Source organism: Pantoea agglomerans NBRC 102470, assembly GCF_001598475.1.
In the GTDB taxonomy this organism is placed as follows: Bacteria; Pseudomonadota; Gammaproteobacteria; order Enterobacterales; family Enterobacteriaceae; genus Pantoea; species Pantoea agglomerans.
On record NZ_BCZA01000006.1, the window covers coordinates 57,672 to 113,721 of the forward strand.

At 53.9% G+C, this 56,050-nt stretch carries 54 protein-coding genes, 3 pseudogenes and 1 riboswitch (1 of these 58 running past the window's edge); of the genes and pseudogenes, 30 read left to right on the forward strand and 27 right to left on the reverse strand.

Features of this window, described 5'->3' with window-relative positions; all coding sequences use genetic code 11:
• The first annotated feature begins 133 nt into the window (after positions 1–133).
• From PAG01S_RS22740 to PAG01S_RS12825, 3 genes are read left to right on the forward strand one after another with little or no spacing between them, the layout of a single operon-like run.
• Positions 134–388 (forward strand): helix-turn-helix domain-containing protein, encoded by a 255-nt coding sequence (locus PAG01S_RS22740; RefSeq protein WP_354438813.1) that lies wholly within the window; start codon positions 134–136, stop codon positions 386–388.
• 34 nt (positions 389–422) lie between these two features.
• Positions 423–1,478 (forward strand): HNH endonuclease signature motif containing protein, encoded by a 1,056-nt coding sequence (locus tag PAG01S_RS12820; RefSeq protein ID WP_045140067.1) that lies wholly within the window; start codon positions 423–425, stop codon positions 1,476–1,478.
• A gap of 7 nt (positions 1,479–1,485) precedes the next feature.
• Entirely contained in the window at positions 1,486–1,992 is a 507-nt protein-coding gene (locus PAG01S_RS12825) for a YrhA family protein (protein WP_033768873.1), read from the forward strand.
• Between the two features lie 276 nt (positions 1,993–2,268).
• Here the strand turns inward: PAG01S_RS12825 and PAG01S_RS12830 are convergent, their stop codons facing one another.
• Positions 2,269–3,843: a methyl-accepting chemotaxis protein gene (locus PAG01S_RS12830; protein WP_033773466.1), complete on the reverse strand. Its 1,575-nt coding sequence runs from the start codon at positions 3,841–3,843 to the stop codon at positions 2,269–2,271.
• Positions 3,844–4,141: 298 nt separating this feature from the next.
• On the opposite strand from PAG01S_RS12830, the pseudogene PAG01S_RS21745 reads away from it, so the two are divergent.
• Positions 4,142–4,420 (forward strand): annotated as a pseudogene (locus PAG01S_RS21745) (GrpB family protein); the annotation flags it as partial.
• A 27-nt stretch (positions 4,421–4,447) separates the two neighbouring features.
• Here PAG01S_RS21745 and PAG01S_RS12835 read toward each other — a convergent pair.
• Positions 4,448–4,969, reverse strand: a complete 522-nt coding sequence (locus tag PAG01S_RS12835; RefSeq protein ID WP_033760635.1) for a GNAT family N-acetyltransferase — start codon at positions 4,967–4,969, stop codon at positions 4,448–4,450.
• A gap of 109 nt (positions 4,970–5,078) precedes the next feature.
• On the reverse strand, positions 5,079–5,753 hold the full coding sequence (locus PAG01S_RS12840) for an SOS response-associated peptidase family protein (RefSeq protein ID WP_062758917.1): 675 nt from the start codon (positions 5,751–5,753) through the stop codon (positions 5,079–5,081).
• 133 nt (positions 5,754–5,886) lie between these two features.
• Between PAG01S_RS12840 and PAG01S_RS22245 the strand changes: the two genes are divergently transcribed.
• Positions 5,887–6,321, forward strand: a complete 435-nt coding sequence (locus tag PAG01S_RS22245) for a hypothetical protein (protein WP_122459766.1) — start codon at positions 5,887–5,889, stop codon at positions 6,319–6,321.
• Positions 6,322–6,858: 537 nt separating this feature from the next.
• Here PAG01S_RS22245 and PAG01S_RS12850 read toward each other — a convergent pair.
• On the reverse strand, positions 6,859–7,275 hold the full coding sequence (locus PAG01S_RS12850) for a cell envelope integrity TolA C-terminal domain-containing protein (protein ID WP_140417617.1): 417 nt from the start codon (positions 7,273–7,275) through the stop codon (positions 6,859–6,861).
• A 337-nt stretch (positions 7,276–7,612) separates the two neighbouring features.
• On the opposite strand from PAG01S_RS12850, the gene PAG01S_RS12855 reads away from it, so the two are divergent.
• Positions 7,613–7,858 carry a ParD-like family protein gene (locus tag PAG01S_RS12855; protein ID WP_010247005.1) on the forward strand — a complete coding sequence of 82 codons (246 nt, stop codon included), beginning with the start codon at positions 7,613–7,615 and terminating at the stop codon, positions 7,856–7,858.
• Positions 7,855–8,640: a type I methionyl aminopeptidase gene (map, locus tag PAG01S_RS12860; RefSeq protein ID WP_010247003.1), complete on the forward strand. Its 786-nt coding sequence runs from the start codon at positions 7,855–7,857 to the stop codon at positions 8,638–8,640. The genes PAG01S_RS12855 and map overlap by 4 nt, the downstream gene beginning before the upstream one ends.
• A gap of 36 nt (positions 8,641–8,676) precedes the next feature.
• Here map and PAG01S_RS12865 read toward each other — a convergent pair whose 3' ends face one another.
• Positions 8,677–9,771 (reverse strand): sensor domain-containing diguanylate cyclase, encoded by a 1,095-nt coding sequence (locus tag PAG01S_RS12865; RefSeq protein WP_062758918.1) that lies wholly within the window; start codon positions 9,769–9,771, stop codon positions 8,677–8,679.
• Between the two features lie 202 nt (positions 9,772–9,973).
• On the reverse strand, positions 9,974–10,282 hold the full coding sequence (locus tag PAG01S_RS12870; protein ID WP_031591637.1) for a hypothetical protein: 309 nt from the start codon (positions 10,280–10,282) through the stop codon (positions 9,974–9,976).
• A 230-nt stretch (positions 10,283–10,512) separates the two neighbouring features.
• Between PAG01S_RS12870 and PAG01S_RS12875 the strand changes: the two genes are divergently transcribed.
• The 3 genes from PAG01S_RS12875 (at position 10,513) to PAG01S_RS12885 (ending at position 11,762) form a co-directional block, all read left to right on the forward strand.
• Positions 10,513–10,737 (forward strand): hypothetical protein, encoded by a 225-nt coding sequence (locus PAG01S_RS12875; protein WP_010670434.1) that lies wholly within the window; start codon positions 10,513–10,515, stop codon positions 10,735–10,737.
• A 2-nt stretch (positions 10,738–10,739) separates the two neighbouring features.
• Positions 10,740–10,982 (forward strand): hypothetical protein, encoded by a 243-nt coding sequence (locus PAG01S_RS12880; protein ID WP_039389782.1) that lies wholly within the window; start codon positions 10,740–10,742, stop codon positions 10,980–10,982.
• A gap of 93 nt (positions 10,983–11,075) precedes the next feature.
• Positions 11,076–11,762, forward strand: a complete 687-nt coding sequence (locus PAG01S_RS12885; protein ID WP_062758919.1) for a RipA family octameric membrane protein — start codon at positions 11,076–11,078, stop codon at positions 11,760–11,762.
• A 220-nt stretch (positions 11,763–11,982) separates the two neighbouring features.
• On the opposite strand, the gene PAG01S_RS12890 is transcribed toward PAG01S_RS12885, so the two are convergent.
• On the reverse strand, positions 11,983–13,032 hold the full coding sequence (locus tag PAG01S_RS12890; RefSeq protein WP_033787118.1) for an NAD(P)-dependent alcohol dehydrogenase: 1,050 nt from the start codon (positions 13,030–13,032) through the stop codon (positions 11,983–11,985).
• Between the two features lie 111 nt (positions 13,033–13,143).
• Here PAG01S_RS12890 and PAG01S_RS12895 point away from each other — a divergent pair, with 111 nt between their 5' ends.
• Positions 13,144–13,536 carry a winged helix-turn-helix transcriptional regulator gene (locus PAG01S_RS12895; RefSeq protein WP_062758921.1) on the forward strand — a complete coding sequence of 131 codons (393 nt, stop codon included), beginning with the start codon at positions 13,144–13,146 and terminating at the stop codon, positions 13,534–13,536.
• A 29-nt stretch (positions 13,537–13,565) separates the two neighbouring features.
• Here PAG01S_RS12895 and PAG01S_RS12900 read toward each other — a convergent pair whose 3' ends face one another.
• Positions 13,566–14,387 carry a Cof-type HAD-IIB family hydrolase gene (locus PAG01S_RS12900; RefSeq protein ID WP_139016403.1) on the reverse strand — a complete coding sequence of 274 codons (822 nt, stop codon included), beginning with the start codon at positions 14,385–14,387 and terminating at the stop codon, positions 13,566–13,568.
• A gap of 255 nt (positions 14,388–14,642) precedes the next feature.
• On the opposite strand from PAG01S_RS12900, the gene PAG01S_RS12905 reads away from it, so the two are divergent.
• Positions 14,643–15,905, forward strand: a complete 1,263-nt coding sequence (locus PAG01S_RS12905) for a DUF1479 domain-containing protein (protein ID WP_062758923.1) — start codon at positions 14,643–14,645, stop codon at positions 15,903–15,905.
• Between the two features lie 76 nt (positions 15,906–15,981).
• Positions 15,982–16,731 (forward strand): DeoR/GlpR family DNA-binding transcription regulator, encoded by a 750-nt coding sequence (locus PAG01S_RS12910; protein ID WP_062758925.1) that lies wholly within the window; start codon positions 15,982–15,984, stop codon positions 16,729–16,731.
• On the opposite strand, the gene PAG01S_RS12915 is transcribed toward PAG01S_RS12910, so the two are convergent.
• Positions 16,728–17,747, reverse strand: coding sequence for a LacI family DNA-binding transcriptional regulator (locus PAG01S_RS12915; protein WP_062758927.1), 1,020 nt, complete (start codon positions 17,745–17,747; stop codon positions 16,728–16,730). The two genes, PAG01S_RS12910 and PAG01S_RS12915, sit on opposite strands and share 4 nt — an antisense overlap.
• 256 nt (positions 17,748–18,003) lie before the next feature.
• On the opposite strand from PAG01S_RS12915, the gene ascF reads away from it, so the two are divergent.
• From ascF to PAG01S_RS12945, 6 genes are all read left to right on the forward strand, one after another.
• Entirely contained in the window at positions 18,004–19,470 is a 1,467-nt protein-coding gene (gene ascF, locus PAG01S_RS12920) for a PTS cellobiose/arbutin/salicin transporter subunit IIBC (protein WP_062758929.1), read from the forward strand.
• 36 nt (positions 19,471–19,506) lie between these two features.
• Positions 19,507–20,937, forward strand: a complete 1,431-nt coding sequence (locus PAG01S_RS12925) for a 6-phospho-beta-glucosidase (protein WP_062758931.1) — start codon at positions 19,507–19,509, stop codon at positions 20,935–20,937.
• A gap of 106 nt (positions 20,938–21,043) precedes the next feature.
• Positions 21,044–21,146, forward strand: a riboswitch (TPP riboswitch).
• A gap of 68 nt (positions 21,147–21,214) precedes the next feature.
• Positions 21,215–21,916 carry a TenA family protein gene (locus PAG01S_RS12930; protein ID WP_062758933.1) on the forward strand — a complete coding sequence of 234 codons (702 nt, stop codon included), beginning with the start codon at positions 21,215–21,217 and terminating at the stop codon, positions 21,914–21,916.
• On the forward strand, positions 21,913–22,653 hold the full coding sequence (locus PAG01S_RS12935) for an ABC transporter ATP-binding protein (RefSeq protein WP_033760655.1): 741 nt from the start codon (positions 21,913–21,915) through the stop codon (positions 22,651–22,653). The genes PAG01S_RS12930 and PAG01S_RS12935 overlap by 4 nt, the downstream gene beginning before the upstream one ends.
• Entirely contained in the window at positions 22,650–23,411 is a 762-nt protein-coding gene (locus tag PAG01S_RS12940) for an ABC transporter permease (protein WP_062758935.1), read from the forward strand. The genes PAG01S_RS12935 and PAG01S_RS12940 overlap by 4 nt, the downstream gene beginning before the upstream one ends.
• Before the next feature lie 23 nt (positions 23,412–23,434).
• Positions 23,435–24,370 carry an ABC transporter substrate-binding protein gene (locus PAG01S_RS12945; RefSeq protein ID WP_062758937.1) on the forward strand — a complete coding sequence of 312 codons (936 nt, stop codon included), beginning with the start codon at positions 23,435–23,437 and terminating at the stop codon, positions 24,368–24,370.
• 42 nt (positions 24,371–24,412) lie between these two features.
• Here PAG01S_RS12945 and PAG01S_RS12950 read toward each other — a convergent pair whose 3' ends face one another.
• The gene (locus PAG01S_RS12950; protein WP_033760659.1) at positions 24,413–26,179 is read right to left on the reverse strand and encodes a sensor domain-containing phosphodiesterase; all 1,767 of its coding nucleotides are present in this window, start codon (positions 26,177–26,179) and stop codon (positions 24,413–24,415) included.
• A 152-nt stretch (positions 26,180–26,331) separates the two neighbouring features.
• Positions 26,332–27,558, reverse strand: coding sequence for an FAD-dependent oxidoreductase (locus PAG01S_RS12955; protein ID WP_062758939.1), 1,227 nt, complete (start codon positions 27,556–27,558; stop codon positions 26,332–26,334).
• Positions 27,559–27,723: 165 nt separating this feature from the next.
• Between PAG01S_RS12955 and PAG01S_RS12960 the strand changes: the two genes are divergently transcribed.
• Positions 27,724–28,032, forward strand: coding sequence for a YicS family protein (locus tag PAG01S_RS12960; RefSeq protein ID WP_062758941.1), 309 nt, complete (start codon positions 27,724–27,726; stop codon positions 28,030–28,032).
• A gap of 154 nt (positions 28,033–28,186) precedes the next feature.
• Positions 28,187–29,524: a H(+)/Cl(-) exchange transporter ClcA gene (clcA, locus tag PAG01S_RS12965; protein WP_062759316.1), complete on the forward strand. Its 1,338-nt coding sequence runs from the start codon at positions 28,187–28,189 to the stop codon at positions 29,522–29,524.
• 9 nt (positions 29,525–29,533) lie between these two features.
• Here clcA and PAG01S_RS12970 read toward each other — a convergent pair.
• A pseudogene (locus PAG01S_RS12970) lies at positions 29,534–30,058 on the reverse strand (phenolic acid decarboxylase).
• A gap of 414 nt (positions 30,059–30,472) precedes the next feature.
• On the opposite strand from PAG01S_RS12970, the gene PAG01S_RS12975 reads away from it, so the two are divergent.
• Complete coding sequence (locus PAG01S_RS12975) at positions 30,473–30,970, forward strand: LysR substrate-binding domain-containing protein (protein ID WP_073970672.1); 498 nt, start codon at positions 30,473–30,475, stop codon at positions 30,968–30,970.
• A gap of 1,085 nt (positions 30,971–32,055) precedes the next feature.
• On the opposite strand, the gene PAG01S_RS12980 is transcribed toward PAG01S_RS12975, so the two are convergent.
• Positions 32,056–32,736, reverse strand: coding sequence for a type 1 glutamine amidotransferase domain-containing protein (locus PAG01S_RS12980; RefSeq protein ID WP_050679290.1), 681 nt, complete (start codon positions 32,734–32,736; stop codon positions 32,056–32,058).
• Between the two features lie 161 nt (positions 32,737–32,897).
• On the opposite strand from PAG01S_RS12980, the gene PAG01S_RS12985 reads away from it, so the two are divergent.
• Entirely contained in the window at positions 32,898–33,815 is a 918-nt protein-coding gene (locus PAG01S_RS12985) for a LysR family transcriptional regulator (protein ID WP_062758945.1), read from the forward strand.
• Between the two features lie 109 nt (positions 33,816–33,924).
• Positions 33,925–34,140: a YdgH/BhsA/McbA-like domain containing protein gene (locus tag PAG01S_RS12990; RefSeq protein WP_010246960.1), complete on the forward strand. Its 216-nt coding sequence runs from the start codon at positions 33,925–33,927 to the stop codon at positions 34,138–34,140.
• A gap of 63 nt (positions 34,141–34,203) precedes the next feature.
• Here the strand turns inward: PAG01S_RS12990 and PAG01S_RS12995 are convergent, their stop codons facing one another.
• The 4 genes from PAG01S_RS12995 to pdxR form a co-directional block, all read right to left on the reverse strand.
• Positions 34,204–35,406 (reverse strand): MFS transporter, encoded by a 1,203-nt coding sequence (locus tag PAG01S_RS12995; RefSeq protein WP_062758947.1) that lies wholly within the window; start codon positions 35,404–35,406, stop codon positions 34,204–34,206.
• 166 nt (positions 35,407–35,572) lie between these two features.
• A complete protein-coding gene (locus PAG01S_RS13000; protein ID WP_062758949.1) occupies positions 35,573–36,313 on the reverse strand; it encodes a nitroreductase family protein in 741 nt (246 codons plus the stop codon).
• A gap of 83 nt (positions 36,314–36,396) precedes the next feature.
• Positions 36,397–37,773 carry a glycoside hydrolase family 10-like protein gene (locus PAG01S_RS13005; RefSeq protein ID WP_170933463.1) on the reverse strand — a complete coding sequence of 459 codons (1,377 nt, stop codon included), beginning with the start codon at positions 37,771–37,773 and terminating at the stop codon, positions 36,397–36,399.
• A 97-nt stretch (positions 37,774–37,870) separates the two neighbouring features.
• Complete coding sequence (gene pdxR / locus PAG01S_RS13010; protein ID WP_174532009.1) at positions 37,871–39,361, reverse strand: MocR-like pyridoxine biosynthesis transcription factor PdxR; 1,491 nt, start codon at positions 39,359–39,361, stop codon at positions 37,871–37,873.
• 110 nt (positions 39,362–39,471) lie between these two features.
• On the opposite strand from pdxR, the gene gabT reads away from it, so the two are divergent.
• Complete coding sequence (gabT, locus tag PAG01S_RS13015; protein WP_062758952.1) at positions 39,472–40,758, forward strand: 4-aminobutyrate--2-oxoglutarate transaminase; 1,287 nt, start codon at positions 39,472–39,474, stop codon at positions 40,756–40,758.
• Positions 40,759–40,834: 76 nt separating this feature from the next.
• Complete coding sequence (gene gabP / locus PAG01S_RS13020) at positions 40,835–42,250, forward strand: GABA permease (RefSeq protein ID WP_062758954.1); 1,416 nt, start codon at positions 40,835–40,837, stop codon at positions 42,248–42,250.
• 318 nt (positions 42,251–42,568) lie between these two features.
• On the opposite strand, the gene PAG01S_RS13025 is transcribed toward gabP, so the two are convergent.
• The 3 genes from PAG01S_RS13025 to PAG01S_RS13035 form a co-directional block, all read right to left on the reverse strand.
• The gene (locus PAG01S_RS13025; protein WP_062758956.1) at positions 42,569–42,871 is read right to left on the reverse strand and encodes a YmdA family protein; all 303 of its coding nucleotides are present in this window, start codon (positions 42,869–42,871) and stop codon (positions 42,569–42,571) included.
• Between the two features lie 486 nt (positions 42,872–43,357).
• On the reverse strand, positions 43,358–43,777 hold the full coding sequence (locus PAG01S_RS13030) for a bleomycin resistance protein (protein ID WP_062758957.1): 420 nt from the start codon (positions 43,775–43,777) through the stop codon (positions 43,358–43,360).
• 38 nt (positions 43,778–43,815) lie between these two features.
• Entirely contained in the window at positions 43,816–44,697 is an 882-nt protein-coding gene (locus tag PAG01S_RS13035) for a LysR family transcriptional regulator (RefSeq protein WP_062758959.1), read from the reverse strand.
• Positions 44,698–44,843: 146 nt separating this feature from the next.
• On the opposite strand from PAG01S_RS13035, the gene PAG01S_RS13040 reads away from it, so the two are divergent.
• Positions 44,844–45,695: a Vmh family MBL fold metallo-hydrolase gene (locus tag PAG01S_RS13040; RefSeq protein WP_022624526.1), complete on the forward strand. Its 852-nt coding sequence runs from the start codon at positions 44,844–44,846 to the stop codon at positions 45,693–45,695.
• Positions 45,696–45,785: 90 nt separating this feature from the next.
• Here the strand turns inward: PAG01S_RS13040 and PAG01S_RS13045 are convergent, their stop codons facing one another.
• The 3 genes and pseudogenes from PAG01S_RS13045 to PAG01S_RS13050 form a co-directional block, all read right to left on the reverse strand.
• Positions 45,786–46,457, reverse strand: coding sequence for a hypothetical protein (locus tag PAG01S_RS13045; protein ID WP_022624527.1), 672 nt, complete (start codon positions 46,455–46,457; stop codon positions 45,786–45,788).
• A gap of 214 nt (positions 46,458–46,671) precedes the next feature.
• Positions 46,672–46,767, reverse strand: a pseudogene (locus PAG01S_RS22635) (helix-turn-helix domain-containing protein); the annotation flags it as partial.
• Positions 46,745–47,656, reverse strand: a complete 912-nt coding sequence (locus PAG01S_RS13050) for a LysR family transcriptional regulator (protein ID WP_062758961.1) — start codon at positions 47,654–47,656, stop codon at positions 46,745–46,747. The gene PAG01S_RS13050 and the pseudogene PAG01S_RS22635, both read right to left, overlap by 23 nt.
• Before the next feature lie 97 nt (positions 47,657–47,753).
• Here PAG01S_RS13050 and PAG01S_RS13055 point away from each other — a divergent pair, with 97 nt between their 5' ends.
• Entirely contained in the window at positions 47,754–48,812 is a 1,059-nt protein-coding gene (locus PAG01S_RS13055; protein WP_010670548.1) for an SDR family oxidoreductase, read from the forward strand.
• 58 nt (positions 48,813–48,870) lie between these two features.
• Here the strand turns inward: PAG01S_RS13055 and rluF are convergent, their stop codons facing one another.
• Together rluF and PAG01S_RS13065 are read right to left on the reverse strand one after the other, a co-directional pair.
• Entirely contained in the window at positions 48,871–49,749 is an 879-nt protein-coding gene (gene rluF, locus PAG01S_RS13060) for a 23S rRNA pseudouridine(2604) synthase RluF (protein WP_022624530.1), read from the reverse strand.
• A gap of 103 nt (positions 49,750–49,852) precedes the next feature.
• On the reverse strand, positions 49,853–50,323 hold the full coding sequence (locus tag PAG01S_RS13065; protein WP_010670550.1) for a GNAT family N-acetyltransferase: 471 nt from the start codon (positions 50,321–50,323) through the stop codon (positions 49,853–49,855).
• Between the two features lie 311 nt (positions 50,324–50,634).
• On the opposite strand from PAG01S_RS13065, the gene sfnG reads away from it, so the two are divergent.
• Positions 50,635–51,720, forward strand: coding sequence for a dimethylsulfone monooxygenase SfnG (sfnG, locus tag PAG01S_RS13070; RefSeq protein ID WP_062758963.1), 1,086 nt, complete (start codon positions 50,635–50,637; stop codon positions 51,718–51,720).
• A gap of 145 nt (positions 51,721–51,865) precedes the next feature.
• Here the strand turns inward: sfnG and PAG01S_RS13075 are convergent, their stop codons facing one another.
• Both PAG01S_RS13075 and PAG01S_RS13080 read right to left on the reverse strand, forming a co-directional pair.
• Complete coding sequence (locus PAG01S_RS13075) at positions 51,866–53,839, reverse strand: autotransporter outer membrane beta-barrel domain-containing protein (RefSeq protein ID WP_062758964.1); 1,974 nt, start codon at positions 53,837–53,839, stop codon at positions 51,866–51,868.
• Positions 53,840–54,043: 204 nt separating this feature from the next.
• Complete coding sequence (locus PAG01S_RS13080) at positions 54,044–54,934, reverse strand: MurR/RpiR family transcriptional regulator (protein ID WP_062758966.1); 891 nt, start codon at positions 54,932–54,934, stop codon at positions 54,044–54,046.
• 459 nt (positions 54,935–55,393) lie between these two features.
• Here PAG01S_RS13080 and PAG01S_RS13090 point away from each other — a divergent pair, with 459 nt between their 5' ends.
• Positions 55,394–56,050 carry the 5' end (the start) of a TonB-dependent siderophore receptor gene (locus PAG01S_RS13090; RefSeq protein ID WP_062758970.1) on the forward strand. Its footprint extends 1,464 nt past the window's final position, so only the first 657 of its 2,121 coding nucleotides appear in the window; its start codon is at positions 55,394–55,396; the stop codon falls past the right edge of the window.

Here is a 56,050-nt window from a genome sequence, read left to right on the forward strand (position 1 = left end):
GCAGGGATGGTTATCGTGAGACGGCTAACCGTTCTGGCGTGGGCCGCACGGCGGTTCGCCGCTGGGTTTCCGCACGGCAGCCGGCATTGACGGGCTGACATGGAAAACGGGTGACTACACTCCTGAGTTCCGGCTGAAGGTTGTCCGCGCCGTCATCAATGATAAACTCTCGCTTCGCGATGCCACCGCTCAGTTTAACCTTCCCAATGAGAGCACCGTTTACCAGTGGGTCAAACGCTTTCAGGCGTCCGGGGCCGGGGCGCTCTCCGGCCTGAAACGCGGAAGACCGAAAAAGCCGGCACCAGAATTTAGGTGCAGACTTCTGATCTACCACCAAAAAAGTATTCCGCTGCTCATTTTTTCCATTAACTACGCTAATTCTCTATAATTGGAGTGTCACCGATATAGCGTAAAGGGATATTATGCTACGTAACTGCCAGGCCAGAACTCTGGATGATATCTACCTCAACGATATTCCCCATATTGTTCCCCCCGATACCGCGTACAGCTATCTTTCAGATACGGCAAATCCCGGACGTATCATTCGTGAGTGGGATTTGCCTGATGGATACTCGCTGCTTGTAAGGCGCTATCTCAGCATGCATTTCCAGCAGCCACATATGGCCTACCGGGACGCGTTGTATGAGGTGAGAAGCGGAAATATCGTTATACTCCGGCGCGAAAGTGGCACAATTTACGGCAGTGTTGCTAACTCAGACGGCAGTCTTATCAGTACGCTGCCGCTTTTTCTGCGTTCTCGCCTTGAAGTTGTGATAAGACGACAGCTTGTCCGCCCCGTAGCCACCAGAGGTAATCCGGCTCAGCGCCCACAGACAGGTAATACTATCAACAGCAAAGCTGCGGGAAGGCTTCTGGCCGCTGGCGGGATTTATAATGGCAATCCGGAAGGATTCAGAAAGACCGCCGAACAGTTAGGCGGTGATGCGGTGAAGGGATACGACAGCGTTCTCAACGAAACCACTTCCGGGATGATGGTCGCAGCTGCTTCACTGCTGGTTGTCCGTAACCCAGTTGCTGCGGAAGAATTGACCAGCTATCTGGGAAAATACAAAAAGGCACACGTTCTCCTGGATGATGTCAACGTGTCTGAGTTGAACTATGTTCGCCGTGACCGCGCTGAATATGCCGCGCTACGTGGTGAGTTCAACAGTTCTGTTCGTCCCAACTTCCTCAAATCGATTTCCGGGCACCCTGATGCACTATCAACGTTTGATTCTAACAATCTTATACGCCTTGCCGATGGTAAAGTGCCGCCCGGTTGGCAGGTTCACCACAAGATCCCACTCGATGACAGTGGAACAAATGCTTTGAATAATCTGATACTGATCCAAAACTCGCCATATCACTCCGCGCTTTCAAAGACACAGGCGATAATCACTAAAGACCTCCCATACAACGCCAGCACTAACGTTTTATGGCCTTCGCCGAACGGCGTAATTTACCCTGTAGGGAAGTGAAAACGATATGAATAACACAATTCAGATAATGGGTATCTTCAAAAATTTGATGATTTCCGATAGTTACCCGATAGCCAGCCCAATAGCACCAGATGTTATTACGGACTTGAAGCGCAATCCTGCGCCAATGGAATGGGATGAAACTAAACGCGGTGTTTACTCGGATATTCAGAAACTAGTGATGAATCGCCAGGACTACGCCGATATGCTCGAAGTCATGGATGGTCTGGAATACAACGGACTCACCCTGTATAGCCTGACGCAGGCAGAGAATGGTGAGTTGGCATGGTCAAGTATCTATATCAGGAACATTGATACGCGCGATAATGACGTCTACGTTGATCCCAATCTGACAGACAAACTGCTGATTGGTGAAGATGGAATGTCCGTATTCGTGTACAGCTTCAAAGAGAAATGTTTTCAAATTCGTGACAAAGCATCAACTGATTACGTTATTGAAGAGTACGAAACCTTCAGCGACCTCTTATCGGCCCTTATCGACATAGTAAAATAAAGTTATCTCTGTCTTAGGGGCATTGACAATAGAAAACCCAAAGTTGATAGAACACAGAATTATAAAGTGCTGTTGAAGCCCCCCGACCAATCTATATCAAGTTGGTCGAGGGGATCCTCCGATGAAACAGTGTCCAACATTACGGGGACAGTTCACGATGGAGGGCTTGTACTAATCTGAGAGAAATCGCTCCCTGACATCCATTCCGGCAATATGAAACGGACAAATCAGCCGCGTTTCTCCCGCATCTTTCAACGTGAGCTGTAACCATAAAGCTTAAATGCGGAAGGCATTCACTGCTTCACGTAAAGCGTGTGCCTGGGCTGAAAGCGACTGTGATGCCGAAGAGGACTCCTCAACCAGCGCGGCGTTATTCTGCGTGACGCCATCCATCTCGTTCACTGCGATGCTGACCTGTGAAATGCCCTGCATCTGTTCAGCTGAGGCGAGTGAGATGTTATCCATCGCGACGGCGAGTTTTCCAACCATCGCATTGATATCAAGAATGCTCTTGCCGGTCCCGGTTGCCACGACAACACCACTTTCAACCTGTGCCACAGCCTCTTCTATCAGATGTTTAATATCTCTGGCTGCCGTTGCACTGCGTTGCGCCAGCGTCCTGACTTCACCCGCGACGACGGCGAAACCTCGACCCTGTTCGCCCGCTCGCGCTGCTTCGACTGCCGCGTTAAGCGCCAGAATGTTGGTCTGAAATGCAATTCCTTCGATAACGGATGTGATATCCCGGACTTTCACCGCGCTTTTTGAAATATCATTCATCGTCTCTGACATGCGCTGCATGTCGTGTTCACCCGAACGCGCCAGCGCAGCGGTTTCACGGGCTGAATCCGCAGTCTGCTGCGCGCCCGCTGCATTGCTTTTCACTGTAACCGTGAGCTGTTCAATACTGGCGGCGGTTTCCTGCAAAGCGGCGGCCTGCTGCTCTGTACGGGAAGAGAGTTCGGTATTGCCCTGAGAAATTTCATCAGCCGCCATGGCGACCGAAGCGGAAGAATCTTTAATCTGCGAGACCAGGTCACGCAGATTGCTCTGCATGCTATCCAGAGAAGCCATCATGCTGACGGTATCCCCCTGACGCAGGGTCACTTTTGTCGTCAGATCGCCCGCCGCAATCGCAGCGGCCAGGCCCTGCGCATGCGAAGGTTCGCCACCCAGCTGAGTCTTGATCCAGCGGGTAATCAGCCCACTCATCACAAATCCCATCACAACAAACAGGGTGGTCAGGCCTGCCAGCGTCATATAAACACCGGAGAGCGCCTGAGTCGACGTTTCCGCCGTTTTACTCGTTACCCGCGCCTGATAATCAACCATCCCATCTACCGCACTGCGGTAGTGCGAAAGCGCAGGGATCAGTTCACCACGGAGTTTTTCCGGGAACGGAGTGGCGTTCTGCATAAACAGGTTTTGCTCTGCCTGATGTAGCGGCCCCGCTGCCACTTCGATTTTATTTAATTGCGTGGAAGCCTCTTCTACTTCAGCAAGATTGATCCCCGGAATGCTTTTGGCACCGTTGATCAGTTCGCGAAAATGCGCGGTGGTATTATCACTGTTGGTCTGCAACGCAGAGAACTGGGTTTTTATAGTGGCCTCTGCCTGAGGCTGAGTGTCTGAAGCCACGGACAGTAAAAGGACAGTTTGCTGAGTTAAATTATCTTTTAGCGTCTGCAGGGCCTGGAGATCGCCCAGCCGCGCGCGCGTCAATTCCTGCTGATCGCTGGCCGTATTGAGTTTAAACCCGGCAAATCCTGTCACAAAAACGCCCGTTAAAATGACTGTGAGGAATGCTGCAGTGAGCATGACGCTTAATTTTATTTTTTTGTTCCGATACATAGGAGACCCCGATGTTTGAATTAATAGGTTATCACCGACGTTCCGCTTCTATGGCTCGCTGGTACTGGATCTGTTATCGGCAGCGGGGAAAGAAATTACAGTAATGAAAGGGGTAAGAAGCGATGATTCCTGGGCTGAGTAAAGGGTAAATCCCTGACGGATGCCATTAAGGCAGTGAGTGTTATTCTCGTAACTTGTCGCCTGAATGCGGATAAAACTATTCCAGCTTCGCTTGTGGCACCACGGATTTAACAGACTCTTCAGCGTCATTTGAGATGACTGACAATAGAAGTGTCCTCGTGGTGAGAACGGAATCTCAGGCCGCAGATATTTTATTAAGGGTGGGGAACGGCGTAGCCATCAGGTGCATGCGTTTGCAGCTGGAGACGAACAGATAATAAGGCACCTTGCTTTCCGTGATTACCTCAGAGAAAACAGAGATATCGCAGCAACCTATGCTGAGATAAAGCGTGAAGCAGCATCACTCTGTAACAACGATGCTCAACGCTACAGCGCGCTGAGAGCGAACTTTATAGCGCATCATCTACAGCTCGCACTGATTGACCTGAAACGATAGGTACTGACAGGACAGGATATATCCTCCTCACCCCCGTTTTTGATTCCATTCATCCTGACTCAGGGTAAACAGCATGCTTGCGGGCGCATTTTCCAAATCATAAATATCCCGGGTATGACGGAGTCCGGCCTTAATCAGAACCTTTTGTGAAGCCAGATGATTCGCTCTTACGACTGCAGAAATTTCAGCCAGTTTTATCTCTTCGAACCCATAACTAACTGCATAGTTCGCAAATTCCGTCGCCAGTCCTTTCCCCCAGGATTCCGGAGAGAAACGATATCCCAGATTATTGATCGTGATATCGGCAAAGCTTCTGATGCTCAATCCCCCAAAACCGATGATTCTTTCTGGATTATCCTGAAGCGAGATAGCCCAACTGCCGAAGCCATTCAATTCCCAGTGACGGATAGAGCGCGATAGCACTTCCCGTGAATGATGGATATCCGGATGAGGGCCCGCGGGATTAAACGTATTCGTCGCAGGGTCGCCGTAGATCCTGTAAAGATCATCGGCATCTGATGGGGTGACTGGCCGAAGAAACAACCGCATAGTGTTTGGCTGCAAAATAAACGCTCTCAGATTAAGAAACGAGTGATCCTGTTTTTATAACGGGAAACGGTGCGGGAAACTATGTAAATCTCTCACCTCATCAGTCTGTTCAGTCAGGCTTGATCTCTTTAATAAGCGCTTCACCCTGATTGTGGATGTTGCCGACTTTGGCTGTAACAGGATGCCAGGTAAAGTCCTTTTCCGGCAATGCGGCTTCATGTGCAATTTCCTGAGCACGTTCTGACGTGGTTTCGGCACTGAGCCATTCGCGTACAGCATCCGCACTTAAAACCAGCGGGCGTCGGTCATGGATATCAACCATGCCTTTATTGCTCGCTGCCGTTACGATAACAAAACCCTCATGCCCATGATCCTTACCATAAGGAGCGTTGCCGATAGCGGCGAAGAACAGCGGTTCTTTCTCTTTGTGGTAAATAAAGTAAGGCTGTTTTTTGTCGCCCTCTCGCTTCCATTCATACCAGCCATTGGCAGGAACAATGGCGCGACCATGCTCCCACAGCGGTTTGAACATGCGTCCCGTCGCAGCGGTTTCACCACGCGCATTGATAAGCGGTTGTTTGTCCCACCACTCCGGACCGTAACCCCAGTAAACCGGATCAAAGTGCAGTTCATTATCCCGCTCATTGAGCAAGAGCACTTTGGTGCCTGGAGCAACGTTAAAGCGGTCTATCGGCTCCGGATCATAAATAATTTCATCGGGCTTCATCACCAGGGATGCAAAGTAATCGTCTCTGCTGCTGTACTGCGCAAACCGTCCACACATGGGGACCTCCTCCCATAAGGATAGCGCAGCGTTGAACGAGTTAAATAAATCTAAAAAAATTGTTCTTCTGGCTGAAGATATCGTGATTTTTGACGAGAACATAATTAATGAATATGAATAAACTGGAGCAGTAATGAAGGGAATTATTTTAAGTCTGGCTATGGCATCACTGATGGCTGCCTCGTTTACAGCTGATGCGCGCGGCCATCGTGGTGGGGGTGGGCATAGAAGCTACAGCCATAGTTTTAGTTCAGCTTACTCATCACAAACAACGACACCCAGAATCAAGAAGAGATATTCCAGCAGCAAGCGAACGGCCAGATATGCTACTGCGGGCGTGGCGGGTTATGGCGCATACCAGGCCCATAACTACACGTCATCCTACGTGCGTGAGAAGGGCCGTCAGGCCGCAAGAAAACCCTCAACGAACAGCTATGACAACCAGTATCCAAATCAGCCCCAGGCTCAGCCAGTTAGCCAGAATATGGCACCGACATGTTCACCCTTATCTATGGTAAGCCAGCCGGGCTATACAAACCTGCCTGTATGCCTGGGCAGTGTTAATTGATTTCAAGCCTTGTAGCGATGAAACGACGATGAATTGATATTTTTCAGGAAGACACATTTTACAGAATGCCACTTACCGCACCCCGGAGAGGTCATATTTTAGTGACTTCGTAGGGACACGAACCTTTAATAATATGAGATATAACTCATGACCATAGTTTTTATACCTGCCCTCATCCCATTACTGATGAGAATTGAGAATGAGAAAGGAAGCCCGCTTACTGAGCAGGAAGTCAGTAGCATCCGTGATAATGCCACAACTATCGAAGTGCCGCGTGATGTTGCTCTCGCCATGGCTGAATGCCGCGGTTACTTCGATATCAACCCTGAAAGTTGCTGGGCTGAATGGAGCTTGTACCGGAGTAAGAGTTTGCTGTCTGTTGCTGACAACGGATAACTGCATCGCGGTGCACATCTGCACCTCATGTTTTAGCAGCCGGTATCTGACGGCATAGCTTCAGAGCAGCACGGTGCCTTATGGGATTGTGAGTTTAGACATTTAAGTGCAACGCTTAACACTTTCCTTAGCTATGTAATCTTATTGCGGAGCAAAATGTATCGGGATTTCATCCTTCATAAAGGCGGGTCTCATTGGAAAAGTGTGGGCATCTGCAGCTTGTTTGATTGCTTTAATTGCAGCAGCGCACAGAGCTGGATCTCCGCCCTGAACGTTGATGCTTACCGGAGGCTCGCCTTCCGGCTGCCTGATCCTTACATCACATGTTTTACCGCGATAATTATCTGCATCGAAAAACCGATATTGTATTGCTGTAACAGCCTGGCAGAGCCAAAGCTGAGTTTCACGCTCTTGAGTTTGCTGTGGTGTCTGAGATTCACACTGACTTTTAATCTCTGACGCGTCGGGAGTCTTAATTCCCTTTTGTCGGATGTGATTTGTGCTCATATGGCATCCTGAAATTGCCAATGCGGCAGTCAAAGCAATTATTCTTTTCATGATTACATCCCTGATGTTTGCCCGGATTTTATATCATCTATTCTACAGTCTTAATATCCACAGCCACCAGAACAACCCAGTACTTCATCTGCTCAGTCATCAGCTACGTTTTCAAAAAAAGACAGTGTTTCGGCGCTTTTTCGGCGGGGCTGCCCTACTGTTACCTGGCAATACACACCTCTCTATTATCTATAAATTTTTCTGTTCCGATGGAATGCGTGGCCGTTGGTCATCATTCTGTACCCTGCTTCAGACGCGCAACAATCTCACCCCTCTTTTCAAACCACGCCGATAACGTTAAGCTATACGAAACATATACGTTTCATATAAGGCTTGCATGGGTATCGTAAAAATCTCCGACCTGATGCATGAGAATCTGCGCATCGCCAGTCAGGCGATGAGCCGCTCAATTAATGCACAGGCAGAACACTGGCTAAAACTCGGTATGCTGGCAGAACTCTATCCACAGCAGACCCAACATCAACTGGCGCAGATGCTAATCCGGCTTGAACTGGAAGGCAGCGCTGATATACGCAATATGCTCCCTAAAGAGAGCCTCACCACACAAGGAGACGTGTCATGAACAGCGTTAAAATTCATACCGCAGCGGAAATCGAAATGGCACGGGCAGCCGGACAGGCTGCGGCTCAGGTGCTGGCGATGATTACACCTCACGTCCGTCCCGGCATCACCACGGAAGAACTGGATGATATCTGTCACGACTTCATCGTGAATGAGCTTAAAGTAACGCCAGCAAACATCGGTTATCACGGTTATACCCGTACCACCTGCACGTCGGTCAATCATGTGGTCTGCCACGGCATCCCGGCCAGCAAAAAACTCAAGGATGGCGATATCGTTAATATCGATGTAGCGATCATCAAAGATGGCTGGTATGGCGATACCAGCCGGATGTACTTTGTCGGCACACCGTCAGTCCGTGCCAAACGTCTGGTGGAGATCACCTATCAGTCGATGGTCGCCGGTATCAAAACCGTCCGTCCTGGCGCGACGCTGGGCGATGTGGGCGCGGCTATCCAGCGTGTCGCTGAATCGGCTGGCTTCTCGGTGGTGCGTGAATATTGCGGTCACGGCGTCGGTGAAATTTACCACACCGATCCACAGGTGCTGCACTACGGCACGCCGGGCGAAGGGATGCCACTGAAAGCAGGCATGATTTTCACTATCGAACCGATGATTAATGCCGGTAAAGCCGGAACCAGCGTGCTGTCAGATGGCTGGACGGTGGTCACCAAAGATCGCTCGCTCTCGGCGCAATGGGAACATACCGTCGCCGTCACCGATGAGGGTTTTGATCTGCTCACGCCCTGGCCTGAAGGCACCGGCGACTACCCGGCGATTTAATCTCTCAGCCTGAGACAGGGGTCTCAGGCTGCATTGTTAACTGCCCCTGACTTCACACAGCGTTTCCAGCGTGCCGGAATGCCACACCTGCACATCGTTACGTCCGGCGCGCTTGACCTGATACAGCGCCTCATCGGCACATCTCAGCCATTCATGAATTGTCGCCGCATCGCATGCCGGTGCAATCCCGATACTCACCGAGCACTGAAAGGTGGATGACGCCGGCAGCCGCAGCAGGGCAATCCCCTGTCTGATCTGCTCTGCCAGCAACATGATACTGGTTTCATCCGCATCCCGCACAATCACACACAGCTCATCGCCGCCAAAGCGGGCAGGTATATCTTTCAGGCCGACGCTGTCACGCAGTAGTGCCGAGATTTCTGCCAGCAGGAAGTCGCCGGCTTCATGCCCGAAGGTGTCGTTAACCTGTTTGAAGTGATCGACATCCAGCAGCATCAACCAGGCTTTACCCTCACCTCGCTGGGTACGTAAAAACTCGCTTTCAAGCCGCCGCTCAAAGAGACGTCGGTTAGGTATTTTCAGACCAGGATCCATCAGCGCAATGCGTTCCAGCTCCTGATTCTTCTTTCGCAGACTCAGGGTCAGATTGTGTGAAACCACGCTGAGCGCCAGCAGATAGCCGCTGGCGAGCGGCAGAGTCAGCCAGACGGTGCGGGTAGAGAAAGTCAGCTGCAAAGGCGCTTTTTCGGCTAACCAGGCCAGTAAAAAGGTCAACAGAAAGGCCTGCAGAGCAGACTTCAGCTGAACCCAACCGCCCGCCGAGTAACGATCAGAGATCAGTACCGCCATAATAATAATTGAGGGAAGCGGACTCAGCGCCATGGTTGCCACCCAGAAGCCGCCGAATGCGGCATCCAGCGTCAGATTCTTACGTTCAAAACCCGTGGGATCGCGCGATCGCAATGCCAGTCTGAAGGCGGCATAGGGCCAGACAAACGCATTAGTAAATAGCAGTGCGCAGAGTTCCAGGCTTTTTCCCATCTCCATCAATACTGACATAATGGGCAGGAAACAGAGAAAGGTGCCGAGCTGGCGCATCATGAACATGCGGCGCACAAATCGCGTCGATCGGCGCTTCAGCTGAATATCGTCAGGAGTGTAGTAATTCATATGCAGACTGAAGCAGCAACAGGTTATGGCAGTTTATCGGCAATTAATGAATTAAGGTAAACTATTTACAGAATATTCTTATTGCGGGTCGCGAAGGGAATCTAATCAGGCTTTGACTTGTGTGCAGGGGACGATGGCAGTCAGGGGACAATGGCAGTAATGTGAAAAGATACCGCGCGCCATGAATACGCGCGGAGGCTGTTTATCGGCGGCCTTTAACCACTGAGGCAGACCAGTTGAAATCGCTGACTTCGCTGGCAGTCATTGAAGAAGGTTTTTTCTTACGCAGTGGTTTTTTCTTCTCCTTTTCAGCCTGCGCTCTCTGCTTCTCCATTTTGCTGGTCATGATAATCTGACGAGCTTCACTATTGAATTCTTTCTCTTTTTTGCTATCAGGCTCTTTACCGGTTCGTTGACGGTACTTCTCGGCCAGGCCCTTATAGGTTTGCTCGACGGCCAGTCGTTCATCAGCGTTGAACTGATCAATGGAAATCATCTTTTTATCGTTCATAGCGGCGTGTCCTGTGGCGAGTTATCCCGGCAAGTGTACCGCATTTGCGGTCCGTTAACGCAGGGAATGGCATTAATCCGGTGGGCTTCTGATTTCGTCAGCACACGCAACCCGGTAATTTCTCTGAAACATGCGCTTAGCCCTGTAATAAATAGGGTTATCTCTTAATATAAAACTAATGTTCATCAGGTTTACTGGCAGTGACCACGTACTGCCGAGGGGCTGAAGGAATGATAAAAGAGACCGATCGCCTGTCACAGGCATTATTACGGCGGCATGGGATTGGCGTTAAACAGAAACGTATACACTTCCGTGGCAGGGATCTGCTGTTTCAGCTGCACAACGCACGCTATGAGGTTTTCAACGGCGATCGCTGCATAGCGACCGTCGATACCAACAATATCAATGAAGCCATTAAGCAGTTTAAAGCGCTGGACCAGCCTGGGGAGAAATAGCCATGCCAGACTATCGTCTGTTTCAGAAAGAGCAAACAGTCAGAGCCGTGAACACTGAGCGGCAGGATCAGCAGGACGCGTTAATGGCTGATGGCTATAAGATGGTGTGGGACGTGGTGCATGCAGATAACGCCGATGCCGCCCTGCTGCGCTATCAGCAACTGCGTCACGAAGAGGATAATGCTGAGCAGAATTTCGCAAACGATTCAGTTTTAAGTAGTCTGATAAACCTGATATCCCGCTGAGTCAGTGCGGGGCTGAAGGTTTAAAGCCAAAGTTACTGTTAATTCATGCTGTGCTGATTAGAATAAAGAAAATTTCCCGAATACAGGTTTCTGATGAAAATCACCATTCACAAAGAAGATGAGCTGTTCATGCACAACTTCTTTGCTGCGCCATGCCTCACCGTTGAAACAGACTCACCACAGGCACAACAGATTCAGCAATCGCTACAGCTGGCCATCCAGCAAAAAGGTGCAGAGGCCGATGGCGACTGGAAACGTAGCCTGACTTTTTTGATTCTGTTCCTCTTTTTATATGCTGCGCTGGGTGCCTCGCTGACGCTTGATCTCAGTACCACTGGCACGCCTCATAAGAGTATTGAATATGCGCTGGAAGCGATTCCGGTGCTGATCGCTTTCTCCGGCTTCTTCATCTCTATTCTCTATCTGTTCCTGACCCGCGCCAGCGCGCGTAAACAGCGTAACTGGGAAAGGACTATCCTGGTGCTGGAGAAATACTCCATCGGAAATCTGTTTAAAGCGACGCATACCCAGGGCGGTGGTACCAGCAACTACTCCGTGCCCAACCTTTCTATTTCGCTCGCTCTGTTTATCTGCCTGACCTGGCTGGTGATTTATAACTATCTGACGTTTACCACCAGCGGGGTGTTTGGCAGTGTCATCTCCCTGTTTATCAGCACCATGGTTTATGTGATTCTGGATATTCAGCTGCTTAAGCCTTTTACCCATGCTGTTGAGAAAGAAGAAGCGGAAAAGAGCGACACGGATAAAGAGCAGGATTAACTGCACCCCGTAAACGTCAAAACAGATACCCGGTCAATGAGCCGGGTATTTTTTTGTTTAATCAGAACGATCTTGCTGCAAGACCTCTGCTGCACGGAATTTAATGAGGTGGGTTGATATTAAAACATTTAAGTATGTTGTAACTATATGCAGGGCTTTATCTTTCGGGTTCAGCCCGTGTAAAAGTCAGACGGCCCGCTTTTACAGCGGGCCGTATTCATCACCAGTGGGTTTTCTGCATATCGATGACAAAACGATATTTCACATCGCTGGTCAGCATACGTTCAAAGGCAGTTTCGACCTCTTCACCGGTGATCATCTCAACATCAGCCGTGATGTTGTGCTGACCACAGAAGTCGAGCATCTGCTGCGTCTCCTGGATGCTGCCAATTGAGGTGCCAGTGATGCTCAGGCGACGAAACACCATCGGTGTCACATTCGGTGATGGATGAGGTTGATCGGGTATGCCCACCAGCACCAGCTGACCATTGGTTTTCAGCGCACCGAGATAAGGATCAAGGTCGTGTGGTGCAGCGACACAGTCCAGAATGATATCCAGTGACGCCTGGCAGTCAGCCATTTGTGCGGCGTCTCGTGAGATCACCACGTTCTTAGCGCCGAGCCGGCGTGCATCTTCCCCTTTCGCCGGAGAAGTCGTAAACAGGGTGACTTCTGCGCCCAGTGCACTGGCCAGTTTAACCGCCATATGACCCAGTCCCCCAAGCCCGACCACACCCACACGATCGCCTGCTTTGACTTTAAAATGCTGCAACGGTGACCAGACGGTCACGCCAGCGCACAGCAGCGGTGCCACCGCATTCAGCGCCAGATTGTCGGGCACCGTGACCACAAAATGCTGGTCGGCGATGACATGCTGCGCATAGCCACCAAATGTCGTATTGCCGGTGTATTTATCCGTGCCGTTGTAGGTCGGCGTGAAACCCGCCTCACAATATTGCTCTTCCTGCTGCTGACAGAAATGGCATTCACCGCACGAGTCGACCATCACGCCAACGCCAACCGTATCCCCGGCGGAAAATTTAGTGACGTTGCCACCCACTGCCACTACGCGTCCGACAATTTCGTGACCAGGAACCAGCGGATAGCGGCTGACGCCCCATTCATTACGGGCCATATGCAGATCGGAGTGACAGACACCGCAGTAAAGAATTTCGATTTTCACATCGTCAGCCTGCAGCTCGCGTAACTCTACCTGGCCTGCCCGCAGCGGCTGGTCTGCCTGGGACGCTATCAGCGCGTTAATTTTCATCTGTTGCCTCTTCTCACCTGGTGGTCGTAAAGAAAGCGGCCCACTATAGACATACGGAACCCCATTTGGTAGTAGTTACCTTTTGGTTACCATACTATCTGGGAAGTCACTATGCCGGTCTGGGTTGAAGGAAGACTTTGCTTTTATGCGGATTCACCGCCGCGCCGCCTGCTGGAACTCTTTTCGGTGAAGTGGAGCACGATGGTGCTGCATGCGCTCTACCACTGGCCGGAAAACCGGGCACGCACGGGTGAACTGGAGCGCAGCCTGCAGGGTATTTCGAAGAAGATGCTGATTCAGACGCTGCGTGAGCTGGAGCAGCGCGGACTGGTGTCGAGTCAGGTGTGGCAGGTGGTGCCACCAAAAGTGGAATACAGCCTCACGCCGCTGGGGCATACCTTCGCACAGCCAATAGAGCAGATGTATCAGTGGGGACTGGAGAATCAGGCTGCGCTGGATGAAATGGAACATCACGCGCGCAGCCATCAGGAGAGTGGCGGATAGAAGGCCGCCAGTTCTCACGCAGTGCAGGCTTAATCGAACGGAAATTCGCGCGCCAGCACGCGGGAAATGACATTCAGCGCGCCTTCATCATTGTTGCTCTGAGTCTGATAGCGCGCCACGGCAGCGACCGAATCAGCGGCATTGGCCATTGAGAAACTGAAGCAGGCCTGACGCAGCATCTCAATATCATTGGCGCTGTCACCAATCGCCAGCACTTCGCAATCGCTGATGCCCCACTTTTCCTGCAGCAGCGCAATGCCGTGTGCCTTATGGCAGCCGGGAATAATGAGATCAATAAAGCCAAAACCGCTGGATACCGGATGCATGATGTTTTCCAGCTCGCCCAGACGGGAATGCAGTCTTTGCAGCAGTGCATCCACCCCTTCGTGCTCCAGCTTCAGCGAGAATTTGAAAATGGTGTCGTCGATGGCATAGAGGTCATCGCGTTTTTCCAGCCGGTGATAGTGGTTTGCAAGCATTGCCATCACCTCATCAGAGGTGGATGAATGCATATAGGCGCCGTTGCGTCCACAGACCACGACCGCGATGTCAGGTTCATGCGCCAGGATATCGAGGATCTTATGCACTTTCTCCTGAGCTAACTCTCCGCAGAAGATCTCTTCATTACAGTCAGAAACCCATGCGCCATTTTCCGCCACGAAAGCGATCTCATCTTTGATGTCGGGAAAATAGCGCTGCAGCTGGTAATACTGATTACCACTGGCCACCACAAAACGGATGCCCTTCTGCTTCAGCAGCGCATACTGACGTGAAAACCGCTGAACGTTGTACTGCTTATTGTCGTCCAGAAAGGTGCCGTCCATATCCACCGCAATCATCTTAACCGCCATCTCGCCTGCCCCTATACGTTCGCCGTTCTGTCCTTTCGGCTGATTGATTTGATTCATAAAGCTTACTCGCTGTGTGGATTAATGAGAATGCAAATAGTGACTTTGCTAACGGCTTTCAGAGCGTTCCGGTTCCGGAGTTGTGTTATCACGCACGTTTTTTTTCGTTAAAAGGATGTTAACCTCAGTCGAATATTACGAATGAAGGTTATTTTAATTACATTCGTAACTCAACCCCCAGATATTCAGGAGCACGAGATGCGTGAAGATTCCCGATCAACCCCTTTACCTGACGACGTCAAAACCGCTATTCGCGAGATGAAACAGCAGTTACGTCAACAGATTGGTGATGTCGATGCCCTTTTCCGTCAGGTTTGCGACAACATCACTGCTGCGATTGCTGAAGCAAAAGCAGATGAAAAGCGCACGGGCAGTGCCTGGCCGGTAGTGCCCATGCAGGACATTGCAGCGGGAAAGGTTTCGGATGAAACCCGGGCGCTGATTAAACGTCGCGGCTGTGTGGTAATTAAGCAGCACTTCGCGCGTGAGCAGGCGCTGGCATGGGATAAGTCGATGCTCGACTATCTGGATCTCAACCGGTTTGACGAACACTATCGCGGCCCCGGCGATGACTTTTTTGGATCGCTGGCCGCCTCCCGCCCCGAAATCTATCCGATTTACTGGTCACAGGCGCAAATGCAGGCGCGGCAGAGCGCGGCAATGGCTGACGCGCAATCTTTTCTGAACCGGTTATGGAAGTCTGAATCACAGGGAAAGCAGTGGTTTGACCCGGATGTCAGCGTTATCTATCCCGATCGCATCCGTCGCCGCTTGCCGGGCACCACCTCGAAGGGATTAGGCGCCCATACCGATTCCGGCGCGCTGGAACGCTGGTTACTCCCCGCGTATCAGCAGGTTTTCAGTAAGCTGTTTCACGGTGATTTTGCCGCTTACGACCCCTGGGATGCAGCTCACCGCACCGAAGTGGATGAGTATGATCTGCCGGGTACCACCAAATGTTCCGTGTTCCGGACCTTTCAGGGCTGGACCGCACTCTCCGATATGATCCCCGGTCAGGGCCTGCTGCACGTGGTGCCGGTGCCGCAGGCGATGGCCTATGTTCTGCTGCGCCCGCTGCTTTCAGACGTACCTGAAGATGAACTGTGCGGCGTCGCGCCGGGCCGGGTGTTGCCCGTTAATGAACAGTGGCATCCGCACCTGATTGCAGGACTCTGTTCGATACCGGCCTTAGAGGCGGGCGATTCGGTATGGTGGCACTGTGATGTGATCCACGCCGTTGCACCGGTTGAAGATCAGCAGGGCTGGGGCAATGTGATGTATATCCCCGCTGCGCCAATGTGTGACAAAAACCGCGCCTATGCCCGGCGGGTTGCACAGGCGCTGGAGCAGGGACGTTCGCCGGGAGATTTTCCGCCAGAAGATTATGAAACAGAGTGGGACCAGCGTTTTACGCTGCAGGATCTCAATCTTAACGGACGCCGGTCGCTGGATTTGTCCTGATCCCAATCCCGCGTTGTACACCAGCGCGGGATATCCCTGTTACACTGGAGCTTCTTTTTTTCTGCGAAACACAATTATGAACCCGCGACATCATCAGATTATTCAACTGGTTAATAGCCGGGGCAGCGTAACGGTCAGCGAACTGGCGCAGCTTACCGGGGTTTCTGAAGTGACGGTGCGGCAGGATCTCACGCTGCTGGAACGCGACCGACTGCTGCGGCGGGTTCACGGTTCCGCGCTGGCGCTGGACAGCGATAACGTCGGCACCCGCATGAATACCCGCTATCCCACTAAGCAGGCGCTGGCACGACATGCGGCCAGCCTGGTGCAGGCGGGTGAATCGGTGTTCATTGAAGGTGGCAGTACCAATGCGCTGCTGGCGCGTGCGCTGGCTGACCGTGCCGATCTTACGCTGATTACCGTCAGTCACTATATTGCCCAGCTTCTTCGGGAAGCCGCCTGTGAGGTGATTGTGCTCGGTGGCCTGCTTCAGAAAAGCAGTGAGTCGGTAGTCGGCCCGCTGACGCGGTATTCCATCCAGCAGGTTCATTTTCACCGGGCATTTGTTGGCGTGGATGGCTGGCATCCCGAAACTGGTTTTACTGGCCGCAACATGCTGCGCTGTGATGTGGTGGATGCCGTGCTGGCGAAAGGCGCTGAGAGCTATGCCCTGACCGACGCCTCCAAGTTTGGTCAGATTCACCCCTATCCGCTTTCATCCGGTTTTCAGGTCGGGCACGTGATTACCGATGAGACGCTGGATGCGGCGACGGTAGCGCAGCTCAGGGAACAGGCGATAGAGGTGATACAGATCGCCGCAGGTTAAGCAGAACGGCCGGGGCCTTTAGTAACGGAGTCCCGCAGCATCAGGCTGGCCGTGAAAGGTGCCTGAGTATGCCAGTCTCCGCCATCAAGCATGTTCAGCAGGCGGTTAATCGTCTCATCGATCATCTCGGTGACCGGCAGTTTCATGCTGGATAACGACGGCGTGATGAAGGGCGCCAGCGGAATATCATCGAAGCCAATCACCGAAACCTGCCCGGGTACCGCGATGTTGCATTCAGTCAGACGTTTGATGGCACCAATCGCCATCTCATCATTACTCGCCACCAGCGCGCTGAATGTCACCCTGCGTTCCAGCAGCTGGTCCACGGCCGCCATACCGCTCTGCGCCGTCCATTTACCGGTCACGATTCGCCGGGAATCGGCTTCAATGCCCTGTGCGGCCAGCGCAGCGTGATAGCCGGAAAGTCGCTCGACGCCGGTCGGCGAATCGAGTGAACCGGTGATAAACGCGATCTCGCGATGCCCCTGATTCAGCAGATGGCTCACCGCCGTGGCGCTGCTGGCGTGCTGATCGCTGTAAATGCAGTAGCTATGGTTGACGCGCAGCCGCCGGTTGATCACCAGTATCGGCTGTTTGTGCCGGGAGATAATCGCATCCAGCGCGTCAATGCTCAGGAAGCGCGGATAGATAATGATGCCGTCACAGCGCAGATCGAGCAGAAACTGAATCGCCGCCTCTTCCTGCTCAGCGGTGTGTTTGCCGTCCGCCAGAATCAGCTGGCGGCCCTGCTGCTCCAGTATGCGCGCGGAGTGTGCCATTAGTTCAGTGAAGTAGCTGCCGCTGTAGAGCGTATTGGTGATCACCAGTCCAATGGTCTGAGACGTTTTTGTCGCCAGGTTGCGCGCCAGCAGATTGGGCCGGTATCCGGTTTCGGCAATCGCCTTCAGTACTTTTTCACGCTTTTCCTGCCCGACATAGCCATTGCCCGAGAGCACACGTGACACTGTCGCTTTAGAGACGCCCGCCCTGTTTGCCACTTCCTGAATCGTTGCCATGGTGATGCTCCTTTGCTGCGTCGTCCTGCAGTCTACCTAAGCCTCTCAATGTTGGAAATATTTACCCCGCCTTAGTATGAGGTTACCTGGCAGCATCAGGTGATGGAGTTCACAAAAAAGAGATCTTGATGATTTTGGCGCTTGTCGGCGCCATGAAAGCACTTCATGATTTTGTGAAACCGGTTTCCTATTTGCCTGCCCGCAGGCGCAAAAACATAAAAACTTTAACCGATTTACCCTACAGAGAAGAGCGATCATGCCCAGAAATTATGCCGAGGTGTCACGCGCCATCGTCGATGCGCTAGGCGGCCTCACCAATATCGAAGCCGTAACCCACTGCATGACCCGCCTGCGGTTTGTGTTGAAAGATGAAAACCAGGTCGACTATCCCCGGCTCAAAGCGATCAATGGCGTTATGGGCGTGGTGCACAACGACACTCAATGCCAGGTGATCATTGGTAACAACGTGTCACAGGCTTATCAGGCGGTGCTGGAGCTGGGATCGCCCGCAGCGACATCGGCTGTACCCGTAAAACGTAAAATCACGCTGCGAGGCATCGGTGCAGGCATTCTTGATGCGCTGGTGGGCACCATGTCGCCGCTGATTCCGGCCATTATTGGCGGGTCAATGGTTAAGCTGCTGGCGATGATCCTGGATATGGCGGGCGTGTTTGAGAAAGGCTCATCAACGCTGGTCATCCTCAACGTAATTGGCGATGGCGCATTCTTCTTCCTGCCGATCATGGTGGCCGCCTCTGCGGCGCTGAAATTCAAAACGAACATGTCGCTGGCGATCGCCATTGCCGGTGTACTGGTTCATCCCAACTTTGTTGAACTGATGGCGAAAGCGGCACAGGGTCAGGCGGTGGAATTTGCTTACATCCCGGTGACCGCGGTGAAATATACCTATACGGTGATCCCGGCGCTGGTGATGACCTGGATCCTGTCGCACATTGAGCGCGGCGTGGATCGTATTACCCCTGCCGTCACTAAAAACTTCCTGAAACCGATGCTGATTGTGCTGATTGCGGCACCCATCGCGATTGTGCTGATTGGTCCGATTGGTATCTGGATCGGCAGCGGCATCTCCGCGCTGGTCTACACCGTGCATGGCTATCTTGGCTGGCTTTCCGTCGCGATTATGGGCGCAATCTGGCCGCTGCTGGTGATGACCGGGATGCATCGGGTGTTCACCCCCACCATCATCCAGACCATTGCCGAAACCGGCAAAGAGGGCATGGTGATGCCGTCAGAGATTGGTGCCAACCTCTCGCTGGGGGGATCGTCGCTGGCGGTGGCGTTCCGGACCAAAAACCGTGAACTGCGCCAGACCGCGCTGGCAGCGGCGGCATCAGCGATTATTGCCGGCATTTCAGAACCGGCGCTGTATGGCGTTGCGGTCCGTTTAAAACGACCGCTGATCGCCTGTCTGATCAGTGGTTTTATCTGTGGCGCGGTCGCGGGCATTGGCGGGCTGGCCAGCCACTCCATGGCCTCTCCCGGCCTGTTTACCAGCGTACAGTTCTTCGATCCCACCAATCCCATGAGTATTGTCTGGGTCGGTGCGGTCATGGTGTTGTCTGTGGTGCTGTCATTTGTGCTGACGCTGCTGTTAGGTTTTGAAGATATTCCTGAAACCGAGCCCGAAACCAACACCGCACCCGAAAGCGCAACGCAACCTGCGCCCGTTACCGAACGCGCTAACGCGATTAATAGCCACTAAAGGAAAGGGTCACGCTGACCCGGAAAAGAGGATTGCATGTCTGATTCAAGGTTTCCGCAAGGATTTTTATGGGGCGGCGCACTGGCCGCCAACCAGAGTGAAGGCGGCTTTCGTGAGGGCGGAAAGGGCTTAACCACCGTCGACATGATTCCCCATGGCCCGCACCGTTTGCCGGTCAAACTCGGTCTGGAAAAGCGTTTTACCCTGCGTGACGATGAATTTTATCCCAGCCATGAAGCCATCGATTTTTATCACCGCTATCCGGAAGACATTGCGCTGATGGCGGAGATGGGGTTCAGCGTGTTCCGCACGTCGATTGCCTGGAGCCGTCTCTATCCCAATGGCGATGAACTGACGCCCAATCCGCAAGGCATCGCCTTTTACCGCGCGGTCTTTGAGGAGTGCCGCAAATATAATATCGAACCGCTGGTCACGCTCTGTCACTTTGATGTGCCGATGCATCTGGTGACTGAATATGGCTCGTGGCGCAATCGCAAAATCGTCGACTTTTTTGCCCGCTATGCCCGCAGCTGCTTCGAGGCATTTGATGGCCTGGTGAAATACTGGCTGACCTTCAATGAGATTAATATCCTGCTGCACAGCCCGTTTTCCGGCGCCGGTCTGGTGTTCGAACCCGGTGAGAACAAGGATCAGGTAAAGTATCAGGCGGCCCATCATGAACTGGTCGCCAGCGCGCTGGTGACGCGCATCGCGCATGAAGTGAATCCGATGAACCAGGTCGGCTGCATGCTGGCAGGCGGCAACTTCTATCCCTGGTCGAGCAAGCCGGAAGATGTCTGGGCTGCGCTGGAAAAGGATCGCGAAAACCTGTTCTTTATTGATGTGCAGGCGCGCGGGGCCTATCCGGCCTACGCCGCCCGCGTGTTCCGTGAAAAAGGGGTAACGCTTGAGATCGCTGACGGCGATGCCGACATTCTGAAAAACAGCGTCGATTTTGTCTCGTTCAGCTACTACGCCTCACGTTGCGCCTCGGCCGAGATGAACGAGCAGAACAGCAGCGCCGCCAATGTGGTGAAATCCCTGACCAATCCGCATGTACCGCGCAGTGAGTGGGGCTGGGGTATCGATCCGCTCGGCTTACGCATCACCATGAATATGATGTATGACCGCTATCAGAAGCCGCTGTTTCTGGTGGAGAATGGCCTGGGCGCGCGCGATGAGATCGAATCAAATGGCGAGATCAACGATGATTACCGCATCAGCTATCTGCGCGAACATATCCGCGCCATGGGCGACGCAATTGAGGATGGCGTGCCAGTGATGGGTTACACCAGCTGGGGCTGTATCGATCTGGTTGCCGCCTCAACGGGTGAAATGAGCAAGCGCTACGGATTTGTCTATGTGGATCGCGACGACCTGGGTAACGGCACGCTGGCGCGCACGCGGAAGAAATCCTTCTGGTGGTACAAAAAAGTCATTGCCAGTAATGGTGCGGATCTTGAGTGACAACGTCACTTAAGATCTATCGTCATGCTGTTACTGGCGCGACAGCAACGCCGGTACAGAACGCTTATTTCTGCCGTTGTACTCCGGCAGTAATTATCGTATAACCAATGTCTCCGAGGGGTGTCCTGTAATGGGCTGAGATGGCCTAAGCCGAACCCTTTGAACCTGATCTGGGTCATGCCAGCGAAGGGACGGGTCGGCAGATTTTCTGCGTCATCTCCTGCAACATTCCCTGTTCCAGACCGTATGCCCGGATCTCCCTGTTACTGGAGATCCTATGACACATCCGCTTTTCGACACCGGCTTTTATGGTCGTCTGCGCCAGCAGGCGGGCAGCCAATGGCACGCCTATATCAAGCACGATTTTGTGCGGCAACTCGGTCAGGGCACCCTGCCACCCGCCGCCTTCCGCCACTATCTCACCCAGGATTATCTCTTTCTGCTGCACTTCGCCCGTGCCTGGGGCCTGCTGATCAGCAAACTTTCCGAGCCAGCAGCTTTGCGCAGCGCGACGGCATCGCTTAACGCCATCGTCAGCGAACTGCCACTTCACCAGGCTTACTGCCAGCAATGGGGCATCAGCGAGGCGGCAATGGCGAGCGAACCCGAGGCAGTGGAAACGCTCAACTACACCCGCTACGTGCTGGACGTGGGTCACACCGGGGATGCGCTGGAGCTGTTGACCGCGCTGATGCCGTGCGTTGCCGGTTATGCTGAAATTGGCCTGACACTACTGCATGATCCCGCAACCCGCTTTGAGGGGAATCCTTACGCGGCATGGATAGAAAATTACGGCGACGAAGCCTATCTGGATGGCGTTCGCTCCTCACTTTCACTGTTTGAAATCCTGGCCCGGCAGCGCGCCGGTGAACACCGGTTTAACCCGCTGGCGGAGATCTTCACCACCGCGACCCGGCTGGAAGCCGCTTTCTGGCAGATGGGTCTCAACCATGCTGCCGCCCAGCGGATCAGCTCATGAACCTGCCGTGCAGTCCGGTGCCGCCAGGCATTTCAATTCGCCAGCTCAGCCTGAATTATGGCCAGCAGCCACTCTTCAGCCAGCTTGATCTGGAGATCGCGGGCGGTGCTTTTACCGCTTTACTGGGTGCCAGCGGCGTCGGAAAAAGCAGCCTGATGCGGGTCATTGCTGGTCTGACGCCACCCACCGCCGGGCAGGTCAGCGGCAGCGACGGCCTGCCACTGACCGGACGCATCGCCTGGATGGGGCAACAGGATCTGCTCTATCCCTGGCTGACGGTTGAACAAAATGTATGCCTCGCCAGTCGCCTGAAAGGTGAAAGGGCCGATCGCGACTGGGCGCAGCATCTGCTGATGCGGGTAGGTCTGAGCCACTCTGCGAACGCGCGACCCGCGACACTTTCCGGCGGGATGCGTCAACGCGCCGCGCTGGCCCGCACCCTCTACACCCGCCAGCCGGTTGTGCTGATGGATGAGCCCTTCTCCGCACTGGATGCCCTCACCCGCGCTCAGATCCAGACGCTGGCCGCAGAAGTGCTGGTCGGACACACCGTGCTGCTGATTACCCATGACGCCGCCGAAGCCTGTCGGCTCAGTCACCACATGCTGGTGATCGGTTCTGCGGGAATTGAAACCTGCCCGCCCCTGGCGGGCCAGCCACCGCGGGCTGCAGACGACATACAGGTATTGCAGAGTCAGGCCGCATTGCTGAAGCAGCTGAGCAGGATAGCGGGATGAGATTACACAAAGGTTTTGCCGGTCTTCACCGTGGAGTGATGCTGTTTGCCGGACTGATTGCGCTGTGGTGGCTCGCCACACTGACTTCGGTTCCGGCCTTTCTGCTGCCCTCACCCGCTGCGGTCGCCATCGCACTGTGCCAAAACGCCGGCTATCTCGGCCATCACACCCTGATTACTCTGACCGAGATCGTCAGCGGCATGGCCCTCGGCGTGCTGCTGGGGAGTGTGCTGGCGCTGGGCATGACCTTTTCGCCGTGGCTGCAGCGCTGGATGATGCCGCTGGTGATCACCAGCCAGGCGATTCCGGTTTTTGCCCTGGCGCCGCTGCTGGTGCTCTGGTTTGGTTTCGGCATGGGCGCCAAAGTCGCGATGGCCGTCCTGGTAATCTTCTTCCCGGTGACCTCCGCCTTTTTTGATGGCCTGCGTCGCGTCACGCCCGGCTATCTCGATCTGGCTCGCACGCTGGGCGCATCACCTGCAGCGCAACTGCGACATGTCCGGCTGTTAGCCGCGCTGCCCGCCCTGGGCTCAGGATTGCGGATGGCGGCAGCCGTCGCGCCAATAGGCGCAATCATCGGTGAATGGGTCGGCTCGGCCGAAGGGCTGGGCTACGTGATGCTGAATGCCAACGCCCGGATGCAGAGCGACCTCTGTTTCGCCGCCTTGTTTATTCTGGTGCTGATGACGCTGGCCCTGTGGCTGACCCTCGACATCCTGCTGCGCCGCCTGATTACCTGGGCACCCGAGACACATTAATGACTAAACCAATGAGAAAACCCATGACAAAAATGCCTCTGTTTACCCTGCTGTTCAGCGCCACCTTAGCCACACAGGCTCAGGCGATGGAGAAACTGACACTGGTGCTCGACTGGTATATCAACCCCGATCACGCACCCATTATGGTGGCCCAGCAGACCGGCGCGTTTGCGGCAGAAGGGCTGGAGGTTAACATTGTGCCGCCTTCCGATCCGGCGCTGCCGCCGCGTCTGGTGGCAGCAAAGCAGGCGGACTTAGCGATTACCTATCAGCCGCAGCTGCATTTCTTCGCCGATCAGGGATTGCCCTTGATGCGGGTGGGGACGTTGATTAACAGTCCGCTGAATACGCTGATGACGTTAGACGAAACGGTAAAAAAACCAGCCGATTTAAAAGGGAAACGTATCGGCTATTCGGTCAGCGGCATTGAACAGGCGACGCTGGCGACCATGCTGAACCATGATGGCGTAAAGGCCGATCAGGTTAAGCTGATTAACGTCAATTTCCAGCTCACCAGCGCCCTGATGACCGGGCAGGTGGATGCCGTTATCGGCGGCTATCGCAATATCGAAGCGCTGGAGATGAAACAGCACGGTAAAAACCCGGTAGTCTTCAACGTCGAGGATTATGGTGTTCCGGCCTATGACGAACTGATCATCGTCGCCAACCGTGATGAGGCACACTCGGAGAAAATCAAAAAGTTTTTGCGGGCACTAAAGAAAGGTAATGCGCAGTTGCAGGCGCACCCGGAGGAGAGCTGGCAGGCCTTTGCCCGCGCGCATCCGGAGCTGAACACGCCGCTAAATCATCAGGCATGGCGTGCCACCCTGCCGCTGTTCGCTGCCGATCCGGCAAAACTGGATCGCGCACGCTATCAGGCTTACGAGCAATTTCTGTTTGATAACAAACTGATTAAAAGCATCACGCCGGTTGAGCGCTACGCCACCGGCAGTGAGTAATATGAGAGCCCGCAACGATCGCTGCGGGCCATTTTCCTGGCATCACTTCTGATAAAGCCAGTGTTCAATATCGCTGGCTGGCAGCGGTTTTGAAAAGAAGTAGCCCTGGATTTGATCGCAACCGTAAGTTTTCAGCAACGTCAGGGTGGCTTCCGTCTCAACGCCCTCGGCCAGCACGGTGTAGTTCAGCTCTTTCAGCATCTGAATAATGCATCTGACGATGATTTTTGATGCGTCATCTTCACCCATACGCGAGATCAGGGATCGGTCGATCTTGATCACATCCAGCGGGATATCCTGCAGATAGCTGATGTTGCTGTAGCCAGTGCCGAAATCATCCAGCGAGATCACAAAGCCGTGTGATTTCAGCGCTTCCAGCCCGCTGATCGCCACATTGGTTTTGGTGATCAGTTCATTCTCCAGGCACTCAATGCCCAGAATAGAATTGGGTAACTGAGCCGCCGCTAATTTTGCCACCAGCCGATCGGCAAAATCGGGCTTTGCGAAGTCGCGTTCGCTGACGTTGATCGAAACCGGAATCAGATCGTATTCGCGATCCCAGCGCGCAAGCTGCTCAATGGTGTGATCGATAACCCAGTTGGTCAGATCGGAAATCAGGTTGGTTTTACCCGCTAACGGAATGAATTCTGAAGGGAAAAGCTCGCCCCGCTCAGGATGATTCCAGCGGATAAGCGCCTCCAGCCCGACCGTTTTACCGCTTTTGAGACAGACTTTAGGCTGCCAGGCCAGGTAAAGCTCTTCGTCTTTATTCAGCGCCTGAGCCAGATCGTTCATGATCATAAAGTCATCGGTGCGCCGCGAGTCGTAACTCTCTTCAAAACACATTGCACTGATGTTCTCATCCACCGCTTCATGCAGCGCGCTCACGGCCTGACGCACCGTTTCATTGGCATCCATCTGGCCCGGTACAAACTCTGTTTCACCGGTAAAGACATCCAGGTCGAGCGTAATATTTTCCGCCAGATCGGCCTTCATGCCCTTAAACAGGTCGATCATGTTATGTGCGGTATAACGACCCGAGTAGGGCTGAACAATAGCAAAACGGCCTGGAGCGAAAGTATAAAGCGTTTCATTCTCCGGAAGATTGAGCCGGTGAGCGACATCCTGCGCCATCTGCTTTAGCAGTTTCTCCATCGGCGCAATGCCCACCGCACGGGAAAGCTCATAGGCGCGAATGATGTCGAGGCAGTCGATAAGAATCAGGCGAAAGCGGCTCTGTGGTGCGACAAGGGTCAGTTGCTGAATATCACGAATCAGGCGTGGGCGATTCGGCAGGTGCGTAATGACGTCGGCAAAACCCGCATTGTTCCAGGCATCCAGAAATGAGGTGACCAGCGTAGCCAGTGAGCGCAGCGTGGCGAGTTTCTCATCCGTAAAAGGATGTGGCTGGGTGTCGGTTACGCAGAGCGTGCCCAGCACCGCGCCGTCGAGGTTCTGCAGCGAGACACCGGCGTAGAAACGAATATGCGGATCGCCTTTCACAAACGGGTGCGTGACAAAGCGCTCATCCAGTAAGGTGTCATACACCACCAGATGTCCCTCACCATCAATGACGTGGCGGCAAAGAGATTCATCACGGGTCGATTGCTTAAGATCGAAGTTGCGGGACGCTTTAATATATTGGTTATGATCGTCAATAATTGAAATGAAGCTGCCAGAAATACCCAGCACCTGGCTGGCGAGATTAACGAATCTTTCCAGCACCTTATCCCGGGCTTCATCCGGGGACAAAAGTGCCTTGATCGCACTCAGACGTTTTACGTCGCTGCCATTTTGCTCGTTATGCACTGAAACCTCTCCTATGCAGGCGCAAAAATCGAAAATAATTTAGCTAAGGAATGCTCAATTAGCGCCCAATTATCAGATAAATAGCGGCTCAATCTGACAGTACTTTCACAGTGAAACAGTGTCGCATGATATCTGATCGCTGTCGAAATCATTTAACGCTCTTCTTTCATGTGCGCAACCTGCGGCGACTCCGTCCTGAAGCCCAGACCGATCAGGCGTCCCAGCACAAAACGCAGAAACGGCAGGCGCTGGATAATCGCGGGAACCTTGCTGCTTCCCGAAGGTTTTCTTCTGGCTTTATTACGGCTCATCTTCATCTGCAAAAACTGTGTGGCGGCGGTAGGGAACTGACGGCGCTTCTGCACTTTTTCCAGGTCGCGCAGCTGCAGTTCTCCCTTCTTCAGAGGATCGGTCAAAAGATTCGCCGTCGCTACCGCATCCTGAATCGCCAGATTTACGCCAACCCCGCCAATCGGCGACATGGCATGCGCCGCATCACCAATGCAGAGCACACCAGGTTTCGCCCACTTATCCAGGCGGTCGATACGTATCGACAACAGTTTAAACGCCTCCCAGCTCTCGATTTCCGCCATGCGCGCAGGCCCGAACGGCGACAGAGCCGCCACTTCTGCTTTAAACGCGTCGAGTCCGGCGGCCTGTTTCGCCTGAAACTCCCCTTTCGGAATAGTCAGTCCGCACTGCCAGTAGTCGCCGCGATCGATAACAATAAAGTTCTGGCGTGGCCCTTTATGCCCCATACCCAGATCGGGATCCTGCGGCTGTTTACTTAAGCGGAACCAGATGACATCGCGTGCTGCGCCGAATTCCTGTCCGGTCAGTCCTGCCGCTTCGCGTACGCGTGAATGGCGGCCATCTGCACCGACCACCAGTTTACAGCGGATGTGCAGTTGCTGATTCCCGCGGGAAGCTATCACACCACTGACCTTGCCATTTTCAACATTCAGCGACTCAAAAGAGGTCGACTGCAGCAGGCTGAAGCCCGAATACCGGGCGCTCTGTTCAGCCATATAGTTCAGGAAATCCCACTGCGGCATAAAGGCGATAAAACGGCACTGAACCGGCAGGCGTGAGAAATCGGCCATCGTAATACTCTGTCCGCCGATTTCCGCCTCCAGCTTTTCGGCACGCTGATGCGGCAGCGTCAGGAAAGATTCCAGCAGACCGAGCTGATGCATAATTTCCAGCGTCGAAGGATGGATGGTGTCACCGCGAAAATCGTGGAGAAAATCGGCGTGCTTTTCGATCACCATCACGCGCAGGCCTGCGCGGGCGAACAGATAACCCAGCATTAATCCGGCCGGGCCACCGCCGACGATACAACAGTCAGCGGTGAGAATTTCAGTGGAATGTGTCTGCATGTCAGCTCCCTGTCACGCCAGTATTGCTATGATTATTGCGTCGACCGTGGCGACGTTGCCGCAGTCGGTCGGGGATATTGTGCTCAGGCTAATCACTCAATGCGATTAATATCAACTGAAAACTGCCGAAGACCCGATCCTGTCCTCAGCAGTCAGGAGACCATCATGAACGTGATCCGCAACACGCTGTTTATTCTGCCGCTGTTAAGCCCGCTGATTGTGGCAGCCGCACCCTACGACACGCTGAAGTTTGCGCTGCGTCAGCAGCAGATAACTGACGATCTGCGCCAGAAGTGCCAGTTATCGCCAACCATCTCCGATGAAAAACTGCGTCAGACGTTTCTTAACGATAAGCAGAACCAGAAGCAGAATCAGGTCACGCTGGCCGCGGCGGCTCAGGCGCTGAAAAACCAGGATGATCCAGCCTACCGCGAACGCATGGCGCAAGTGGTTTGTCCACCACAGACGAATTAACCCTTTACCCCGATGAAATTGATCCTGACGTTTGTTTTCACCTTATCACTCAGTAAACTGGGGCGCTGGTCTGGTTGAACAAGAATGTCTCTCAATGAATGAAGAATCACCGCAGCCGGTTTATGTTCCCCGCTCCATCGCGGCGCGCAGCCGGATGTTTCGCGCCCTGCTCTATCGTGATAAAACACCGCTGGCGATGCTGTTCTGTGCCGCGCTGGTCGGTACGCTGGTTGGCCTGGCGGGCGTGGCGTTTGCCCGGGCCGTTGAAACAATACAGCAGTGGCGTGCTGACACGCTTATACCATCGCAGTTTCAGGGCTGGATGCTCTACGCCGCCGCCTTTGCCATCTCGGCTCTGCTGGCGATGGTGGGCTATTTTCTCGTCAGGCGCTTTGCTCCCGAAGCGGGTGGCTCCGGTATCCCTGAAATTGAAGGGGCGCTGGAAGAGCTGAGGCCTGTGCGCTGGTGGCGGGTGATTCCGGTGAAGTTCTTTGGCGGCATGGGCACGCTGGGTGCCGGTATGGTGCTGGGCCGGGAAGGCCCGACAGTGCAGCTGGGCGGGAACATTGGCCGCATGGTCATTGATATTCTGGGGATGCGCAGCAATGAGGCACGCCATACGCTGCTGGCAACCGGCGCGGCGGCCGGTCTGGCGGCAGCGTTTAATGCGCCGCTGGCGGGCATCCTGTTTATCATCGAGGAGATGCGTCCGCAATTCCGCTATAACCTGATTTCAATTAAAGCCGTGTTTACCGGTGTGATTATGGCCAGCATTGTGTTCCGCTGTTTCAACGGCGAACAGGCGGTGATCTCCGTCGGCAAGCTGGCTGATGCGCCGGTGCAGACGCTGTGGCTCTATCTGGTGCTCGGGATGATTATCGGTATGGTCGGCGTCCTGTTTAACCGCCTGATATTTATCACGCAGGACCTTTTTGCGCGCTTTTATGCCGGTAAAACGGCACGCGTGGTGCTGGCCGGTGCATTGCTGGGCGGCGGTTGCGGTATTCTGGCTCTGCTGTTTGCACCTGGCGCAGGCGGCGGTTCAGAACTGATTCCACAGGCGGTCCATGGCGTCTTTCCGTTCACCCTGCTGCTGATCATCTTTCTGGTCAGGCTGGTGACCACCCTGCTCTGTTTTGGCTCAGGTGCGCCGGGCGGTATTTTTGCGCCGATGCTGGCGCTGGGTACGCTGCTCGGCACAGCCTTTGGGGTGGCCATGTCGGACCTCTTCCCGTTTTATCATCTGGAAGCGGGCACCTTTGCTATCGCGGGGATGGGAGCACTTTTTGCGGCGTCGGTAAGGGCACCGCTGACCGGTATCGTACTGGTGCTGGAGATGACCGATAACTATCAGCTGATATTGCCGATGATTATTACCTGTCTGGGCGCTACGCTGCTGGCGCAGTTTCTGGGGGGGAAACCACTCTACTCCTCAATCCTCGCCCGCACGCTGGCGCGTCAGGCAGAAGCTACCGCCCGTAGGGGCGGGTGACCGGCTTAATTACTTACCATCAAAGTAGTCAGCAGGCATCTGTCCGGGTGCCTGATTGATCACTTCATCGTTATCTGGACCTTCATTCTTCATATAGGTCACTTTCGCAAACTCTGGAATGATCACATACGGATAGGCCGGCCCTTCATCGCGGAAGCGGTGCATATCTTCAATGAAATCATTCTGATAACAGATAGTTTTTTCCGGATGCTGACCTTCACCGGCAATCCACTGCGGGAAGAAAATTGTGCCGTGAACCAGGGTGCGATTCAGATCAAACAGCAGGCTGACGCAGGTGCCGGTGGGCTCATGCCAGTCTACTTTTTAGATGCCAGGGGCGAACTGAATCGCATGCATTTTCTGGTTGGTCACCCAGCGGCCACCTACCAGTCCCTGATGAATGCGGTAGTCGCAGGTGGTTTCGTTGCGAGCATACCACTCATATTTCCAGCCATTATCATAGGTATAGACAAAATGCGTACCGACGAACTGAGAAAGATCGCTGGAGATATTCTCTGGAGATTCTGCAGACATTTTAACCTCTGTTTGAATAGCGCACTTAACAGGCGCAGATGAATTTCAAAAGAAAGCTATAGCGCAATAACTCGATGAATATTGACTATGACGCAGATTGATTTTTTTGCCATCTGAAAACGGAAATGGTTCGCAATGGGTAAATTAAAAACTCCTTAAAAAACCCTTCCCGGCTCCCTGAAGGCTATACACTCCAGAAAAGAGATATTTTCATATAAATTACTAATTAAATCTTATAGATGAATAGTTTTGATGTGAGATATCTATCAGTCATCTATCACCATGCTGAGTAAGTCTTTCTTCAGTATACTTTCGATATAGAGCTTATTTTTCAATAATTTAAAAATTTATAACGGAAGTATTTTCCTTTTTTGGGTTGATCATGCTTTCATCATTACTTGGCCAGATAAGACCCTGTCAGGACAATTTGAACATGGGAAAGTTGATGTGGCGTTGCTGAAACCAGATACCACGCCGCCGACGTTGCATACACGGCAACTGTTCAATGAAGAATATGTTTGTCTGCTGAGTGAAAATCATCCTCTGCCGGGCAGTGCGACGCTGTCGCTGGATGAGTTCTGTTCGCAGGATCATGCGCTGGTTTCGTGGCCCGGCGGAAATTTTAATGGGGTTACCGACCAGGCTTTGGCTGCGATTGGCCGGGCCCGTCGGGTAACGCTCTCAGTTTGCAGTTTTCTGACGCTCCCGGAAATTTTGCGCGTCACTGATTTGGTAAGCGTGGTACCGAAACGACTGGCGGTCGACACTACGGGTCTGGTCATGTTGCCAGCACCGCTGATCATCCCTGGCTTCAGCAAAATCATGGCCTGGCATAACCGAACCCATCATCACAAAGGGCATGAGTGGCTGCGTGAACGACTGGCGTCCGTGGCTAAAACGGTGGTGTATTAACAGGAATAGCGGACTGCGGCTCACTGTTTTGCGATTTTGTTTAAGCAACAGACAGGATAACGGGGCGTTATATCGCATTCTGTCCGACGTCGAAAAGGCAAAATCGCGCTTTGCTATGTCGATAGCGGGGTAAAAATTGATGCTGGGGAATTCAGGAAAGAGAGTGTTGAGCTGAGGAAAAAATAGCAGGAGAATAAATCGCGCGTGAATCACTTTAAATATTATCAATAAAAGCTGCTTTTATAATGTTAATTACTCATATTTACGCTCTAAAAAGAACTGACAGACAACGTAAAATGATAAAAGCCCTGACTGAAATAGCCAGGGCTTTTAAGGTACTACAGATTTTACGTTTACCATTAACTAACTTAATTGATAGGTACTACTTCGGTACTGCTATTTATGAACAGATCCTGCGGATAATAATGATCACGATACTGAAATGTCACTATTATTAGCGGTTTCAACCACCTGATAGTCTTTCAGGAGACAAAGACAGGTCAGGCCCGTATAAATCTGCACACCCCCATCGCGATATATACTCTTTGATGCGTTGCCTTACTTTCATTACGACGTTTAAACCGCAATCGTATCCTGTCGTAACGTAACGTTCAGAACTACGAGGCCTTACATCATCGCGACGCGATACTACATACTTCTTAAAGACTTACTTCGACTCCATTTAACAGGGTTATTTTAACTAACGAACAGTTTTAAAGAACAATGTTTAACAGAACCACCGACAAGTTCAACTCACAAATTTGTCGGACCTTTTTACTTTACTCGTAACGCTTTTGTTTCCGGTTTATCAGGGCAACTGCACGCCGCTGATGAGTCCTACTCTACGGATATAAAAAACGATGTCAACACTGGTTTTAAAAACATGTTTATATTTGCAGTGAATTTTTCAGGCAATCATTTAGCTCTGAAACGCCCGTAAATTTATTATCAATGTTAAGAAAAATTGAGCTCTAATCTATTCAACCTGAATAATTAAGCAGGTCACTATCTGCCCTGGCACTTAACGGTAGGAATAAAAAAGGCGCCCGCAGGCGCCCTCAAAACTCAGCATGCTGTAAAGAGCTTTATTTCGCCAGACTTGCCAGTAAAACCTTCGCGGTCTCGGCTGATGAACCTGGGTTCTGACCGGTAATCAGCAAGCCATCCTGAACCGTATAGGACTGCCAGTCATCACCGCGTGAGTAAAGGCCGCCGTTCTGTTTTAGCACATCTTCAACCAGGAACGGCACCACGTCAGTCAGGCCAACGCCCTCTTCTTCACTGTTCGTAAAGCCAGTAACTTTCTTTCCTTTGACCAGAGGCGTGCCATCAGCATTTTTCACATCACGCAGGACACCTGGAGCATGACAGACCAGCGCAACCGGTTTGCCCGCCTGCAGGGTTTGCTCAATCAGCGAAATGGAGTGTTTGTCGTTTGCCAGATCCCATAAAGGACCATGGCCGCCTGGATAGAAAACGGCATCAAACGCTTCCTGATCAACAGTATCAAGCTTGACGGTCGAGGCCAGTACTGCCTGAGCAGCAGAATCGGCATGGAAGCGGCGGGTCTCATCAGTCTGAGAATCGGGTTCATCACTTTTTGGATCGAGTGGAGGCTGTCCGCCCTTCGGTGAAGCCAGGGTAATCTCTGCGCCCGCATCAAGAAATGCATAGTAAGGTGCGGCAAGTTCTTCCAGCCAGAAACCGGTCTTCTTGCCAGTGGTGCCCAACTCATCATGCGAGGTCAAAACCATTAAAATTTTCATTTCCGCTCCATATAACAGTTAGTCGGTTTCAGGTGTAAGGATAGTCAGAACCAGCGTCTGAGCCGCTATCTTCTGCGTTGACCCGTTAATCATGGCGGGGTTACGAATATTTATGAAATTTATTTCTTCAATTTCAGTTATTCACATAGCATTATAGCTTAATGAAATACGATCTGAATTTACTGCCAGTTTTGCTGGTCATGATGGAAGAGCGCAAAGTTACCCGCGCAGCGGAACGGCTTGGCATAACCCAGCCGGCGCTTTCTAATGCATTAAATCGGCTGCGTGAAACGCTCAACGATCCGCTATTTATCCGCGAACGTTACGGGATGCGACCTACGCCGAAAGCGGAACAGCTGGCTCAGGTGGTCGGTGCTGCGTTGTCATCGATCGACAAGGTTATTCTTGGCCAGCAGGACTTTGATCCGCTTCATGCCACCCGCCTCTTCACGCTTGCGCCAAACAGCTATGTAGAATTCATCATGATGCCTGCCATCGTGGCCCGCCTCAGGAGCTGTGCACCCGGCATCCGACTCCGCCTCACTCCTTTTGGCAATGACGTTACTGAAACCGGTGTGATTTCAGGTAATACCGATATGGTGCTGGGTCGTATCGTGGAGCCGCCCGATAATCTCGTCGTTCAGCACCTGATGAATGAAGGTCTGGCTTGCGTGATACGCGCCGATCATCCGCTGGTGGGCGAAAATCTCAGCGCAGAGCAATATGAGCAGCTAAAGCACGTCAACGTTCTGCCACCTGGCCGTATGCGCGCCGGGTTATATCAGGCGCTTGAGCAGCGAGGCCTGCGTCGTCAGGTTGCTGTCTCCGTAACCCACTTTCTGGCCGTGCCGGAAATGATTGCGGTCACCGACTACTGCGCGACCCTGCCGCGTTTGATCTGTCAGCATCTTTCACGCGATCAGCGGCTCAGAATCATTCCCGCGCCGGTTGACCTGGGCACCTTTCCGGTTGAAATGGGCTGGCATGCACGCTATCGCGACGATCCTGCCCATCGCTGGTTCAGGACGTTGATTACGGAGACGGCACAGTCGCTGTCTGATCCCCAGATAAACAATTAGCACGATCACCATTGCCGCACTAATAGTTAATATTGATATCATAACCTGAGTTACTATTATTCCCATCGGAGGCAAACATCCTCCCAATTCATAACTCAGGAATATGACCATGAAAAACGTAAAAGCACTTTCAATCGCCGCACTCGCAACTCTTTCTCTGATCTCTTTTGGCAGCTTTGCCGAGAGCGTTTCTGTCACCTCATCCACACTGGATGGCGCAGAATCAAAAATTGCTGCTCAGGCTCAGGAACAGGGCGCGCAGTATAAAATTACGGAAGCGAACACCAACAACCGTGTTCACATGACCGCAGAACTGTATAAATAACGGATGGTCGCAAACGGATTTGCCAGAAGAGGCTGCCCAATGGGCAGCCTTTTTTGTGTCCGATCAGGCCAGACGGGCGGCTGGGGCGCTACCGGTGCGCCACCATAGAATCAGCGCTGCCAGCGCAATTGCGCCGAGTACCGCAAACGCGGTGCTGTAAGAATAACGTGCGGCGATCATGCCCGTCATGGCGGGACTCAGCGCGGCACCTGCGCCCTGCATCAGCATAATAACGCTTTGCCCGGCGTTAACATGACCCGTACCCCGCAGCAGGGAGACAATATAGCCTGGCACCGCCACACCGAGAATCCCGGCCGCAATACCATCCAGAACCTGAACCGGAATGACAAAAATCGGCTCGGCAAAGCCGGCGGCCAGAACCGCGCGCAGCGGTAATATCATCAGGGCGATCATGATAAACAGGCGATAGCCGTGCGTATCAACGCGTTTAGATACCCACAGCGCGACCGGGATCATCACCAGTTGGGAAATCACCACCGTTGCCGCCGCGTAAAGGCCCGGACTGATCGCCGCCTGGCCGCCTGCCGAGGCGACGCGCATGCTCAGCATCGGCAGCAGCGCGGCATTGGCAAGATGAAACAGCAGCAGCGTCAAACCGGCGATCATCAGCGCCGGGTTTCGCAACAACATTGATAAGTGCAGCGCTGGCTGACGCTCTTCATGCGGTTCATAACCGCGCGCCACATCGTTATCGATCTCATTTCCGCGAATTGCCAGCGTTGCGAAGGCAGCGAAAACCGCCATTACCGTCATAAGAATGAAAACGGCACCCATGCCCCAGTACCAGGCTGAAAAACCGGCCAGCAATGCAGCAATCGTATTACCGCCATGATTAAACGCCTCATTGCGTCCCATCTGCTGGTTAAAGCCGCGCTGACCCGTGAGCCCTAAGGTGATCCCCGCCACAGTCGGGCCGATAAACGCCGCAGCCAGGCCGGCTACAACCTGCGAGACCATCGCCGTCCAGGTCTGATTGCTGTACCACAGCAGCAGCGTGGCAACGGTAATCACCAGACAGCCCAGCAGCACAATGATTTTTTTATGGCGGGTCGCATCGGCGGCGATCCCTGCCGGCAGCGTGGCAAGTAATCCGGCGATACCGCCACAGGTCATTACCAGACCGATTTCGTCGGGTCGCCAGTGTCGCTCCGTAAGAAAGATGCCCAGAAATGGCCCCAGGCCGTCGCGGACATCGGCCAGAAAAAAGCTCATTAAACAGAGCGCGTAGAGTGAACGCTGAGACATGTTATTTCCCTGGAAGGTAAGTGTTAGAGGCAGTTGCGCTTCGGTTAAAAGGGAAATTATGTGTTACGCCGTGGAAAGTCACCTTTCGTTATAGTAACAAAATGAAAAAGGCCACCCGTAAACGCTACGGATGGCCTTTTTCTATTCACTCAATAACGAGAGCGAACTATTTATCTGTGCCAAAACCCTGCTTCAGCAGTGCTGGCAGTACATCCGGGAAGTAGATGTTTTTATAGTAACCGCTGACGCTTTCGCTCCAGCTCTCACCGTCATTACGACCAATCGTCTTCCAGTGCTGAACCATCTCATCGTTGTAGGTTGCAATCTGCTGCTCCAGACCCTGCGTCTGGTAAGTCTCATCATGGCGGAACGTCGCCAGAGGCAGACGTGGTTTCTGATGAGCCGGTTCGTCTACGTGACCGATTACCACACCCGCCACCGGGAAGGTCAGCGGCGGCAGCTCCAGCAGTGAAATCATCGCCTGTGGGTCGCGACGGATACCACCAATTGGCACAATCCCCAGACCTTCGGCACGCGCAGCCGCCATTACCGATCCCAGCGCGATACCGATATCGGTAGAACCCGACACGATACTCTCAATGCTCTGATGGGCGATCTGCTGCTGATCGACCGCGGCCATTCCCACGGCTGATTTATGCATATCCAGCACAAAGGTGATAAACACCGGTGCTTTGGCAATCCACGGCTGACCGCCTGCAATGGCGGCGATCTGTGCGCGACGTCCGGCATCACGCGTGATCACCACAGAAACCTGCTGCGAGTTTACTGATGTCGGTGCGCGATAAGCGGTACTGATAATCCGATCCAGCACAGCTTCATCGACAGGTTGCTCAGTGAAACTGCGTTCACTTTTGTGACTTGTAAAAATATCAATCAGTTCGCTCATGGTTCCTCCCATATAAAGCGTAAGAATAGCAGCAAGTCACAGGGAAAAACTTAACCGCACTGGTCATGCTGTCGCGGCGTTTCTCAGCCTCCCCAGCGGCTTTTAAGATAGCTTACCGCCTGCTGAGTCTGCGGCTGATTCAGATAGTTCTCTCTGAACAGAATCGTGCCATCAATATTGGGGTTCGATTCATTAAGGTCGAGCTGCTTTTTCAGCTCCGGTACGCCGCCCTGCTGTGTCCAGTCAGGCTCAACTTTTGACGGCTCGCCCACTTTATAGAGAGCAAGGCCGATGTAGAGCCGGGTTTTGGTCGGTTTCACGACCTCTGCCCACCAGTTTGCCAGCACATCGTATCGGGCCGCCTGACGGGAAAAAGGCCAGTAGAGCTGAGGTGCAATGTAATCCAGCAAGCCCTGCTGCACCCAGCGGCGGGTATCGGCAAAAGCTTCATCATACGCCGCCGCTCCGCGGGTATCGGAACCGGCAGGATCATGCGACAGATTACGCCAGACGCCCGCCGGGCTGACACCAAACTCCACGTCCGGCTTCAGTTGTTTGATGGTACGTGACACCTGCTCAATCAGCTGCTGAGTATTGTGACGCCGCCAGTCCGCTTTGCTGGCAAACCCCTGACCGTAGCGGCTGAAGGTCTGATTATCGTTGAGCAGTGAACCGGCAGATTCAGCATAGAAGTAGTCATCGAACTGCACACCGTCGATGGGATAACGCGCCACCACCTCGGCCACAATACTGGTGATCCAGTCACGCGCCTCAGGGATACCCGGATCGAGCACATAGCGATCGCCTGCAGTACGGATCCAGTCGCGATGCAGCACAAAAACGCTGGCCGGGTGCAGTGACAGCGTGCGGTTGAGTTCGCTGACGGTAGACGATTTAGTGTTTACCGACACCCGGTAAGGGTTGAACCAGGCATGGACTTTGATACCGCGCTTATGCGCCTCATCAAGCATAAACTGCAGCGGATCATAGCCCGGATCTTCACCAATTTTTCCTGTCAGCATATCTGACCAGGGGAGGATTTTTGAGGGCCAGAGCGCAGTGGCATCAGGCTTAACCTGGAAAAACACCGTGTTGATGCCCAGGCTTTTCAGCTTATCCAGCTTGTCGATCAGCGATTGCTGCTGCTGGCGGATACGCTGCGCCGGACTGGTGCCATTCACCGACGCAACGGGCGGCCAGTCAAGACGTGAAACCGTGGCTAACCAGACGCCCCGCATCGGTTCCTGCGCCTGAGGTTGTGCTGGCTTGCCGGGCGTCGATAGCGGCTGTTTCGTCACGGGCGGAAAAGGTGTGACCAGCGATTTCGGCGGCTCAGATGCGCAACTGACCAGCAACAGCGCGGCAGCCAGCGCGGCGCCTCGCTTAATAGCCGCACGGGCCGGTGCAGTAAAGGGATTAAAGGCGATGATAGACTCCGGTATTGTCTGGTCGGGGCGCAAAGAGGAGTATTCTCGGTGACTCTGATTAAATGTCAATGCGTTAGCACTGAGGCGGCAGTAAAACCGCCCTCCTTCAAAACAAGCGCCCCTGAACCCGCTAGCGCTGCGGAGTGAACACCATTCCGGCGGACGCAAGACAGGCTTTAAGTGTGCCGAACGCATCCTGACACTGCCGCTCGTTGACGCAGGCGTAACCCAGCAGCAATCCGCGCGCCCCCTGAGGGTGCATATAATATTGCGAAAGTGGCCGTACTTTGACGCCGCGCTTTAGCGCCTCCGCGGCTATCGCCACGTCATCCGCGCCTGCTGGCAGCGGGATCACCAGATGCAGCCCCGCTTCATGATTGAATGCCGGTAAAAAGGCTGGCCCCAGATAGCGCTCGATCAGCCTGCAGAGAAACTGCCGCCGCTGGCGGTAAAGCAGGCGCATCCGGCGGATATGCTCCATGTAATGGCCCAGCCGGATAAACTCCGCCAGCGCACGCTGAATCAGCAGATGTCCGCCGCGATAGAGCTCTGCCGCGGCGATGCGCAACGGCTGTGCCAGCGGTTTCGGCACCACCATGTAGCCAATGCGCAGCGCGGGATAGAGCGTTTTGCTGAACGTTCCCATGTAAATGACCGGCGCATCCGCTTCCAGCCCCTGCAGTGAGGGATGAGGCTGGCCGGAAAAACGAAATTCGCTGTCGTAGTCATCTTCCACAATCCAGCTCTGATGGCGACGTGCAAGGGTGAGCAATGCCTGACGACGGGCCAGGCTCAGATGCACACCCAGCGGATATTGATGAGAGGGCGTCACAAACACCATCTTTGGTGGCGGGCCGCTGTCCGGCACCAGTCCCTGCTCATCCACGGGCATCGCCCGAATCTTCAGGCCATTCATGCGCAGCAGATTGCGCGTTCCCCAGTAGCCTGGCTCCTCCATCCAGACCCGATCGCCAGGATCGCACAACACCCGCGTTACCAGATCAACCGCCTGATGAACCCCTTCGGTGATCAGGATCTGGTCAGCATCGGCCCGAACTGAACGTGCCACCCGCAGATAATCCACCAGCGCATGGCGCAGATCGGGACAGCCACCGCCGCTGCTGTAGACCAGGCGGTGAACGTCAGGTTCGCGATTCAGACGCGCCTGAATCTGACTGAACAGCTTGTGGGGGAATTCGGTCACATCGGGCGCACCGGGGACAAACGCGCCCCACTGGTAAGGCGATGCTGTCGCGTGCCCCAGCAGACTGGCGCCCCGCTTCGACAGCGTCGCCGGTCGTTGCGCCTTCACCGCCTGAAGGTCGGCTATCGCATCACTCTGCAGAGACTTTTCCGGCAGCGTCTCTGCAATCCAGGTGCCGCTGCCGGTCCGCGCGGTGACATAGCCCTGAGCCATCAGGCTCTCATAAACATGCATAACCGTGTTTCGCGACACGCCCAGTTCGCGCGCCAGATCGCGGGTTGGCGGTAAACGGCTTCCGCGCGGAAACACCTCTTCAGCGATCGCGGCCTGCATGCAGTTCAGCAGCCGCTGATGTAATGAGCCAGTTCTTAAAAACTGTAACCGCGCTAATAGATGATCTGCGTATAAGAGTCGCAATTGGCTCCACCTTTCCTCTGACAATTGGCTCTGGCAACTCACCACGCCTCAGGCATAAATAAACGTGTTTGTCGGAAATTGTAAACACGCATATTAACGAGGTGGAATAAATGAGCGAAAAAAATAACCTGTTGCAGCAGCGCAAAGCACAGGCTCTCCCCAAAGGTATCGGTACGCTGTGCGACTGGTACGTTGCCCGGGCAGAGAACGCCACCTTATGGGATCAGGAGGGTAATAGCTGGATCGACTTCGCGGGCGGCATCGCGGTACTGAACACCGGCCACCGCCATCCACGCATTGAACAGGCGATTGCCGATCAATTAACAAAGTTTACCCATACGGCTTTCCAGATCACCCCTTACGAAAGCTACATCGCACTGGCCGAGCGTATTAATCAGCGGGTTCCCATCGCCGGTGCGGCGAAAACGGCCTTCTTCACCACCGGGGCGGAAGCGGTAGAAAATGCCGTAAAAGTGGCGCGTGCCTATACCCGCCGTCACGGCATCATCACCTTTGGTAACGCATTCCATGGGCGCACCTTTATGACCATGGCAATGACCGGAAAAGTGGCGCCTTACAAGCGGGATTTCGGCCCGATGCCGCCGTCAGTCTTCCATGCACGCTATCCCAGCGCGGTTCAGGGGATCAGCATCGGGGCGGCACTGACCAGCCTTGAAGAAATTTTTACGCAGGACATTGCGCCCCATGACGTCGCCGCGATCGTGCTGGAGCCGGTGCAGGGCGAAGGTGGATTCCATGCGGCACCCGCAGAGTTTATGGTGCAGTTGCGGGAGCTGGCTGACCGTCACGGCATTCTGCTGATTGCGGATGAAGTTCAGAGTGGATTTGCGCGTACCGGCAAGCTGTTTGCCATGGAACACTACCCGGTTAAGGCCGATATCATCACCATGGCGAAAAGCCTGGCAGGCGGGATGCCGCTCTCCGCGGTCGCTGGTCGTGCAGAGGTAATGGATGCACCTGCACCAGGTGGGCTGGGCGGGACCTATGCCGGAAACCCGCTGGCTATCGCCTCGGCCCATGCGGTGCTGGATGTAATTGAAGAGGAGCAGCTCTGCCAGCGCGCCGTTGATCTCGGTGCCCGGCTTGAAGCAGAACTCCAGCAACATCAACACAAACATCCGGACATTGCTGAAGTGCGTGCGCTGGGTTCGATGGTGGCGATGGAGTTCTATCAGGCCAGCACCGCGCAGGCGGTTCAGAAGATGGCGATGGAACAGGGCTTGCTGCTGCTGACCTGCGGAGCCAAAGGCAACGTCATCCGCTTCCTCTACCCGCTCACCATTCCTGATGCGCAGTTCAGCCAGGCGCTGACCATTCTCTCCACGGTGATCGATCACTGTGTCGCACCCGCCGGACATCCCGTCGTCCCGGCCTGATTTCGCTGACGCGTTAACGCAAGTTCATCCCCGTTCGTCCGGCCATCCAGGCCGGACGTCGACAGGAGACGTTTACATGACGATGACTCAGAGTGCGAATGCAGATTCGCTGGCTCAAAACCTGAAACCGCGCCACGTGCGTATGCTCTCAATTGCGGGCGTGATTGGCGCCGGGCTGTTTGTTGGCTCCGGCCATGCTATTTCTGAAGCGGGCCCCGCGGTGTTGATCTCTTATGCCGCTGCCGGTGCGCTGGTGGTCCTGATTATGCGGATGCTGGCCGAGATGGCCGTCGCCTCACCCGATTCAGGCTCGTTCTCAACCTACGCCGATAAAGCGCTGGGACGCTGGGCCGGATTTACCATCGGCTGGCTCTACTGGTGGTTCTGGGTGCTGGTGATCCCGCTGGAAGCCAACGCTGCGGGAACCATTCTTCATGCCTGGTTCCCCGCTGTCGCCATCTGGCAGTTCACGTTTGCTATCACCCTGTTGCTGACCATTACCAATCTGCTCAGCGTAAAAAATTATGGTGAGTTTGAGTTCTGGTTTGCATTGATCAAGGTCGTTGCCATCATCCTGTTCCTGGGCGTGGCAGGTGCGGCAGTGTTTGGTCTGCTGCCTGGCAGCAATACCAGCGGCCTGTCGCATCTCTATGACACTCACGGATTTATGCCGAATGGTATCGGCGCGGTAGTGGCTGCCATCCTGACCACCATGTTCTCTTTTATGGGCACAGAAATTGTCACGATTGCCGCCGCAGAGTCGAAGAATCCCGGCAAGCAGATTACTCAGGCAACTAACTCCGTCATCTGGCGTATTGCGCTGTTCTATCTGCTGTCGATTTTCTTTGTAGTGGCGCTGGTGCCGTGGAATGCGCCAGGACTGGTTGAACAGGGTTCATGGCAGACGGTGTTACAGGCGATGAACATCCCGCACGCCCGGCTGATTGTCGATCTGGTGGTGCTGATGGCGGTGTGCAGTTGTCTTAACTCTGCGCTTTATACCTCTTCACGCATGCTCTACTCCCTGTCACGCCGCAAAGATGCACCGGCGGCTGCCTCACGCACCAATCGCAGCGGCACGCCGTGGATTGCGGTGCTGCTCTCTACCGCGGCTGCATTTCTGGCGGTGATCGCCAATTATCTGGCGCCCAGCGTGGTGTTTGAATTTTTACTGGCCACGTCGGGAGCGATTGCACTGCTGGTCTATCTGGTGATCGCTGCATCCCATCTGGTGCTGCGTAAAAAGCGTGAGAAAGCGGGTGAAGTCCTGAGTTACCGGATGTGGTTATTTCCTGGCCTGACGTGGGTCACTATCCTGTTTATCGTCACGGTGCTGGTAATCATGTTGTTTGATGCGAAACATCAGGCTGAATTACTGGCAACCGGCGGTTTGACACTGCTGATTATTACCACCAGCCTGGTGCTGCGTCGTAAAAAGGAGAAGCGTCAGAATACGAAATATTTTACTCAGCGCTCTTCTGACTCTTACTGATCTTCACGCAAGCTTTTTATAAATTAAACCCACCTTTGACAGCAAAGGTGGTTTTTTTTGCATATCAACAGATGCAACGCGTATTAACCCTCGATTATGCAAGGGATTAATAAGATGCACACATTATCTGCTGATGATGATTACGGTAAACTGAATTCCCCGATGCTGACTTAAAAATTTCAAAAAAGATACTTCACTGGCTCTTAGTGACTTAATGATAAACCCTGTATGAGCTATGGGTTTATATCTTTAGATTCCATATCACCGTTGCTGCTAAGGCATTGCACTGTCGTTCACAATAAAACCTCAAGAGAAGCATTAAAGATAGGTAACGTAAAGTATCCCTTTGCTCTTTTCAGGATTAAACCAGTGCATTTTTACTTCCAGAGGTAACTTGGTCAGCGATTCGGGATTCATCAGGTCAGCAGTAGTGACCACAGCCTTACCACTGGCGGGATCAAAACAGTCAAACACGACAGGATTTTGTCCGACATTCATATTACATGAACCATTAGTAATGGCTCCGCTGAAGGTAATAGTGCCAGAATCTGAATCCGCAATAACCGGTCCGGCCAGGGCAATCAGCAGCGTGCTAATGCCGACAGATAAAAAAGATTTCATTGTGCGTCCTCCTGAGTATGTATCACCTGTTATCGGCTCACATTCCCAAAGATTAAGTGCTGAGTGAACGAATAAATGTAAATGTACGAACGCTTAGCCCAATGAAATCCCTTAAAAACCTTTGTTGAGAATAATCCTAATCCAGCCAGCTAACGAGAGTGTAGACCATCGCTGGATAAATTTTCTTTCTTACATTCATTTTTTTATTATGGCCTTGTAGCAGCAAATCACGGCCGCCTTTTACTTAATGACGCTTTGCAATAGTTAACACGCTTTGCATAGCGCCTTCCGTTAGCGGAAAAGGTCATGATTAATGTGACGGTGGTAAACAGCAGGTAACTCTTCGCGCTTTAGATGACTTTACTACGCTGCTATTAAAGGTTTCCATTTATCATGATTGAACAGTCAATATAAAAATATCCGAAGAGAATGTCTATTTTACTTAAGCCATTCCCCTGCTGATTAATATTGCCAAAAACATTCAGCTTATTCCAGATACTGGCTGAAACGCAGCAGATAACCATCGGGGTCCTGCACCAGAAACTCCCGCTGACAGGCGGTGGTCTCACCGGTGTCATAGTGGTTGTCCCGAAGCGGCCGAAAGAGCGGAACGCCATGCTGCTGCAAACGCGTCAGCACAGCCTGAACATCATCGATTTCAATCTGGAAATTAATACCCCGCCCCAGCGGCCAGCGCAGATCGGCTATGTTCCAGCCCTGCGGATGGAACTGCTCAATCATCAATTGCACCTCTCCATAGCAGAGGTAAGCAAAATCAGGCTGCTGGCGCTGAATTCTCACACTGAAACCCAGCACCACGGTGTAAAAATGCAGCGAAGCGGTAAAGTCAGTGACGGTCAGTTCTGGCACCATAGGGTTCCAGTAAAGGGTTTGATTATCACTCATAGTAAGGTTCCATTTTGATCGGTTACTCGCCCCTCTGATCACCGGTTCTGGATTCTGCTTTGCAGCTCATCCAGCATCAGCCGCAGTGCGGCAGACTGGTGCTCACGCGACAGGTAAAGCCCCCATATGCCAATACGTTGCGGCTCATAATCGGGCAGTAATTTTACCAGCTTCCCTGTTTCCAGTGCATGGCGAGCCTCCTGCTCAGGCACCATCGCTATCCCGCAATGCGCTATCGCCGCGTCACACAACAGTGAAGAGATACCCGCACTGAAATTTCCTCTGACGGCAACCGCGATTTTCTCCCCGCCAGCCGCCGTAAAATGCCAGCTCTGTCCGGCAAAGCGACTGTAGTAGAGGCAGTTATGCTGAGCCAGATCGTCCGGGGTTTCCGGGTTACCCCGCGCCTTAAGATACTCAGGTGAGGCACAGAGTACCGAGTGGCATTCGCCGAGACGGCGCGCGATCGCCCCCGGCTCTGGCGAGTCGGTGATGCGGATAGCGAGATCGATGCGCTCACCAATCAGGCTTACTGGCTGATTGTTAATTTCCAGCTCAATGCGCAGTGCCGGATAACGCGCCAGAAAATCGGGGATCACCGGGCCGACAAGATGAAGAGCCGTAAAGTGGGCGCAGGCGATGCGAAGCGTTCCGGCCGGGACGCCCTGAGTAGTTTCCTGCTGGATCGCCTCTGAGATCAGGGCCAGCTGACGGGTTTTTTGCAGGATCGCCTCTCCGGCAGGCGTAAGGGTCAGCTGGCGCGAAGAGCGATGCAGCAGACGCGTTCCCGCCCACTTTTCCATCTCCTCCAGATAACGGCTGACCATCGGGCGGGAGATCCCCAGCGATCGTGAGGCGGCACTCAGGCTGCCCAGTTCACATATCCGGTTGAAAACGGCTGCCGCCGTGACTCTGTCCATCCACTCCACCTGTTCGGATTATGAAACTCAGCATCTCTGATTGCGGGAATTCTAACAGATAGCCAGATGCGTAGAATAGCGCCACTGATACTGAACATCGCCCGTTACGCCTGCCTGAATCGGGCATTTATCTCTGAGGATCCTCAATGAAAACTAAGCTGTTACCTGTGATGCTGGTGCTGGCCTCGGCCTCCGCCAGCGCAGCCACCCTGCAACTGCAAACCTATAATCCGCAGGAAAAGGGCATCTTTGCCGTCTCCTCAACACTGGTTACCGGGCCAACCGAAGCGATTCTGTTTGATGCCCAGTTCAGCACCCAGGACGGTGAAAAACTGGCAGAGATGATTAAAAAGAGCGGAAAAACGTTAAAGGAAATTGTGATCACTTCTGGCGATCCCGATTTCTACTTTGGTCTGGAGCCAATTGTTAAAGCCTGGCCGGACGTGAAGGTGGTTGCCGCGCCGGCGGTGGTGAAGCATATCCAGCAGACGCATGACGCCAAGCTGAAATACTGGGGTCCACAGATGAAGCAGGGCGCGCCGGATAAGGTGTTTGTGCCTGAAGTGACCCATCAGACCCGCTTTAGCGTCGACGGCGAGGTGCTGGAGCTGCGTCATCCGGAGCAATACGCCGCTTATATCTGGATCCCGTCTGCGAGCACCATTCTGGGCGGTACCGCCCTCTCCTCGGGCATTCATGTCTGGACGGCTGACACTCAGACCGTTCAGAGCCGCGCTGAGTGGCGTCATATCCTGACCGAAATGCAGACGCTGAACGCGAAGAACGTGATTCCGGGTCACTATCTCGGTGCCCGTCCGGCCGGTTCACAGGCGGTGGATTTCACCCTGAATTATCTGAAGAGTTTTGAGGCGGCGCTGGCGCAACATAAAACCTCAGCGCAGGTGATTACCGCCATGAAAGCCGCCTGGCCGAAACTGGCAGAACCGGCTTCACTGGAACTCAGCGCCAAAGTCAATACCGGCGAGATGAAGTGGTAAATCCCGCTGAGAGGTCAGCTGACTACCGGGTTTGCAACGTTTAAGCAGACCCGGCTGAACCCATTGACCTGATCTAAAGATGCCCGGGCGCTATCTTTTCGCCAGATAGCGCCTGTCATCGCGCGCCTGCAACCGCGCCTCCGCTGGTGAGGGGAAGATATAGTGAAACAGATCGCGGTAAAAACTCAGGTGCTTCAGTAATCCTTCCTGTATGGATCTACTGATGTCTTTGATCAGAAATTCCTGGGTGGTGCTGAAGTTAGTCACGCTAAAAAAGGTTTTGTCATAGACGTTGACCACACCTTCCCATTTCATCACCTGCTCTTCCGGGGAAGCCCCTTCTGAGGCGACAAATATCCCTTTATGGGATTTCACACCCTGCTTGCTGACATAGGTAGTTAACGCATCATAGCCGCGCTTGTTACGCCAGCGGCAGAATTCGTAGGGCACATCGTAATGGGGCAGCACAAAGTCCGGACTACGAAAATGTTCATCACCAATTAACCCATCCAGCGTAACCGTGAAATGCAGAAAGTCCTGCAGGAAGTCGAACTGGCGGGTTTTAGTCAGTGTGACATTAATGGTGTAGTGACCTGCATGCACATACCAGTAATTGGTAAAGCCGGTGACCAGAATACAGAACGCCTGCCAGTCACTGAGTCTTCGATCCCCCGCCAGCCCCCTGAAACGGCTGATCATCATCCGTGATTTGGGATGCTGATACGCTTTCAGCAGCGGATCGTTCATACCTTTCAGTAACATCAGGCACACTCCTTGATAGATTGCGCTTATCCTGCCACGCCCTGATCAGGGTGAAAAGTGTCGTTGGTCTGAATGTGACCCCCATTAAAATCTGGCGGGTGGCGTGGAACGGACTATCGGATTGGGGAGAGGGGTTAGCGTTTTAAATTCGTCAGAGAGGGGAAAGCGGAGGCATCGATAATGAAACAGGATGCCAGCCTTACGGGCTGGCCTGTCAGAGCTTGGCGAGCGTCTTCAGCGTTTCTGGGTTCTGCTGCACCATGCGGATCAGTAAAACAGCCTGGGCGTTAGGTCTCGCCCTGCCCTGTTCCCTGCAACCGCACCAGCTCCTGAGTTAACAACGTGACCAGCTTCCGCACTTTATCCGGGATAAAGCGGGCATCGGGGAAAACAGCATAAAGATAACGGTCGGGAAGCCGCCAGTCCGGTAAAACCCGCACCAGTCGGCCGGATGCCAGCGCGTCTGCGCCGATAAGTGTTTGTAACCCACCGATCCCCAGCCCCGCTTCAAGGGCCTGCATCAATGCATCACTGTTGTTAGAGCGAAAAGCACTTTCCACCGGCACAGACACCCTCGTGGTCGCGGACACCAGCTGCAGCGGCGCATCGGGCGATACGCCGCTAAAACGTATGTGGGGATGGTGCTGCAGGTCACTGGGAGTTTGCGGCGTGCCGTTTCGCGCTATCCACTCAGGGGAAGCCACCAGCACGGTTTCAACCGTGGTGAGTGAACGGGCAGCCAGTGTAGCGGGCGGCGATTCGCTGAGGCGGATTGCCACATCAACGCCTTCACCAATGAGATCCGACAGGCGATCCTCCAGCGCAATATTCAGACGCAGCGCGGGATGCGCCTGCTGGAATGCAATCAGATGCGGCATAAGCCGCTGCCCGATGCCGCTCGGCAGTTGCATATAGAGTTTGCCGTGCAGAGGCTGCGATTCAGGCCGTAGTTGCTGCTCCAGCTCTTCCATCGCGCTGAGCAGCTGCCTGACCTGCTGCAGATAATGCTGACCCTGCTCCGTCAGCGTCATTTTGCGTGTGGTGCGGTGCAGCAACACAACCCCCAGCGCCTCTTCAAGCGCGGCAATCTGCTGGCTTACCGCCGACTGCTTCATGCCGTTTTGCCGGGCCGCCGCCGAAAAAGATCCCGCTTCAGCAACCCGGATGAAGGTCTGAATCGCATTCAGTTTGTTCTGCATTTATTGATTTTCCTGATAAGTGACATCCGGTTCAGGGGATTTAATCAGAAATAAACGCAGGTGAGAATGCAGCTTCTCTCTTAACAGGGCAATGATCATGAAAACGACGCAGGATAAGAAGGTTGCGCTGGTGGCGGGTGCCAGCGGGATTGTCGGTCAGCAACTGAGTCAGGCACTGGTAGCAGACCACTGGCAGGTCAAAGCACTGACGCATCGGTCAGACTATGCAGTCAGCGGCACAGAGGTGATTGCGGTTGATCTGCGCGATAGCCAGCAGTGCCAGCAACGGCTGGCATCACTCACCGACGTCACGCATATCTTTTACAGCGCCTGGCTGAACGCTTCTGACTGGGGAACCATGGTCGGGCCGAATCTTGCCATGCTGCAAAATCTGGTTCAGACCATGGAGGATGTCGCACCACTTGAGCATGTCAGCCTGATGCAGGGATACAAGGTGTATGGCGCCCATCTCGGACGCTTTAAAACGCCGGCGCGGGAAAGCGATCCTGGTGTACCGGGTGCTGAGTTTAACGTCGCGCAGCTGAACTGGCTGAGCGCACAACAGCAAGGTAAAGCCTGGCACTGGAGTGCGCTGCGGCCCGGTGTGGTCGGCAGTGACAGGCCGGGCAACAGCATGAACCTGGCGCTGAGCCTGGCGCTGTACGCCTCAATCTGTCGCGCGGCGCGGCTGCCCTTACGCTTTCCCGGTTCGCCGGAAACCTGGCACAGTATGGTCGATTTTACCGATGCCACTCTGCTGGCCGACGCGACGATCTGGGCCGCACGCACTTCTGACGCACGCAATCAGGCCTTTAATATCAATAATGGCGATCTCTGGCGCTGGAGTGAGCTATGGCCGGTCATTGCAGCGTGGTTTGAACTGGAGATCGCGCCGCCGGTTTCGCTGTCGTTCCGGCAACTATTTCAGGATTATCGTGCGCTGTGGCGGGAAATCGCCGCTGCCGACGCGCTGCTCCAGCCCGATATTCTGGCGCTCAGTGATGGTGTCTTCGCTGATTTTGTTTTTGGCTGGGATTACGACATGTTTGGCGACGGCAGCAAGCTGCGGCGGGCGGGATTCCACGGTTATCGCGCAACAGATAAGATGTTCTGCGATCTGTTTGCCCGCTTCCGGGCGGCCCGGATCATTCCGTGATGATCCGTTGAATACCGATGCAGAGAGCAGGAAAGTCGCTCTCTGCATCGGGCCATTATTAGCGCCCTTTCTTCTTACGTCCCGGCTGGACAAAGCGCTTGCGTGAGGCACCGTTAGCATCCGCTTTTTCAGCGGGTTTCGACGCACTCTTCTGCGGTTTTTTAGCGGCGGCCGGTTTCGCCGGAGCTTTAGCTTTCTTCGCTGGTTTATCTTCTGAAGAGGAGTTCTCCAGCAGTTTAAACAGCTCAACGAGTTCGTCGTCAGTGAGATCGCGCCACTCCCCCAGCGGCAATCCCTTGAGATTGACGTTCATGATGCGGGTGCGCTCAAGCTTCGTCACTTCAAAGCCAAAATGCTTACACATACGGCGGATCTGGCGATTCAGCCCCTGGACCAGCGTGATGCGAAAGACAAACGGCGCTTCTTTCTTCACTTTGCACTTTTTGGTCACCGTGCCCAGCATCGGCACGCCTGCGCTCATTCCGGCAATAAACTCATCGGTGATCGGCTTGTCGACCGTAACGACATACTCTTTTTCGTGGTTGTTACCGGCCCGCAGGATCTTGTTGACCAGATCACCGTGGTTGGTAAGGAAAATCAGGCCCTGAGAATCTTTGTCGAGTCGGCCAATCGGGAAGACGCGCTTGCTGTGATTGACGAAATCGCTGATGTTATCGCGCTCGCCCTCTTCCATGGTGGTGATAATCCCCACCGGCTTATTCAGGGCAATCAGCACCAGATCGTCTTCATCGCGCGGCTCGATAAGCTGACCATTGACCTTCACCACATCGCCTGCAAATACCTGCGCGCCTACAGTGGCGCGTTTGCCGTTAATGAAAACGTTGCCCTGCTCGATGTAACGATCGGCGTCACGACGGGAGCAGATGCCGCTCTCGCTGATGTATTTATTAAGACGAGTTGATGAGTCAGTCAGCATGATTCCTCCAAAAAACGCGGACTATACCTTACCGGCGGGGGCTTGCGAAGTCTTTGCACCGGAAACTTTTGCTCTGCTTTGCCAGCCTGACGGCAGCGGGCATTCACAGATCAATCGCCATCTCAGTACAGCGCAAATCGCTGCCCGCCAGCTTTGACGGATAGAAACTTTCGCCCAGCGGCCGGAAGCCATGCTGCTGGTAAAAACCCACGGCGTTCGGCGTCGACGCGAGCGTCAACCGGCGGTAGCCACGCTGCAGCGCCTCCGCTTTGATGGTGTTGATGATTAGGCCCGCCATTCCCTGTCCGGTGAACCCAGGCAGGGTAAAAATGGCTTCCACGCTGGCGGCGGCAAGGTCCAGCGATCCCATAGCAACCGGTACGTCGTCCGGACCATCAATCACGAAGAAGGGATTCATGCGGATCATTGCGGGAAAGCTGGCGGGCATGCGGTCTGGCGTCCAGGCGGCGAGCACGTCGGGTGGATAAGCATGCTGGCAGCCATGACGGATGGCCAGATTTCTGATGTTCCATAAATGGTGCGCCTCTTCGGGCGATGCCTGTCTGACAATCATAGTGCCCTCCGGCTCTGCAACAGAACCGCTACGTTATCACATCGCTTTGCGGCTATCTGCGAATACCGCCGGGTTCAGTGCCCCTGGCCTCGCCGCAGTTACGCGCGGTCATGAAGCGCTGCTGCATCAGCAACCGTGCTGTTTCTTTGTTGCTGCATTTGCAACAGCTCGCTTATGCAAAACTGGATTTTAATCCTTTAACTTCAATTATTTAATCTCTGGCATGGTTACTGCTTGGTCTTTTCTTTTATATCTGAAAGTTTGGAAGATTTAACTGTTCCATTAATCCAGCTATATGCCAGGAGAAAACCATGTCACTGAGCCAACCTTTACAGTTCGCCTACTGGGTGCCGAATGTCTCGGGCGGACTGGTGATCAGTCAGATAGAGCAGCGTACCCGCTGGGATGCCGAATACAACCGCAAACTGGCGCAGATCGCTGAACAGGCGGGTTTTGATTACGCGCTGACGCAGATTCGCTTTACTGCAGGATATGGCGCAGATAATCAGCATGAATCGGTCACATTCTCGCAGGATTTACTTAGTCACACCTCGAAATTAAAAGTGATTGCCGCTCTGCTTCCCGGCCCGTGGAATCCGGTATTGGCGGCAAAGCAGATTGCCACTATCAGCCATCTTTATGGTCCACGCATCGCCGTTAATATTGTCAGCGGCTGGTTCCGGGGCGAGTTCAAGGCAATTGGTGAACCCTGGCTCGATCATGAAGAGCGCTATCTGCGTTCAGAAGAGTTTATTCGCTGCCTGCGCGGCATCTGGCGTGAAGAGAGTTTTAGCTTTGCCGGCGATTTTTATCGCTTCCGCGATTACGTGATGAAACCCAAGCCGTTGTCACCGCTCCCGGAAATTTTCCAGGGTGGCAGTTCACGCGCGGCGCGCGACATGGCCGCCAGGGTGTCAGACTGGTATTTTACCAACGGTAATACCCCGGACGGTGTCCGTCTGCAGGTCGCGGATATCCGTGAAAAAGCCGGACGTCATCAGCATCAGGTCAGAATCGGGCTGAACGGTTTTGTGATTGCCCGCGAGAGCGAACAGCAGGCGCAGGCGGTGCTTCATGAGATCATCAGCAAAGCCAACCCGGATGCGGTAAAAGGCTTTCAGCATGAGGTCAAAAATGCTGGCAGTGCCTCACCCGAAGGAGAGGGGAACTGGGCGAAATCGTCGTTTGAGGATCTGGTGCAGTACAACGACGGCTTTAAAACCAATCTGATTGGCACACCGCAGCAGATTGCTGAACGCATTATCGAACTGAAGCAGGCCGGTGTGGATCTGCTGCTGCTGGCATTTCTGCACTTTCATGAAGAGGTCGAATTCTTTGGCCGCGAAGTGATACCGCGGGTCCGCGAACTGGAGGCGAAGGCTTTGATCGAAGCGTGAAAAAGGTACGCCACAGAAGAGAGTTATACCCGACTGCATCCGGGGTGTGATGAACGCTCAGATCTGCTGCAACGTCGCCCGCCGCTATCATTATGAGAGCGACGGACAACGTCTGCAGGGCTTTTCACTCCGCAAAGCAGATCCGTTAAAAGCGGGCGTTAAGCCCGACGTTCCATGTCACCTGATGCATGTCGCTGTTGCCTGTTACCGCCGAGACGCCCGCAAAGGCATTCACCGAGGTGCCAAGCGGCACGCTCGCACCCACCGCCATATCGATCCAGTTATCATCACTGGAATCGCTGCTGCGGGTAAAGGCGGTGCGGGTCGATTTCAGTCCGGCGGTCACCGCCGAATCGCTGTCACCAAACTGGTGATTGTAGCTGACCTGCGCCCAGGGATTGATCAGCAAATCTTTGCTGTCGATACGCCAGCCCACTGCGCCGATTTGAGAGTGCAGCGTCTGGTCGCCAAAGCGCATTGAGGTGCTGCTGTTGCCTTCCTCTTTATAGCCATCGACCTGGGTGTAGTCGAGCGCATAGCTGGCCACCGGGCCAGTAGAAACATAGCTACCCAGCGGCAAATCCCAGCCGGTCTGCAGCCGCATTCCCAGCACCTTACCATTGCTGTTGCCCTTTTCCGTGCGGGTCGCCGGTCCCAGCCTGATCTGACGCTCAATATCATCAAAGTCGAGATCGGCATAATGGGCGTCCGCATTAATCCATCCCCGATCGAGATAATTCAACTGACTCCAGAGTGCCACCAGATTGCCGCGTAAACGGTAATCAAAGCGCGACGAGGGATCCTGACGTTGCGAGGTCGTAGAGAGCATGGCACCGGCCTGCCAGTGATCGGTCAGCTGATAGCCCACACCCACGGTGCCGCTGGCGCTGGTCGCATCGCCATCCTGCAGGCTGTCGCCGCGGAAATCACGCTGCTGCCCGGCATAACCGCCGAAAACAGTAAACTCGCCAGCACTGGCGGGCTGCTGACGCTGCTGCTGCAGATGTCCATCCAGCGTATTGCGCGCATCGCCCACCAGCATCGACGGCGCCTGACTCAGTGCAGCTACCTGCAGCGGCGCATTCAGCACCGACTGAATGTAATCGGCGATCAGCGCATGGACCGCCGGGCTGGGATGCAGTCTGTCTGCAAACAGATACTGCTGTGACTGCGAAAATCCTGTCGTCGAGGAGGTGCAGTCCATCGCCGAGACACCTGGCGGACAGGCCATTCCGGCCGTATTCGTGAGTCCATACAGGCCCGGATTATCGATCACCTCATTAAACAGGCCATTGATATCCACTCGTGCGATGTTCCCGCGTGCGGTCACCAGCCCCTGCTCTTCAGCCTGGTTGTAACGGTCGGTGAGGGCCGCCGCCTCCTGACTCAGTAACTGCCAGGCGGCAATCAGCTGCTGTGCAATGGCATCCCGGATCAGCGGAATTGAAGAGATTTGTCCGGCCGCCTCGCCAAGCGCGGTTTCAATCGCCTGCTCTCTTGCGGCACGGTCAGGCGTAGTGGTAGTGCTCAGCGACTGAAACAGCGCCGCCGTGGCAGGTTGTGCCGAGGGGCCAAGCACCTGCAGAATCGCCTGCAGCAGGGCGGGCGTTGCCCCTACATTGGGTACCGTCGGTACAATCACCGTTCCGGCTCCGGCATCCAGCAACCGGCTGACCTGTGAGGCCGCTGCACTGGCGCTGTTATCCACTATCTGCCGGGCAGCGAGGGGGGCAAGAGCCGCCGCCGCTAAATCATTGCCGCCAATCCAGTGAATATAGAGACCATCCGAATCAGCCCGCCCGCCTCGCGCCGCAAGGTAGCTATCAAGCTGATCCTGAGTGTTAAACAGGGGATTAATCGCAGGTACCGCAACTGCGCCACCTTCGGCATAGTTGCTTCCGCCCTGCGATGAAGGGCGCAGGTTATCACCCAGCGACTGCGCTACGATCTCGTCATAGAGCGGATGGGTCGCGCCATCATAGGTAAAGCGCCCGACGTTCCCGCCATCACTCAGGCTATCGCCAAAGACGGTGAGGTCGCTCCAGGCCATCGCAGGGAGCGGCGACAGCAGGCTCAGGGTGGCACAGCAGAAAAGGTATTGCGCGTGAAGGGGTTTCATCAGCAGCTCCGCACAAATCAAATGAAAGTCAGTATGAGTAAGAACCGCACCGGCTGGCGCAGCAAGCTGTAAGCGTAGACGGCTGAGGAAAGGGGTGGCAGAAAATACGGGATCGCGCTCGCAAAGCGGAGAAATTTGACTTAAAGATCAGCCGTGCTGGTTCAGGTGAAATACCGGGAACCCACCACGGCGTCGTTACACTGGCTACTTTTTGCTGGCGGGCTTCAGCCCGCGATTAAGATCCTGTAACCGTTTCATCGTCTTAACGGTACGCTGTGGCAGCGTTGAGGCAACGGACAGGATCAGCATCTCCAGACAGACCATAATCGTGCCGTGCAGGGGAATGCGTCCCTTCTCGCCGCCGCGCGGCACATTGATTACGACATCCGCCTTGCGGGCGAAAAAGGAGTCGGTGGCGTTGGTCAGCAAAATAATCGGAATATCCAGCCGCTTCGCTTCACGCACCACGGTTGTCCCTTCCCGGTGCGCCGACTGTTGCGCCATCATGATCAGCACGTCGCCACGCTGTAGCGCCAGCATCTGCTCTGCCAGCGCAATTCCTGCACGGTTAAGGGAAAAGGCGGGCAGACCGATACGGTTGAGCAGCCGCACGCTGTAGTCCGCCAGAATACCTGAGGCGTTGATGCCAAAAATAGCGACCTGCCGCGCTTCGCCCAGCAGCGCCACGCTATCCGCTACCGCCACCCGATTCTGCGGCTGCGACAGCACATCACAGGCGTGACGGTGGCCCTCCAGCACAAAGTCGATGGCGCTGTTCACATCACTGGTCACCTCACTGACGGTGGTAATCATCTTATCTTCAGAGGTCAGCGAAGGACCAAACCAGGCCTTTAGTGTCTGTTTGAGGTCGCGCAGCCCGCTAAAGCCCAGCGCCTGAATCGCGCGGATTACAGTGGCATCAGAGGTGTGATTCGTCACAGCGATCTCCATCGCGGTGCTCTCCAGCACCGTTTCCCGCTGTTGATCGATATAGCGCGCCACCGCCAGCAGGCGGGGTGAAAGCTGCTTTTCACGGGCGCGAAGACGTTCTGCCACCACATCCACTCTGTTTTTAACGGGCCTGCTCTGTTTCATGCTGCACCTGCAACTAGGGTTAAATGTGTGAAAGACTCATTGCTAGTCTGGCTAAATGGAGAGTTCAAGGGCCGGGAGATGTAGTAAAAACGTCATGCTGTTTTATATTTCACCTGAAGAAGATGTGGATTTAACCAAACCCCTCACCTTCATATAAAAATATATTCATTATTTTCAATATGATAAAAATTGCAGCCAATCTTTTTGCAGCGATAAACGATACGGCAAAAATGTAGTCAATTCTATTCAATTTATGTTTACTACTACAATAGCGGATGTTTGAATGATTCTCAATTACAGATGAGAAAGGTTGTCGTCCGGCCGGAATAATGACCTTGAAGGCCTGATACTGATCTCCTCTGTTTAAACGCTGCATATTGCAGAACACCTCCAGGGTAGACCTGCAAGACAGACAGATTGTCAGTCGTCAGGTCCTTTGCTTCAGATACGAAAAGAAAAATGAAAAACAAAGACTCACGATATCCGGCCCGGCACCCCGCTCTGGTCGTGGCGATCTGCAGCAGCATTATGCTGCCACAGGTCAATGCAGCAACCGACAGCGCCCCGGATATGACCGTGACCGCGGATGCCAGTTCAGAGGGAAATTACAGCGCCACTCAGAGTAGCGTCGCCAGTAAAATGCCGACCGCGCGGATCGATGAGGCGCAGTCGGTCAGCGTGGTCACGCAGCAGCAACTGGACGATTACCAGGCAAGCTCACTGGCAGATGCGATGCGCTTTGTCAGCGGTGTGACCGAAGCGAACACGCTGGCTGGCACCGAAGATGGCTTTGTACGACGCGGATTTGGCAGCAACGCCGATGGCTCCATCTACCGGGATGGCATTCGCAGCAGTCAGGGATTGAATTTCGATGCCACGACCGAGCGGGTTGAGGTGCTGAAAGGCTCCTCCTCGCTGCTGTATGGCATTCAGAATCCGGGTGGCATTATCAATGTAGTCAGCAAAAAACCGCAATACAGCTGGCACTCCAGCGTCAGCGGACGTTACGCCAGTGAAGGTGGCGGTGCGGGCACCCTGGATGTCACCGGTCCGCTGGGCAACGGCTTCGCCTTCCGCCTGATCGCCGAAAAGCAAAATCAGGATTACTGGCGCAAC

What these genes read in the sequence shown, in the direction of transcription:
- PAG01S_RS13050 (WP_062758961.1), bottom strand. Translation starts at nt 47,656, where the DNA reads ATGCAGAACAAACTGAATGCGATTCAGACCTTCATCCGGGTTGCTGAA.
- PAG01S_RS12990 (WP_010246960.1), top strand. Translation starts at nt 33,925, where the DNA reads ATGAAAAACGTAAAAGCACTTTCAATCGCCGCACTCGCAACTCTTTCT.
- PAG01S_RS12940 (WP_062758935.1), top strand. Translation starts at nt 22,650, where the DNA reads ATGAGATTACACAAAGGTTTTGCCGGTCTTCACCGTGGAGTGATGCTG.
- PAG01S_RS13040 (WP_022624526.1), top strand. Translation starts at nt 44,844, where the DNA reads ATGAAAACTAAGCTGTTACCTGTGATGCTGGTGCTGGCCTCGGCCTCC.
- sfnG (WP_062758963.1), top strand. Translation starts at nt 50,635, where the DNA reads ATGTCACTGAGCCAACCTTTACAGTTCGCCTACTGGGTGCCGAATGTC.
- PAG01S_RS12825 (WP_033768873.1), top strand. Translation starts at nt 1,486, where the DNA reads ATGAATAACACAATTCAGATAATGGGTATCTTCAAAAATTTGATGATT.
- PAG01S_RS12905 (WP_062758923.1), top strand. Translation starts at nt 14,643, where the DNA reads ATGCGTGAAGATTCCCGATCAACCCCTTTACCTGACGACGTCAAAACC.
- gabT (WP_062758952.1), top strand. Translation starts at nt 39,472, where the DNA reads ATGAGCGAAAAAAATAACCTGTTGCAGCAGCGCAAAGCACAGGCTCTC.
- PAG01S_RS13055 (WP_010670548.1), top strand. Translation starts at nt 47,754, where the DNA reads ATGAAAACGACGCAGGATAAGAAGGTTGCGCTGGTGGCGGGTGCCAGC.
- PAG01S_RS12875 (WP_010670434.1), top strand. Translation starts at nt 10,513, where the DNA reads ATGATAAAAGAGACCGATCGCCTGTCACAGGCATTATTACGGCGGCAT.
- PAG01S_RS13030 (WP_062758957.1), bottom strand. Translation starts at nt 43,777, where the DNA reads ATGAGTGATAATCAAACCCTTTACTGGAACCCTATGGTGCCAGAACTG.
- PAG01S_RS22245 (WP_122459766.1), top strand. Translation starts at nt 5,887, where the DNA reads ATGAAGGGAATTATTTTAAGTCTGGCTATGGCATCACTGATGGCTGCC.
- PAG01S_RS12830 (WP_033773466.1), bottom strand. Translation starts at nt 3,843, where the DNA reads ATGTATCGGAACAAAAAAATAAAATTAAGCGTCATGCTCACTGCAGCA.
- PAG01S_RS12955 (WP_062758939.1), bottom strand. Translation starts at nt 27,558, where the DNA reads ATGCAGACACATTCCACTGAAATTCTCACCGCTGACTGTTGTATCGTC.
- PAG01S_RS13025 (WP_062758956.1), bottom strand. Translation starts at nt 42,871, where the DNA reads ATGAAATCTTTTTTATCTGTCGGCATTAGCACGCTGCTGATTGCCCTG.
- clcA (WP_062759316.1), top strand. Translation starts at nt 28,187, where the DNA reads ATGTTTCGCGCCCTGCTCTATCGTGATAAAACACCGCTGGCGATGCTG.
- rluF (WP_022624530.1), bottom strand. Translation starts at nt 49,749, where the DNA reads ATGCTGACTGACTCATCAACTCGTCTTAATAAATACATCAGCGAGAGC.
- PAG01S_RS13045 (WP_022624527.1), bottom strand. Translation starts at nt 46,457, where the DNA reads ATGTTACTGAAAGGTATGAACGATCCGCTGCTGAAAGCGTATCAGCAT.
- PAG01S_RS13075 (WP_062758964.1), bottom strand. Translation starts at nt 53,839, where the DNA reads ATGAAACCCCTTCACGCGCAATACCTTTTCTGCTGTGCCACCCTGAGC.
- gabP (WP_062758954.1), top strand. Translation starts at nt 40,835, where the DNA reads ATGACGATGACTCAGAGTGCGAATGCAGATTCGCTGGCTCAAAACCTG.
- ascF (WP_062758929.1), top strand. Translation starts at nt 18,004, where the DNA reads ATGCCCAGAAATTATGCCGAGGTGTCACGCGCCATCGTCGATGCGCTA.
- PAG01S_RS12835 (WP_033760635.1), bottom strand. Translation starts at nt 4,969, where the DNA reads ATGCGGTTGTTTCTTCGGCCAGTCACCCCATCAGATGCCGATGATCTT.
- PAG01S_RS12880 (WP_039389782.1), top strand. Translation starts at nt 10,740, where the DNA reads ATGCCAGACTATCGTCTGTTTCAGAAAGAGCAAACAGTCAGAGCCGTG.
- PAG01S_RS12915 (WP_062758927.1), bottom strand. Translation starts at nt 17,747, where the DNA reads ATGGCAACGATTCAGGAAGTGGCAAACAGGGCGGGCGTCTCTAAAGCG.
- PAG01S_RS12900 (WP_139016403.1), bottom strand. Translation starts at nt 14,387, where the DNA reads ATGGCGGTTAAGATGATTGCGGTGGATATGGACGGCACCTTTCTGGAC.
- PAG01S_RS12935 (WP_033760655.1), top strand. Translation starts at nt 21,913, where the DNA reads ATGAACCTGCCGTGCAGTCCGGTGCCGCCAGGCATTTCAATTCGCCAG.
- PAG01S_RS12995 (WP_062758947.1), bottom strand. Translation starts at nt 35,406, where the DNA reads ATGTCTCAGCGTTCACTCTACGCGCTCTGTTTAATGAGCTTTTTTCTG.
- PAG01S_RS12850 (WP_140417617.1), bottom strand. Translation starts at nt 7,275, where the DNA reads ATGAAAAGAATAATTGCTTTGACTGCCGCATTGGCAATTTCAGGATGC.
- PAG01S_RS12980 (WP_050679290.1), bottom strand. Translation starts at nt 32,736, where the DNA reads ATGAAAATTTTAATGGTTTTGACCTCGCATGATGAGTTGGGCACCACT.
- PAG01S_RS12925 (WP_062758931.1), top strand. Translation starts at nt 19,507, where the DNA reads ATGTCTGATTCAAGGTTTCCGCAAGGATTTTTATGGGGCGGCGCACTG.
- PAG01S_RS13000 (WP_062758949.1), bottom strand. Translation starts at nt 36,313, where the DNA reads ATGAGCGAACTGATTGATATTTTTACAAGTCACAAAAGTGAACGCAGT.
- PAG01S_RS12865 (WP_062758918.1), bottom strand. Translation starts at nt 9,771, where the DNA reads ATGAATTACTACACTCCTGACGATATTCAGCTGAAGCGCCGATCGACG.
- PAG01S_RS12960 (WP_062758941.1), top strand. Translation starts at nt 27,724, where the DNA reads ATGAACGTGATCCGCAACACGCTGTTTATTCTGCCGCTGTTAAGCCCG.
- PAG01S_RS13035 (WP_062758959.1), bottom strand. Translation starts at nt 44,697, where the DNA reads ATGGACAGAGTCACGGCGGCAGCCGTTTTCAACCGGATATGTGAACTG.
- PAG01S_RS13080 (WP_062758966.1), bottom strand. Translation starts at nt 54,934, where the DNA reads ATGAAACAGAGCAGGCCCGTTAAAAACAGAGTGGATGTGGTGGCAGAA.
- PAG01S_RS12985 (WP_062758945.1), top strand. Translation starts at nt 32,898, where the DNA reads ATGAAATACGATCTGAATTTACTGCCAGTTTTGCTGGTCATGATGGAA.
- PAG01S_RS12890 (WP_033787118.1), bottom strand. Translation starts at nt 13,032, where the DNA reads ATGAAAATTAACGCGCTGATAGCGTCCCAGGCAGACCAGCCGCTGCGG.
- PAG01S_RS12870 (WP_031591637.1), bottom strand. Translation starts at nt 10,282, where the DNA reads ATGAACGATAAAAAGATGATTTCCATTGATCAGTTCAACGCTGATGAA.
- PAG01S_RS12820 (WP_045140067.1), top strand. Translation starts at nt 423, where the DNA reads ATGCTACGTAACTGCCAGGCCAGAACTCTGGATGATATCTACCTCAAC.
- PAG01S_RS12855 (WP_010247005.1), top strand. Translation starts at nt 7,613, where the DNA reads ATGGGTATCGTAAAAATCTCCGACCTGATGCATGAGAATCTGCGCATC.
- map (WP_010247003.1), top strand. Translation starts at nt 7,855, where the DNA reads ATGAACAGCGTTAAAATTCATACCGCAGCGGAAATCGAAATGGCACGG.
- PAG01S_RS12945 (WP_062758937.1), top strand. Translation starts at nt 23,435, where the DNA reads ATGACAAAAATGCCTCTGTTTACCCTGCTGTTCAGCGCCACCTTAGCC.
- PAG01S_RS12885 (WP_062758919.1), top strand. Translation starts at nt 11,076, where the DNA reads ATGAAAATCACCATTCACAAAGAAGATGAGCTGTTCATGCACAACTTC.
- PAG01S_RS12910 (WP_062758925.1), top strand. Translation starts at nt 15,982, where the DNA reads ATGAACCCGCGACATCATCAGATTATTCAACTGGTTAATAGCCGGGGC.
- PAG01S_RS12895 (WP_062758921.1), top strand. Translation starts at nt 13,144, where the DNA reads ATGCCGGTCTGGGTTGAAGGAAGACTTTGCTTTTATGCGGATTCACCG.
- PAG01S_RS12930 (WP_062758933.1), top strand. Translation starts at nt 21,215, where the DNA reads ATGACACATCCGCTTTTCGACACCGGCTTTTATGGTCGTCTGCGCCAG.
- PAG01S_RS12840 (WP_062758917.1), bottom strand. Translation starts at nt 5,753, where the DNA reads ATGTGTGGACGGTTTGCGCAGTACAGCAGCAGAGACGATTACTTTGCA.
- PAG01S_RS13065 (WP_010670550.1), bottom strand. Translation starts at nt 50,323, where the DNA reads ATGATTGTCAGACAGGCATCGCCCGAAGAGGCGCACCATTTATGGAAC.